Raw genomic sequence first — 57,671 nt, 5'->3', positions numbered from 1 at the left:
ACAGGCATACAATGTCATCCAACAAAACTTACATCAGCTCCAAATCCCACCTAATCATTTTCAACTCATTAACAGTGATGCTAGTATATTTTTAAAAAATTCTTTTAAAAGTGAAAAATTTGATATTATTTTTATTGATCCTCCATATTTATCAAAATGGTACGAAAATGCCTTGCAAGAACTTGATAGCGCAAATATTTGCGCCCAATTTTGCACTGTCATTTTTGAAATGCCTCTCCTTCTAAAAATTCAATTACAATCCAATTCACAGGATTGGTCGAAAATTGATGAAAGAAAATATGGAAAAACGAAAATTGAAATTTGGCAGAAAGGGCAATTTGAATGAAAAAATGTAATTTATTGAAAATTATTTCAATTTCATGCGCAATTGGATTATTTTCTAGTTGTATGACTTCATCAAATTCTTCAGATAGTATCAAATATATTTCTTTAGGAAATAAATATGCTGAAAAAGGAGATTTTTCCCGCTCAGCAGAACAATATCGAATAGCTTTGAAAATTGAGCCCAATTCTGCAACTGCGAAAAGAAATTTAGGATTAGTTTTAGTAAAAATTAATAAATTTAAGGAAGCATTGTCTTTATTGAATGAAGTTGCTCCAAATTATCCAAAAGACGCTGAATTACTATACTTTTTGGGCGAAGCTTATAGAGGGGTAGGTTTTGAAAAAGAATCTATCAAAGCTTATCAAAATGCATTAAATATCAATCCAAACGATTTACGAGTAATTAAGTCAATTAGTTGGGTTTATTTAAAAACTGGGAAATATGATGCTGCTGAAAAAATGATAAAAAAGAATTATGAAAAAAACCCACTTGATCTGCAATTAATGTTAATTATGACTAGTATTGATGTTAAAAAAGAAAGATATACAAAAGCAATAAAAGAAATGGAAGAATTTGAAAAATCTGAATTTAAAATAATTAGCAAAGATCAAACAACAGCAGAAACAGAAAAAATATTATTGTTAAATGTTCTAGGAAACGCATATGCTGGAATTAACGACTGCATAAAAGCGCAGAAAATTTTTGATATTGTTTTAAAATCGAGACCTTTCTTAGCTCCAACCTTAACCGATTCTGCAAAATGTGACCTAAAAGCAAATAATACTATTCAGGCAAAAGGAAAACTAGAAAAGGCTTATTCATCTGAGCCAGACTATCCTGAAGCTCTCTATCTTTTAGGAAAAATTTACACTTCAAATAATCCTAAAAAAGCAGCATTTTACTATAAAAAATTTATAGAAATTAGCTCAGATGATAAAAACTACGAAAATGAAAGCAAAGAGGCTCAAAACACTTTAGCGCAGCTTGAAGCTAAAAACTTGGACAGTACGAAGAAATCTGATTGACGCACGTTTCAGTTTGGTTAACTATAATAATTGAAATCCCCTCAAAGCTAAATGGGGAAAAGTTTAAAATCTAATTTTAGTCTAATTTATGAAAGGTATCTCTAAGATGAAACTCTCCTCAGAACAACTTGAGCGACTAGCTGAACGAGTTTTTAAAGTATTAAAGTGTTCTGGACATATCGAACTAGACTATAATACCGAAGAACGTATTGAAGAAAAAGTAATTGAACAAATCACAAATGTTTTGGAAGATGATTCGCGTACAGAAGACAGACTATCTAGAGAAGCAGAACGTTTGGTACAACAACAAAGCCAAATAGCTAAATCTTCTGGTAAAAGTTATGAAAATCTTGTAGATGAAGTGAAAATCCGTTTAGCTAAGTCAAAACGAGTCATCCTTGGTGATGATCCTGAGCGTGCAGATTCTTTGGCAGAAAAAGTGCTAAAAGCTATTTGGAAAATCGACAGTATTGACTTTTACAGCGAAGATATGAAAGTTCAGAACTGTATTGCCCGCGCAATACACCGTTTTCGCCTTGAAGACGACCGAATCATAGAAGCGGTCGAAAAAATTGTGAATAAGAAAAGCGGGGAAGAACCATACAGTCATGCTTGGTGCATAGCGTATGATAAGTGTTATAATGAAGTCCGCCAACGCATTGCAGCAAATCAAAAGTCTTCTGACGAATCTCCTTCAATGGGTGGCTGACTCTTTTAAAGAGAGAACTTAACCAGTGCAACAGTCTTCTGATGAATTTGTCCATCTTCATATCCATTCCGAATATTCAATTCTTGATGGTTCCATTAAATTAAAAAAACTAATTAAAGAATTAAGTAAACGAGGAGCGAAGGCCGCTGCTTTAACTGATCATGATGGAATGCATGGTGTTCTTGAGTTTTATCTTGCTTGTCAAAATGAAAAAATAAATGGAATCATTGGGTATGAAGCAAATATAGAATCTGCTTTTACTGCTGATAAAAAACAAGTATCACATTTAATTCTTTTAGCTGAAAATAATACAGGTTATGCAAATTTAATAAAACTTTGTACCATAGCAAATACAACAGGAAAAGATTCTATATTTTCTAACTCTACATCAATATATTGGGATGAGTTAGAAAAATATTCAGAAGGTTTAATTTGCTTAACAAGCTGTCTAAAGGGAGAACTTTCTCAACATGTATTAGCAGAAAATTATGATCTTGCTGATGCTTATTTAGAAAAATTAGTTAATATTTTTGGCCGAAATAATCTTTTTGTTGAACTCATAGATAATGGTCTTGAAGAGCAAAAAAGAATTATTGATAAACTTGTCACCATTGCAAATAAAAATAATTTAAATATTGTAGCCACAGCTGATGTGCATTATTTAAATAAAAAAGACAAAGAGACTCACCTATCATTATTAGCAATAAAAAATAAGTTACAAAAATCAGATGTTAGAGGAATGCCAAGTCATATTGATTTTCATTTAACAACTCTAGAAGAAATGAAAGAAAAATTTGATAAATATCCGCTAGCATTAAGTAACACCGTAAAAATTGCTGAACGTTGCAATGTAAAGATTGATACGAAAAGTATTTTTATGCCAGATTATCGCCAAAGAGAGAATGAAACCTCAGATGAATGTTTAATACGTTTATCTAGGGAAGGTTTAGAATTACGGAAAAGTTCAGTGCAAGTCTGGATGGGTTCCAATTTCACTGATGAAATATGGGAGGATTACAAAAAGCGTTTAGAATACGAACTTTCTGTTATCTTAAAAATGAAATTTGCGGGATATTTCCTAATCGTCCAAGACTTTATCAATTGGGCAAAGGAACAAAATATTCCTGTTGGACCTGGAAGAGGTTCTGCAGCGGGCAGTCTAGTTACATATGCTTTGCGCATTACAAATATAGATCCCATCCGCTTTAATCTTTTATTCGAACGTTTTTTAAATCCTGAACGTATTTCTATGCCAGATATTGATACAGACTTTTGTCAGGATAGACGTGGCGATGTATTAAATTATGTCTATCAAAAATATGGCAATAGAGCAGTATCACAAATTGTTACCTTTGGTCGGATGATGGCTAAAAACGCCATTAAAAATTTGGCTCGCATAAATGGTTGGTCTTTTCATGATAGTAATGAATTTGCAAAATTAATCCCAGAATCTCCAGGAATAACTCTTGAACAAGCCTTTCAGGAAGAAGAAAAAATTCGTCTACGAGTTGAAAATGAAGAAAAAACAAAATCTCTTTGGGAAGGTGCTGTAGAAGTAGAAGGTACTCTAAGCTCCTTAGGCATTCATGCTGCAGGTGTTATTATTTCTGATAGGGCTTTGGATGAACGTTGCCCTCTACTTGAATCGGAAGGTCAATTATTAACTCAATTTGAAAATAAATACGCTGAAAAAATAGGCCTCATTAAATTCGACTTTTTAGGTTTAAAAACATTAACTGTTATTGATAATGCTGTAAAACTCATAAGAAAAAGAAAAAAACCTGATCTCGACATTGAGTACATTGATTTGGACGATAAAAAAGTCTACGAAATGATCTCTACAGCTCACGTGACAGGAATTTTTCAGCTAGAGTCTACCGGTATGCGAAAACTCATCGCCGACCTGAAACCAACTTGTTTTACAGATATTATTGCTGTGCTTGCATTATTTCGCCCTGGCCCCCTTGGTTCAGGGATGGTTGAAGACTTTGTGAAAAGAAAGCATGGAGAAACTCAGGTTGAATATCCATTTCCAGAATTAGAGCCCATATTGAATGATACTTATGGTGTTATTGTTTATCAGGAACAAGTGCAAAAAATTGCTGCTGTCTTAGCAAATTATTCTTTAGGTGAAGCTGACTTACTACGCAGAGCAATGGGCAAAAAAGATAAAAATGAAATGGAAAGACAAAAAAGTCGTTTTGTTTCAGGAGCTACAGAAAATAAACACGACCCACAAAAATCAGCAGATCTTTTTGATTTGATGGCAAAATTTGCTGAATATGGTTTTAACAAAAGTCATACAGCGGCTTATGGCTGGGTAACTTATCAAACAGCGTGGTTAAAAACCTATTACCCAACAGAATTTATGACAGCAATTATGTCCTGTGATTTAGATAATACCGATAAAATTGTTGGATATGTTCGCGACTGTAAACGGATGAAAATAAAAATTCTCCCTCCTTGTGTAAATCATTCCCGTTTTGAATTCAGTATTCCAGGTGAAAACATCATCCAGTTTGGGTTGGGAGCAATTAAGGGTTTGGGTTCTGGAATTATAAATATGATTGTTACTGAAAGAGAAGAGCGTGGAGAATTCTCAACAGTTCCTGAATTTATTGCTAGGTTAGATGCTAGAAAATTAAATAAAAAAGTGATGGAAAGTTTAATTAAGGCTGGTGCATTTGATGCTATAGCCTCCAATCGTGCTGAACTTTTAGCAAATTCTGACAGCTGGTTAAGAACCATTGCTAAAGAAGCTGAAAGAGATGAGTCAACTGGCTATGATATTTTTGGAGTTTTTTCTAATACTAGTCAAGCTAATCCAGCATCCTTAGAAACTACTAAAGAAAAAAATGAAAGTAAAAAGTCAAAATACTCTTTTGAATTTGCCCCAACCCGTTTACCTACTTTAATTAAAACTGAAACATGTTCAAATAAAATATTAAATCATTTATTGTCAGTTCAATTAAAAAAAACAAAACCTTGGAATTATCTTGATCAACTAAACAATGAATTTTCCACATTAGGTTTTTACATGTCTGGGCACCCGGCTGATTTATTACGGGCTGATATTAAAGAAATAACAGAAATTTCTTTAGACCAAACTGCAATTCATTTAGAACCAGATAACGTACCAGACTATAAAAGAAAGATTGTTAAGGTAGCTGGTATAGTAACTATGCTCTTAGAAAAGAAGAACAAAGAAGGCAACCCTTTTTTGGTTTTAAAAATAGAAGATGGATTTGGCGAATTAGAAGTTACGTTATTTAATAAACAATTTACTGCTATGCAAGAACCAATTAAACTTAACGAAGCAATCATTATCGAATGTAAATTAAAAAAAGGGATTGAAGAAGGTAGTGTTAAGGGAATAGTACAAAGTATAGAAAGAATTTCAAATAAACGAATTGAATTAGTGCAAGGTATAGTTTTAAAAACCAATGAAGAATTTCTGAAAGAGTCAGAAAACTTAACACTTCTTGAGAAAATATTAAAACAAAATAAAGGTCAAACATCATTATTTATGAAAATTGAAGTACCAGATCGAAATGTCATAATAAAAGCAAAATTAGGAAATCATCCTATTACACCAAGCGATCAGTTTATTCTTAGTATCGAAAATACTTGGCCAGGTATTTTAAAAGTAGATCGTATTTACCAAAAACATATTATTAATTAAATTATTTCTTTGCATTGAATTATAAATAATTCCAAAGTATCATACTGATAAGAAATGTATAAGTTTTTTTAATATGCTTTGGAGTTTAAAATGCTTAAATTAAAAAATTTAAAAACAATTAAATTATCTTTAATAACTCTTAGCTTTTTTTCAGCACAGATATTCGCAAAAGAAATTGCTTTATGTCATGAAGATAATGAATCGTTCCCTTGGATTTTACCTAATGAAAAGGGTTTAAGTCATATTGAATTAAGACTTGTTGAGAAAAAAATACCGGATCTTAAATTCAAAATTCAAGCAATGCCTTGGAAAAGATGTTTAGAAGAACTAAAGGAAAATAAATTTGATGGGGCATTTGCTGCTAGCTATAAAGCGGATAGGTTACAGAACGGAACTTACCCAGGTATTGCAGTAAATGCAAAAGATGGGGCTCCAGATGAATCAAAAAGGTTACACATTTCAGAATATGCATTGTATGTTAAAAAAGGTGCAACTGTGAAATGGGATGGAAAAAAAATTACAGGAGCAAAAAAGGTAGGAGCACAAAGTGGATTTTCTATATTAGAGTTACTAAAGAAACAAAAGGAAGAAAAAAATATAGAATTTGTGGATGATTCTGCTAAAAATTCTGTAGCGTTACTAACTAAAGTTGCAAATGGAAATTTAGATGCTGCCGCGGTTATTGTTATGCAGGCTGAACATGCAATTAAATCAAATAAAGAACTTTCCACACTTGAAAAAGTAACTCCCTCTCTTGAAAAAAAACCATATTTTTTAATTCTCTCTCATAAGTTTGTTACTGATAATGCTGAATTAGCAAAAAAAATCTGGGACTCAGTCGCTGTTGTAAGAGAATCAGCAGAATTTAAAGATAAAATGAAAGAGGCTTTTAAATAGAATGTTATTCTTGTAATTTCTTGGCTATATCATTTCCCGCCAACCAACTTCCTGTCCAAGCATTTTGAAAATTAAAACCACCAGTAATTCCATCAATATCTATAACTTCTCCAGCAAAATACAATCCCTTAACAAGTTTACTTTCCAGTGTCCGAAAATCTATTTCTTCTCGGCAAACGCCTCCAGCAGTAACAAATTCTTCTTTAAAGACACCTTTTCCATTAACAATTAATTTTGTACCAGTTACAGCTTTAGCAATATCATTAATACTTTTTTTATTTAAATCAGCATATAATAAGTTTTCATCAATTTTTAAATAAAATAATAAAGAATCCCAAAATCTTTTACTAAAAGAAAATGGATTTTCATTTGATATTTTCTTTTTAGGATGTATTTTTTTAATTTTATCAATATTTAATACTGACTTTTCTAAAGAAATGCCTTGTTCCCAGTTGACTATTAATTCTGCCTTATAGTTTGCAGCAAAAAGCTCCCTTGCAGCAAATGCTGATAGTTTCAAAACTGCTGGTCCACTCAATCCCCAATGAGTTATAAGACAAGGACCTTTTTGTTGAAAAACTTTATCATCCACCTTTAAATCTAATTGAATACTTTGAAAGCTTGTCCCTGATAAATCTTGAATTAAAGGATTAGAAATTTCAAACGTAAATAATGATGGAACTGGTGAAATCAATTTATGCCCTAATAGTTCTGCTAACTTTACCCCAAATGGAGCACTACCTGTAGCCAACAATACATTTTTTGAAAAAAACCTTTCGCCTGACTTGGTTGTTATAGAAAAAATATCTTCAGCATTTTTTTTTAAGTCAGTGACAAGGGAATTTTTCTTAAGAGTTATTGCTAATTTATTTGCTGTATTTTCTAAACAATCAACAATAGTTTGAGAATTATTTGTTATTGGGAACATTCTACCATCATCTTCCGCTTTTAGAGTGACTCCATGTGCAGAAAACCAATTTACCGTGTCTCTTGGTTGAAATTTATGAAAAGGACCTAGCAGTTCTTTCTGTCCTCTAGGATAGTTCTGAACTAATGCTTTGGCCTCAAATTGATTATGAGTGACGTTACAGCGTCCTCCACCAGATACTTTTACCTTAGTTAAAACCCTATTAGTAGCCTCTAAAATCAATATCTTAGGCTTAGTTTCCATTTTTTCAGCACAGGAAATGGCTCCAAAAAAGCCTGCAGCTCCCCCACCAATTACAATCAAATCAAACTCTTGCATGATACTCCTTCAATAGGAAGTTAATATCCCTCTTCTTAAGGAAACTTCATAACAGGTGGAAAGAAAAAAGCATATTTTTTTTTAAATACCTATAATTACAGGATAAAATTTACGATATAGTTCCCAATTTGAGGCCGCTGATTGAATTTAGATTTATCTCATTTCAATAGTATTTATGTAACAAACATGAGATTTTGATTGACTTATTATGACAATAAAATTACAAATAAAGGAAACATCTATAATTATTATTCTTTTTACTTCTAGGGAAAGTTAATTATTAATGACAATAAATCTAATTTTTGCTATTTTTTCGTCAGCTAGAAAAATCTTTTAGCTTACCTTTAAAAGAAAGAATATACTTATGAGACAATGGGAAATATGGCGGATAGATTTATCAAAAATTACAGATCCAGTTACATTAGCTCAATTTTCTGATGATAAGAATGATTTCACTTATTGCGTTATTGTAACAGGACAAAATTTTTTAGATACCTACCATGCACCCACTATTTTACCAATTCTTTTAAACAGCACTGGTAACTACTCTGCAATTTCAATCGATGGAAACAAAGAAACTGGATTGTTTTGTGAGTCATATATAACCTGTGACCATATTTTAACTATCCAAAAAAATATTTTCTCCAGAAAAATTGGAGTTGTTCCTGAAAGCTTACGAAACAAAATACAAAAGCGCTTATTTGCTTATTTTATGGAATAAAATTAATTCCAAAACTAAATTATTTTTTTCTTAATTTCCTTATAACAATATTCGCCTAATTTATTTTACAAAATAATAAAATTTTCTCATTTCAAATTTGAAATGAAATTTTTATATTATATACTAAAATAAACATGATAAACGCTTGTATAGTTTAAAGGATTATCTTATGAATTATGATGAAGCAGTAAAAGCGCATTCCTCTTGGAAAGTAAAACTTGTAAACTATCTAAAAAATCCTGACAATTCTTTAAAATCAGATGACATTTGTAAAGATAACCTGTGCGATTTAGGAAAATGGATCTATTCAATGGAAAATAAATTTTCAAGTAACAATAATTTTAAAAAATTAAAGTCAATTCATGCAGATTTTCATACAGAAGCTGGAAATATCGTTTTACGAATTCATAGTGGTGAAAAATTTTCTGAAGACGAAATTATTGGAAAAAATTCAAAATTTAATATTTTATCACAGCAAGTAATAGCTTCTTTAATGGCAATCCAGCATTTGCTAGTATAATTTCTAATGTTTTCTATAAGATTCTTTTACCTTAACTGCTGTAACAAATGCTATAAACATAACAATTGCAGTTATCAGAACAATTATTAAATAATTAAGATTAAAAAGGACATAAGATAATAATGCAGGTGTTAAACCCCCAACAATTGCATAAGGTATATTATATGATAAAGATAATGCTGTTGATCTTATTTTAATATCAAATATTTCCGCAAAAAGAGTACTGGATGCACCAACATAAAAACCAAAAAATATAGAAAGAAAAGTCATATAAGCGTAAATATATAAGTCAGTATTTTCTGACTTAATTAAATAAAATAATGGTCCAAAAAATAAAATAATTGCCGCTGAAGACAAAATAATTACTTTTTTCCTTCCTACTTTATCTGATAAATATCCACCAATTATAATGCAAATAGAAAAAATGATCATCGAAGTTCCATTTATAAATAATGCAAAGTCACTTGACTTGTTCATAAATTTTTCTAAAAAAGTTGGATTCCAAATATAAATCAATTGATAAAAGTAAGCATATGCAACAACCATTAAAACAACTGATAAGACAACTTTTAAAACATCTTTTTTTACTAAAAGAGAAAGAAATTTTTTAGGAGTTATTTTTCCTAATTCTTTTTTTTGACTTGTATATGCCGCACTTTCTTTTAACATAAGTCTAATAAATATGACAACTAAATTTAGCAGAAAGCCAATAAAAAAGCTAATTCTCCAACCATAAGTATACAATGTATTGTTTGATTCAAAGTAATGAATAATTGCTAGAGTAATGAATGAACTCAGAAGAATTCCAATTGCTGTACTAGATGGAACTGTACTTGTGTACAAACCACGTTTATTTTTTGGACTCATTTCTGAAATGTAACAGAGAGAAGTTGTATACTCACCAGCTATAGAAAAACCTTGAATAAAACGCAGTAGTGATAATAAGATAGCTGCAGAAAACCCTATTTGCTCATGGGTTGGAATTAAACAGATCAATAAACTAGGAATTGCCATTAGAGATTGAGAAGTGATCAAGGTCATTCTTCTGCCAATTTTATCCCCTAAATATCCAAAAAAAATTGCTCCAAATGGTCTTGCTAAAAAACCAATTGCAAAAATTAAAAAAACATAAATAATACTTTTTTTTTCATTTACGTCAGGAAAAAAAAGTTTTGATAAGACCGGTGTTAAATAAGCATAAGCCAAAAAACTATACCACTCTACAACATTCCCAATACCACTTCCTAGGACTGTAAGAAAAATATTTGAAGTAGATTTAAACTTAAAACTTACCATTTATTCCTCCAGCAATTTTAAATAAATATATTTTACCACTTCTTTTCTTTTACATAATCATATATTGTCAAAAGTTATTTAAAAGTTTAGACTCCAGCGCAACCTAGAAGTAGTATTTGTTTCTGTTACGTTTTAATTATGAGGTTAAAAATGGTAAACGAAGATCGTTTCTTAGTTCGAAAGGTAGCTGTTTTAGGCTCTGGAGTTATGGGATCACAAATTGCTGCACATCTAGCAAATGCTAATGTTGATGTTATTTTATTTGATCTTCCAGGAAAGGATGGCAATCTTAATGGAGTGGTACAAAAATCACTCGCTTTTCTCCAAAAATTGGAACCAACTCCATTTTCTGTGAAGTCGAAAGTAAATTATATTACACCTGCAAATTACGAAACAAATTTAGATTTATTAGAAAATTGCGATCTTATTATTGAAGCAATTAGTGAAAGAATGGATTGGAAGAAAGATTTATATCAAAAAGTTTCTTCACATATTGCTAAACATGCAATTTTTGCGACAAATACTTCCGGTCTTTCGATAAATACACTAGCTGAGGCTTTGCCAAATCATCTGCGGCAAAATTTTTGTGGAATTCATTTTTTTAATCCACCAAGATATATGACTTTAGTAGAAATCATTCCCCAGAACTCTACTAATGTAAAAATATTAGATCAATTGGAAACATTTTTGACAACAACTCTGGGCAAAGGAGTTGTTCGCGCGAAAGACACACCAAATTTTATTGCAAATCGTATTGGTGTTTTTTCTATGCTAGCAACAATGCATCATACGGAACAATTTAAATTAGGCTTTGATACTGTAGATGCACTTACTGGAACTGCAATAGGTAGAGCAAAAAGTGCTACTTATAGAACGCTTGATGTAGTCGGCATTGATACATTAGCGCACGTTATTAAAACTATGGGTGATACTCTTCCTAATGATCCGTGGCATAATTACTTTAAGGTACCAACATGGATTCAAGCTTTAATATCAAAAGGAGCTATTGGCCAAAAGGTAGGAGCTGGTGTTTATAAAAAAGAAGGAAAAGAAATCCAAGTTATTGATCTAGAAAAACAAGCGTATCGAACAAGCAATCAAGAACTCGATCCTAGCATCCAAGAAATTTTAAAAATAAAAGACCCAACAGAAAAATTTAAACAAATCATTAAATCTACTCATCCTCAAGCCCAATTTCTTTGGGCTATATTTCGTGACTTGTTCCATTACTGTGCTGTCCACTTAGAAGATATTTGTGAAAATGCTAGAGATCTCGACCTAGCAGTGCGTTGGGGATATGGCTGGACGTTTGGGCCTTTTGAAACCTGGCAAGCATCTGGTTGGAAAATGATCACAGAAGCTATTCAAAGTGATATTTCAGCTGGAAAGGCTTTAGCAAAAACTCCATTACCTACATGGGTAACAGATAGTAACAGAGTTGCTGTTCACTTTGCTGATGGAAGTTATGCCCCTTCTACAAATGCAAATGCGCCTAGAAGACAACTTCCAGTTTATTTAAGACAACACTATCCTGAAAAAGTTTTAGGAGAAAAACACAGCTATGGAGACACTATTTTTGAGAACGAAGGAGTGCGCCTTTGGACAAAAGATGCTGAAATAGGAATACTCTCCTTCAAAAGTAAAATGCATGCCGTGGGTTCTGACGTGTTGGATGGCGTTATTGAGTCTGTAAAAATTGCTGAGCAAAAATTAAAAGGTTTAGTGATTTGGCAAACAGAGCCACCATTTAGTGCAGGTGCAAATCTAGCTCAAGTAACCCAAGCTCTTCAAAGTAACAATTTTTCAATTTTAGAAAAAATGGTGAAGCGTTTTCAAGAAGCATCTATGACTTTAAAACATTCATTGGTACCTACAGTAGCTGCTGTACAAGGCTTAGCACTAGGTGGTGGCTGTGAATTTGTAATGCATTGTGGTAAAGCTGTTGCAGCTTTAGAAACCTATATGGGACTAGTAGAAGTTGGTGTTGGGTTATTGCCTGCTGGTGGTGGTTGTAAAGAATTCGCTTTACGTGCTGCTAAAGATGCAAAAGGTGGAAATATTTTTCCATTCTTGCAAAAATATTTTGAAAATATTGCAATGGCAAAGGTCTCCCGTAGTGCTGAAGATGCAAAAGAACTTGGTTATTTACGCCCTTCAGATACCATTGTCTTTAATCCAAATGAATTATTATATGTTGCCATAGCTGAAGCAAAAGCAATGTATGAAACAGGTTACAGACCTCCTTTAAAGTCAAAAGATATTATCGTAACAGGAAAAGGCGGAGTTGCTACTTTCAAAGCTGCATTAGTAAATATGCTTGCAGGTGGTTTTATTTCCGAACACGATTTTAATATTGGAACTAAAGTAGCAACAATTCTTGCTGGAGGTGAAATTGAACAAGGTAACAGCGTTTCTGATGAATGGTTACTTGAATTAGAATATCGTTTCTTTATAGAGCTTCTTAAAACAGAAAAAACACAACAAAGAATCGAATATATGTTAAAAAATGGAAAACCTCTCAGAAACTAAAAAGGAGTCTGTTCATGTCAAAACAAGTTCAAGATGCTTATATTTGCACAGCAATTAGAACACCTGTAGGCAAAGCGCCACGTGGAGTCTTTAAATTGACAAGACCTGACGACCTACTTGCCCACTGTCTAAAAGGTTTGTTACTTAAAAATCCAGAAATGGATCCCGCAGAAATTGGTGATGTCATTGTTGGTTGTGCAATGCCTGAAGCTGAGCAAGGTATGAACGTAGCACGCATATCGTTATTACTTGCAAAGTATCCGCACCAAGTTCCCGGGATGACAATCAACAGATTTTGTTCTTCCGGTATTCAAGCTGTAGCAATGGCCGCAGATCGAATTCGGATGGGTGAGGCTGATTTAATGGTTGCAGCAGGCACAGAGAGTATGAGCCTTATTCCAATGATGGGTCATAAAGTAGTAATGAATCCTGCAATTTTTAAAGATGAAAATATTGGGATTGCTTTTGGTATGGGGATGACTGCAGAAAAAGTAGCAGATAAATGGAAAGTTTCGCGCGAAGATCAAGACGCTTTTGCATATGAAAGTCACCGTCGTGCCGTAGAAGCTATTAAAAAAGGTGAATTTAATGATGAAATATTACCTTATACGACAACTGAAGCTCTCCCTGGTAGGATAGGAGAAATTTTAACAAACAATAAAGTTATTACAACAGACGAAGGCCCAAGAGCTGATACGACAATGGAAGCTCTTGCAAAATTGAGACCTGTATTTGCTGCTAGAGGCAGTGTTACAGCTGGAAATAGTTCACAAATGAGTGATGGAGCAGGGGCTGTTTTACTGGCTAGTGAACGGGCAATCAAAAAATATCATCTCCAACCTATGGCAAGATTTGTTTCCTTTGCTGTTGCAGGAGTTCCTCCAGAAATTATGGGTATTGGTCCAAAAGAAGCACTACCCAAAGCACTTAAACAAGCTGGACTAAAACAAAGTAACATAGACTGGATTGAATTAAACGAGGCTTTTGCAGCACAAAGCCTCGCTGTCATTAGAGACTTAGAACTTGATCCCAAAATAGTAAATCCATTAGGAGGGGCAATTGCTTTAGGGCATCCATTGGGTGCTACAGGAGCTATTCGTACCGCAACAATTCTTCATGGCATGCGCAGGCATAAAAAGAAATACGGCGTAGTCACAATGTGTATTGGAACAGGGATGGGTGCGGCTGGAATTTTAGAAATGGTATAAAATTTTCCCTTTTCACAAGAACACTTCAGTAAAAAAAGAAACTATCTTCTTCTTTTCAGGAAAAAGGTAGTTTTTTTTCATTTCCTAATTCAATAAAATTTTAGCCAATCAGTCAATTAATTCATTTACATATTATTCTTCATCTTTTTGTAATCAAATTGGCATGAATGTTGCTTCGCAAAAAATGGCAGAACTTTTTGCTAAAAAGAAGGAGACATTATGCTTTGTCATCTAAGTAAATATATAAAAAAATACTTTCTATTCAGCTTTCTTATTCCTTCTTCCTCAGCTTTAGCTAGTGACTTTTACATGGCCTGTTACTATTATGACACAAATAGAGGTGAAAATAGTAATAATCCTAGTTTAATGCGTCCAAGCACAGCAATACCAGGAGCAGCTAGCAATTATTTTTGGGCGACCAACGTAACAAATAATGAATATGTAAAATTGCAAGGAAGGATTATAGATGGTTTCTTTTATGCTGAAGACAAAAGTTATGAAGAAGCTAAAGCAGAATGCTTAAATGCAATTAATAAAGGAACTTTTTTCTGGCGCTCAAAAAAGAGTTACAAACTTTATGACATTAAAGCTAGTATTTCTAATTATAATGCTTATGAATATCCAATCCGTTTTTTGAAAGATGATAATTCGAAAGGAAAGATAAAACAAATTGTATTATTCGGTGATAGCCTTTCAGATACTGGCAATTTAAAGAGATGGATGAAAGTTATGCCAGCTTATCCTTTTTGGTATGGCAGATTTTCTGATGGTTTTATATGGAATGATTATTTAAAAAGAATAGCTCACTTACCTATTTTAAATTTTGCTTTTGGTGGTGCTAAAACAGAAGGTAACAATAATTTTTATGTCAAAGACTTTTTAGATTATCTCCGCGCAGCAGGAAGAAATATAGTCACTGGCAGTTCAAGAGATTATGTTAATAACTACGTAAATAATTATTTAACTAATGATTCATATGCTAATAAATCTTTTAAGATTACAAATCCAGATGAAACATTATTTATTGTTTGGGTAGGGGCAAATGACTATATTTCAAAATTTGAACAAACTGTTTATTCCGAAGACTTTTTTAAATATCCTGATGGCATAAATGGTTCAAGAACTATTTCTGAAAGAGCGGTTAATAATATCAGAGATCAAATAAGTACACTGATTTCAAGAGGAGCAAAAAACTTTCTTGTTATGAATTTACCCGATTTTGGAAAAACACCAATCACTCTTAATGTAAAATATGATCCTTCTTTAGATGATGTGAATGATAAAAGAGAATTTTCACAAAATATTTCTGAAGTAATTAAGTATTATAACGCTTATTTAGCTACTTCATTAAATAATTTAAGGATAAGCACTAATGGAGATGTAAATATTAATTTACTTGATTTCTATACTGACTTTAATTTATTGCTAGAAGGAAAAAATATTTATACTCAAGAAAATTTTGATTATGGATTTACAAATCTGGATTCAAAATATGAAATTCCAAATGAACCAGGAAAATATATTCAAGACTATTGTTACAAAGGCAGTTACCTTGATGCAGCAAAAAATGCGTTAAAAACAAATCATGACGCATATCTAAGTGGATTAAATAAGTCCTGTAAAAATAGCGAAAAAGAAGTAAATCAATTCGCTATCTTTTGGAATTCTCCGCACCCAACAAGTTATGCCCATTGCTGGATATCGTTCCTAGTATTAAATAAACTTGAAGACTTACAATTATTGCCAAATTATGAGTTTTCAGATTTATCCGCAGTAAAAAATTATTGTCAAAAGCAAATTAATCTTTAAAATGCATTCTCTCTAATATTTTAGAGAGAATTTTTTTCTCAAAATTAAATTCTATTCAAAAAAATTCCTACCAAATTTGAATGCAAGAAAGTCACCTTATGCTAAAAATTGAAATCAAAAATCTAGAAAAAAAAGAACTAAATGGATTAATTCCTCTTTGTCATATTTTAGGATTTGAAGGCACTCTCAAAAATTTAGAATCCCGCTTTTTTGATTTGATAAATTTTCCAGCACATCAAGTAAGAATTGCTAGAGATTTAAAAAGTTCTACTTTAATTGGATTCATTCATTTTTTTGAAGCGCCCTCCCTACTCACCTGTAAAACTATTGAAATAGGAGGACTGGCTGTATTACCAGAATTTAGAAGGCAAGGAACAGCAACAAAATTAATGCTTGAAGTTGAAAAATGGGCCAAGAATAAAAACTGTGCTTCGATACAATTAGCAACCCAAATTATGCGCAAAGAATCCATCCAATTCTATGAAGAACTTGGCTTTTTGAAAGAATTTCAAACCTATTTTATGCGAAAAAATCTTTCTCTAGATTAAACAAAAAAGCTCTATTATTAAAATAGAGCTTTTCATTTCCAAAGAAGTCCGCTAATAGCTTTAAGCCAGTTGCAACCTTATTTAGGTTTTCCAGGTAAGGCTGGTTCTGGATTTGGTACTGTTGGCAATTTAGGTTCTGTTGTAGGAACACTTGGAAGAGTAACAGGTACGCTCGGATTATTAGCGGGTAAGCCCCCAATAGGTTCTTGCTTAACTCCTTCAGTTACAGGAGCAGAAAGCGATTTTTCCAATTGGTTTTTGAGCTCATATTTATCATGAGTCTTTTTCCAAGATAAAGATATTGCTAATACAAAAAATAGAACTCCACAAATCCATGTTGCCCTAACGATAAGTTTGACACCACCTGTTGCACCAAAAAAGCCGGTTGTGTTACCTCCTCCAAAGGCTCCACCTAAACCGCCTTCATTTCCTTGCTGAAGAGCAATAATCAGGATAATTAAAACTAAGGCATCTATGATTAAAAGAGTTGTCAGAAGAGTTGAAATCATCTTAGTATCCTCAGTATAGAAAAGGCTGTATGCCTTACTCTCAAGAAGGATAGGTATTGCACAGCAATAAAGATTTCTCAAGTTCGTTTCACAAAGTGGGTTTATTAAATGACACGCATGACCAAGAAAAAAGAAGTTTCCGAAGCTAAAGCAGAGAAAAGCACAAAAACAAAAGCTGCCACATCGAAAGCTAGTAAAGCCTCTGGAAAAGCGGAATCCTCTGCTGTAAAAACTAAAAAAACAGAGAATCCAAAAGCTGTTAAGCAAGAAAAAACAGTGAAAAAGCCCGCTGCACCAAAAGTTGCGGAAAAAACTGCTGCAAAAAAAGAAAAAGCAGCTCCCAAAAAAGTAGAAAAAGTAACTAAAGTAGAGACCTCTCGCCCGGTAAAACCAACACCTGCAAAAAAAGAGTCTCCTAATGTAACAAAAAGTAAGGTAGCAAAAGAAGTGGTGTATCAACCACAGGAAACCTTATTCCCTGAGCTCGCAATCGCAATCAGTGAAAAAGAAATTTTGCCTACTGAACCTAAAAAACAAGTTAGCGAACAGCACTTTCCTGTCATTGCTACAGAGCAAAAAATTGAAATTTTACAAGCAAGTAAGGAGCCCGCTCCAGCCTATTTTATTCCAGAAGTTTCTGAGCAAAATAAAAAAGTAATTAGGTATGAAAACATTATTGCGAATGACTTCATTATAGAAGCTCTAAAAAAAGCTGGCTTTAAGGAACCAAACGAAACCTTACAAAAAGCTCTAGCTGCTTCTTTAAGAGGCTCAGATGTTTTAATTATAAAACCAAAATTAAAAGAAAGTTTTTTAATTGGTGCAGTGACAAGTGCATCTAAAATTTTAGCAGAAAGCCTCCCAAAAGGAAATATTCAAGCACCTTCAGTACTGTTCCTCAGCAATTCGGATAACAAGTGTGAAGAAATTTTTTCCTTAAGCAAACCTCTTTTAAAGAATTTGGGAATTTCTATTGTTAAAGCGAACGAATCTGAAAATGAATTATCTAATACAGAACCTATAGATATTTTACTTGCAACTCCTAAATCAGTGCAAAAACTAATTCAAAATAAGACTTTGAAATTAAAGCAAGTTGGACTTTGTTTATGTTTTGATTCCCAAGGATTTACCCAAGAAGAAGCCTTTTTAGATTTAGAAAAAGTCCTTGGAGAAATGCCTGCTGAACGCACTCAGAAAATAATAATTGCCAATGAAAACGCACCAAATGTGCGTGAATTAGCATTTAAATTTATGGAAGAGCCAGAATTTGTAAATACGTTACCATCACAAGTTAAGGAAAGAAATCCTAAACAATTTGCACATAGCTTACAAGCAGTCCAAAAGTTCCAAGTTTTATTAGGGCATTTAAAAACTCATAAACCTAATTGTACCGCTATATTTGCGAACACAAAAACAGTCGCAGAATGGATTGCATTCAAACTGCATGGTAACGGAATAAAAGTTGAGCTTGTTACAAGTCCATTAAACCTATCCAAACGAAAAAACCTAGTAAAGGCAATTCATTCTGGTGAAGTTAATGCCATTGTTACGACAGATGTGTTGTCAAAAAATTTAGGTGTAAAAGAGCTAAATTGTATTTATAATTTTGACTTGCCTAATACACCAGAGCAATTTATGGAACGACTTTCACGTATAGAAGGTACTAAAAATCCTATTGCTGTTTCGTTTATTTGTGAAGACTATGGTTTTAATATCAAGGCTATTGAAAATTCTTTAGGCTTTAAATTACATATTGCGACACCTGATAAAAATTATTTTAATTTAAAGGACACTTCAGAATATCCTCTTGAAGCTAGCGGTAAAGTAAAAAGAATTGGCGTTTCCTACGAGCCAGAAATTGTTGCTACTCCTGTGGAAGAAAGCATGCCAAGCGAATCTTTCCGCACTGCCCTCAAAAAAGAAGAAACTGTTCCAACAGAATCTTTTCAAAAGGTTGGCAGAAAAATTCATTTGGAAAGCATTGCGCAAAAGGAATCCGCAGCTGCATCAGCTTCGGTTTCATCTTCCACTTCAGCATCACAAACCAAACTTTATCCGCGGCCTGAAAGCGAACAAAGAGATGAAGCTAAAACTCAAGGATTTCAACAAAAGCCGTTTGATGCAAACAGAAAAAGTAACTATCAACAGGCAAGTAAACAAACGGATAGCAGCTTGAATCGCCAAGCAGATAAATTTGCAAGAAGGGACGAAAGAGCAAAAGAGGCTATCGATGCAGCACGGATGGCAGCAAAAGCAGCTTCTGATAAGCGCAAAGATCGTGGAACGCAAAAGGCAACAAATCCACCAAAACGCCCAAGCCTCATGAATATCATGGTTTCTTTGGTACAAGATGCTGTTCAATCAGCAGCTGTTGCAGCTAAAGAATCCGTTGCCCAAAATATTCAAGAAAATCTTCCTACTTTATCAAATGTTTTAGACAGGTTTAATATATTAAAAAAACCTCTTAAACCAGGTGATGAAGACAAAAAGAACCCGCAATAAATTCTTTTGAAAGCTCAATTTTATAATTTCATTTTTATATAATTGAGCTTCTTTTTTTATCCAAATAAATTCAATAAATAATTATTCTACTAAATATGTTAAATATTTAATGCAAAAAATATAGTTCTTGAAATTTAGAAAAAATTTATTTACTGTAAAAAAAATTAGAAAAAGGAAAAAATATGCGCATCAAAAAAGTTTTTGCCAAATTTATTATATTTATATTTTTGTTTTCAATATTTCCAAGTTTACATGCTAAAAAATTATATCTAAATAGAAAAAATAATATTGTGATAGAAGACACATCTAAACCTTTTAATAGCTATACTTGGCTTGTAGCACATAATGCATATTCAAATGATAATATCTTTTCTAATCAATATGGACTACCAGTAACTGAACTTTTAAAATATGGTGCTAGAGGGCTTATGTTAGATTTATATGACTATGATAATAGTATTTATTTGTGTCATAAAAGTTGTTACTTTAGTAATTATGGTAAATTTTTTGAAACAATGAGTTACTCTGTCCTCCCATTTTTACGCAATAACCCAAGAGAAGTTGTTACTATTTTTTTAGAGGATCATAGTAGCAGAGAAATGCTAGAACAAGAACTAGCAAAAATTCAAGGATTAGAAGAGTTTTTATTTAATCCAAGCATTTGGGCAGAATACAAACAATGGCCTAGTTTGGAAGAAATGATTCAAAAAAATCAAAGATTGATTATTATTACTGATAACAAAAAAAACTCTGGCTACTACGAAATAAATGGAAAAGAAATCCATTTAGTTTTTGGCCCTGATTTAACTGTAGAAAATTACTGGAGCTTAGGAGATACCTATCTTTCACACAACTATACGTGTGTCAGTCGTTGGCCAGAAATACCTTTAAGTACCAAAAAAAGCAGTTACTTTTATAATCAATGGGACAGACTGGTTGTCATTAACCAATTTCATGGAATTCCATTTTATCCCCATTCATTAACTGATAACAAATTTAAAGCTCTGTTTACTCGTGAACAAAAAAATTGTCATCCGGAAACAGAACGAATGCCAAACTACGTAGCAGTTGACAACGTAACTAGCGGTGATGCAAAGGAATATGTTCAATGGTTAAATTCAGGGGGGATTCTTTTTTATAAGGATATAATATTTGATACCGACAATTTTATTTGTGGTTTCGCTATTATTGAATCAGGAAGCAGTGATTTAAGTAAGTTTCGCTGTGATCAAGCTATTCGTGCTATAAAAATCAACCGTTTAAAAGAAGGCACAATTATTAGAATCTATGACAAAAGCTACAAATTCTTAAATTTTGAATATGTTGAACTTACGATGAAAAAAGATATGTTAGATGCTGAAGAGTTCAAAATTGATTTAGAAAATTATAACTTTGAAAATTCATATTATAAATATATCTACTATGGGAAAAAATTAGATAAAAAGACATTTCAAAAAATTGAATTTATTGTGCCTTAGATATTATAGTATTATAAGAGTCTAAACACTAATATTTATTCCACTCAAATATTTATCTAAAAAAAGTGAATACGAAATGGAAATATCTAAAAAATAGATATTTATTTTTTCTGTTAAAAGAATAAATTATTAATATTACTAGATAATAATTTACCAAAAAATTATTTACACATATTATAGATAAATACATCTATTATTATTATAAATAAAAATCTTATAAAAAAATTAAGCATTTTTTTAATTAAAAATAATTTGAAATTTTCTTTTATTTTATTTATTACGTTATTAAATTTGAATCAATTTCGATTCAACACACTATAAAATTATAATTAAAAGATAATTTTAAAAATTATTGGGGTGGGTTTTGCGGATAGAGTAAACAGCTTACAGATACCAACTGAATATAACTATTGAATATAGAAAATATTTTTTTTCTGTAGAAGGTTTTTGATGCTTAAAGTACATAATAAAATAATATTATCCATTTTGCCTTTACTTATAACGAGCTGCCAAAGCATTAGTGAATCTTTGTTTGGAAAAACATTGGTAATACAAATGCGTATCAAAACTGAGTCAAATAAAAATACTGCCTTCGAAAATGATATCGTTGCTAGCACTTCGCCTGAATTAAGTAAAAAAATAGAACAAGCTACAAATAAAGAATGGTTTGATGAAGGTAACAACGAGTTTCAAGAATTAAAAAAATCACAATATGTAAAAGTTTATAAAACCTATATCATTCCGACTGAAGCAAGAAAATCTGTAACGGTAAATATTCCAAAAGAATGTAAAACAATTTACATTTTTAATCGTTATAATTCACAGATAAATGCTTTTCCTATCAAAGTAAGTCCAAATAAAAACATAAAACTTATTTTTGAAAAACTAAGAATTGATTTTAAAGAAATAGATCCAAACAAAAACGAACTAGAAGCAAAAGTAAAGGATGAAGATCATGTTTAGGAAAGTAAAATATTTTTTGCTTCTTGTACTCTTTCAGAACACAGCTAGCGCAATTGAGCTTGAAACTCACGAGATTGAAACATCTTATCCTGCTGAAATTAGGCAGAATGTAATTAGTACTAATTCTTATCAAGATTTTAATAAAAATGTTGGTTTTTATTTGGATCAAGGGTTTTATGCTTCTCAATTTGGAAACAAATATATTCCACTTTTATCAACACAATTTGGCATTATTTTAAACAACTCTCTTTCAATTTTTTCTGGATTACAGTATTCAGTTCTAAAAAGTTCTGTCGAAATGGAAATTGATAGCGAAATTCATACCGTTGAACTTAGTAAATATAGTTCATTTAATGCAGGTTTTGGTTATTCATTTTTTGGTGAATATTACATCCATCCAAAATTGAGGCTCTCATTTGGACGTTCTTATTATGAAGTAGAAAACGAAGATTTTAAATACATTAATAACTACGATTATTTTAGTCCAGCAATTTCAGCCGAAGTAAATTTATGGAAATTTGTAACATTAGAAGCAGGAATTCAATACAGACATATTTTTAAATCGGAACAAAAAGTTTCTAATAACAATTTTGAGTTTATGTTCCATATTTTAATTGGAAGTTTTTAAGGATAGTTTATGCTCAACGAAAAAATAACATTTGAAAATATTCCAAGACAAATTCTTTGGGATGAAGGAATGATTATACATCCTACTATGCTATATTATGAATTTCATAGATTAGAAATTACTAATGCAAAAAGGTTTATGAGTAAAAATAGTAATAGCTATGGAATCAAAAAATTAGATATAGATAATTCAAAAATAATAAATGATGTTTATAAAATTAATGATATTGAATGCATTTTTCCAGACGGTACAATTTATAAAAAAAATAAATCGAAAGAATTATCTATAAAAATTGAGCATAAAGATAGTTCTAATGATGAACTATACATTTTCATAGCAATTTCAGAATATTCATCAAAAAATTTTAGCATTGATAATGAAGACTCTCGATATTGCACATCTTTACAACAAAGTATCATTGAAAATAATACAAACGAAATACATTTTCACACTATAGAAGAAAATGTATTTCTTTACATAAATTCATATCCTCCAGTAAATTGCTCATATATTCCTTTATTCAAATTTAAATGCCTTGAAGGAAATATAGAAAAGCAAAATTTTATTCCACCTTCCCTAACTGTTTATTCTGATAGTAAACTTGAGCAAACTGCAATTACAATAATTGAATTTATGAAGAAAAAATTTGAAATAATAAAACAAGATATAGAGTTTATTAAAAATTCAGAGAATATATTAAGTTTTATTGAAAAAAATAATTTAATATCAAATTTAAAGCAAGCAATAAATAATTTGCAAACATTTTTGTCTATAAAGTCATGTACTCCTGAACTCTTTTACAATGAATGTGCATTAGCTCTTTCATTAATTTCCAACTATAATATTTTAAATATTAATTTATCCGAATATAATCACTTAAATTTAAATTTCATTTTTGAAAATATAGTTTCTAAAATTGAACATATCTTAAATCAAGAAATTTCTGAAAAATATAGAACATATCGCTTTAATAAAAAAGACAATATATTTTATATTAATTTAAATTATACTTTACCAGAAACGCTTAAAATTTCAGTTAAAAAACCTGTAGCTATTAAAGAAGAAGAAATTCTTGAATGGGTTAGAACTGCATTAATCTGCGAAAAAGCGGACATGGATTTTAATATTGAAAAAAGAAGTGTTGGTTTTGATAGAACTCAAGATTTATTAAATCCTGAAATTGTTGTTAAAAACGATTTCTTACTATTTACAATTAATATTAGTAACGTGGAACATAAAAATGATAACGTGATTATTATTAAACAAAATAATAATAATCTAAACAAATTTGAACCAGATGAAATTTATCTATATCAAGAGAAAGTAACATGATACATTCAAATTTAGTAATAAATGACATTTATGTTGATTTAAATAGATTTATTGATCAATCAATATCTAAATTAAATGATATCATTTACGATTCATTAAATTCAGATTTATATAATTCAATAGATTGCGAAGACAAAATTAGAAATTTAAAGAATGAGCTTTTAAATTATTTCAAATTAAATTTAAAAGATCTAAAACAAAATAGAAGATCAACAGATGTAAAAATTGTTGATGAAATTTTATTTGCACTTATTTGCTTTTTTGATGAAATTTTTATTTCTCTAAATTGGAACGGTAGGCAATACTGGCGATTAGATTCTATGGAAAAAGCTTTATTTGCGTCGCAGGCTGGTGGTGACATAATATTTAACTCCATTGAGAAAATTATATCTGAAAAAAATTCTAAAGATGCAGAGTTAGCAAAAATTTATTACACCTTGCTAAAACTTGGATTTAAAGGAAAATATAGAGAATTAGATTTCACTGAAAAATATGAAGAATTAACTGAAAAATTAAGCCAAATTTATAATGAATCGCTAAATATAAAAACTGATTTTGATAAACCTTCATATTATAATTTCAAAAACAAATATGAAGATTTTATTAAAAAAGAAAATATTTATTTAATTATTAAATACATATTTTATGCTACTATTATTGCCTTTTTAATCGGTGAAATTTATTGGCTTTTAATGTTTAAACTTAATTAATTATGGTAATTTAAATTATGCTAAAAATTGTTATAATATTTTTATCTTTATATGGTATTTTTCTTTTGACAAGGAAAATTATTTTCTTCAAAAAAAGAGAATATAAATTACTGAAAAAGCCATCTATAAAAAATTATTTTATTGATTATTACTATTTCTATTCATTCAAAAAAGAGTTAAAATATAAAAAATACTTTCTCATGCTTGATGATGAATATAAAAGAGTTATTTCAAAACTAAATCCTGAAGTATATAAAATTACTGATTTCCCAGAGGAATCATTATTTTCAGCTGTTACAATAAATAATACTGCTTATATTCTTTTAAATACAAAAAAAATCGGGCAAGATAGAAGCCCTGAAATGCAAAGTATAAAAAGACGTTTTATTCGTCTATTTAAAAGAATAAGAAGGCAAAATGACTTTTATCTTTTTAAAGGTGTTTTATCTTTTAAAAATGAAAAAATAGAGCAAAATTCGCAAAATAAATCTAACCCCGACGACTTAAATTCATTAGTGTATAGAGATTACTTTATAATTTCTGAATTAAATGGAATTTTTAAAGCACAAATTCCTTACTATTCCTTTTTAGAATTAAATATTAAAGGCGATTATTCAGAAATATTAGGTGATTTTAAAATTAAAGACAATACTAAAATTATCGGATTTTGCGAATATCCCTTTCAATTTGCACCAGATCAATCTATCTCACAAAAAACAGAGCAATTTATTGAAAACTACAATAATCTATTAGAGCATAAAAAATTTAATGTAGTTCAACAAAATATTCCTGCTAATGAAATAAGAAAATACATAGGAATAGTATCTTCACTAAAAAATGGAGTTACAGCTTGTTACAAACAATATAACAAAGAAATTGATAAGCAACTAGAAAAATACAATATTAATCTTTGCTCTGCAGGAATGTTTTTTTATCATATGGAAAACCATTCTTATATAAATATTGAACACATCATAAAAGAAATTTCTGAAGGTCAATTTGAAAATATTAAATTAAATCAGTTTCGCTATCAAAAATACCAAAATATAATTATTGCGGGAGGCTGTCTTGCAACTTGTAGTACTCTTGCTTTAGGAGTTGGCTTAACCGATTCATTATTAAGCTTTCACAAAGAATTTAAAAAAATTAATTTCATAAATAATAAAATTAAGGACTATAATAATCAATCCGACTTGTCTAAAAATTCTAAAATTACAAATATATCTTGTGAAATTATTAATGATGCTTTTCATCTTAGCAAAATGGATAGCCACTATACATTTATTATCCCATCATGGAGTAAAAATTCTTCTTCAACTATTCAAGAACAATACTCATCACATTTTTCAACATTTTTTAATAAAAACTTAATTCAAAGCTTTAATAAATATGTGAATGATACTGTCACTGTTACTGCGGGAGACGACTTGTCACAGTTTTCTAATCATGAACATGCTTACAGCTATGCTTCTGATACAGTCACTCGCATGAACAAAATTAACAATATTTATAGCAAAATTAATTCAAAGGATTCGGATACTTTTAGTGATGCTATAAATCAAATTTTACAAGTAATTTATGGCAGCGATAGTAACTTATCGCAATGTAATTTTGATTTTAAACAAAATACAAAGTTAGCAACCTTGCAAACAAAAAATTTCAAGCTCGATCTAGAAATGAATCAAGATACATTTCAAAAGAAATCGAAGGATAAGTTTGATAAAGTCTTGGAAGTCTTAGTTACTTCTCAGTTCAATAAAAAGAAACTTGATGGACATGCATTCTCATTAAATAAAATGTTTAGCCAAGCATTTAGAATTGAACAGCCAAACTTTAATAACTATACAAATGAAGAAAAATTTAAATTTATCAAGAATATTTCTAACGATTATTTAGCTTTAAAAGAATTTGCGAGCATTACTTCGCAAACCACAAAATCAGTTGATGAATTTATAAATAATAACAATTATCATATATTGTATAATACACTAATTAATGCTTCAATTTTATCTAAAAAAGACATAGATTTTTACAAGAAAAGAATTGAGGATATTTTTAAAGATTTTAAAGATATCATGCTAACTTACCAAATAAAAGAATTTGAGCAAAAATTATTTCTTATAGAATCTGATAAATCCGTTGTTATCCATAAAGATATTGACTTTTACTTTTCTCACTTAAGTAAAATTATTACTGACTACAGTATGCTAAATTCTGGTTCAGAAAAATCTCTCGAAGCACTTAATGATATTCAGTTCTTTAACGTTGAATTTTTACAAACAGTTTTAAACAATACTATTAATTTGGATAATATTATTAAATCTTTTAAAGATAAAAAATATACTCCTAATTTACAGAATAAAATTGAAAATACTTTGAAATTTATCGTTGAATTGCACTTACTAAATAATAAAAATAAGCTTTTTTCATCAACTTATCGTTCAAATGTCTCTTCTATGGATACTAGTCAAGAAGATAGTGTGAAGAACTTGGTTGAGTCTTATCAAGTCATTAAGCAAATGAATTCCTTTATTGTGAAGTACCAATTGTCTCAAATTGCACAAACAATTTTTCCTTTTGTATATTCTAAAATTAACTACAATTTCCAATCTTTAAAAGGAAAATTAATTGCTTCTGGCCTTTATGCTGGTACCACTTCGAATTTTACTTGGTGGAATGGAGAAATACCTGCGGCACAGCGATATTTTGGGGTTACAACTGAAGCAGAATTATCAGAATACTTACAAAAGCAAAAAGGAACTGTCTTAAAACTTTATAATGACCAAGTTCAGCCCTTAATGACCATTCATGAAGAAATGAACTTAACTTTTAAAGACTCTAGTGAAGTTGAAGGACGTGATTTTTGGAAACGGATTAAACTAGATCTTATAGAAAAAGCTGAAGTTGGATCTATTTCAGCTCTAAATGATTTTATTTTAAATGTAATTAATAAAACATTTACCGAAGGATGTTATAAATACTTAAAGACAAATAATTTAATTAAGTACAAAGAAGAAGATTACTTTGATACTTTACGATACAATATAGCAAACAAGTTTGCCAATCGTTGTCAGCAACTCTATTATGAAAAAAGTGTTGTTGAATATAATTCTATAGCTAAAATGTTTAATCAAAAACTTGCTACAAAGTTTCCATTTGTTGAAGAAAATAAAATTTCGCAAATGGGTCAATATGCCTTGTTTGAAGATGTAAATATATTTTTACAAAGTTATCTAATTTTTGCGAAAAATTATTTAGGATTTTTAAAAGAATATTATCCTTCATTTTTGAAAAAAGAGATTAAAGATTACTTGCAAAAAACAAATAAATTTTATTTATTTATGAACTCAGGTCGTGATGCAGATGGTAAAATTAAATTTCCAATTGAATTTTACTTTCGGAATGAAAGGCAAAACGAAGTCAATGCTCATAAAGTTTTAAATTGGCGCTTGGAATGTGGGACAGATAAATTTGGTTCAAACCATGGAACACCTGAAGAAGCAAGATTTAAATGGGCTTTTGGTGAGGCATGTAAACTTTCATTTAAAGTTTCTAAATCAAAAACCAATCGGGTTTCCAATGACGACATTCAAAATTTAATTGCAGATGAAAATAATCCATGGGGAATGATTGCAATAATCATGCGCTACCGTGACTGCAAAGATGGTTGTACAAATGTAAATAAATTAAAAATGAGTTTGATAAACGCCGATGGTGAAAATGCAATTCAATTTTATTTTAATTATAAAATGTTCAAAAATAATAACCTTAATGAACAAATTAATGTACCAAAATTTCCTGTATATGCACCAGAAATTAAAGAGCACTCAAACAAATTGTTAACAGATGAAAACACAGACATTCCAGATATTTAATTTTAAATAAAGTTTTCGGAGGACTGAATATGTAAGTCTTAAAATCAGCAATATTATGAATTGTTTCATGGAAGTAAACAACACAAGGAGAACATCATGTCATCACCACTCAGCATTCAGCATAAGTTAACTAAAGTTAGACCTCCTAGAGTACAAATTACCTATGATCTTCATGCAGAAGGCGGCTTAAAACCAAAAGAAATTCCATTTGTAATTGGAGTTATGGGAAATTTTTCAGGTCACAAAAATAAAAAACCACAAAAAATTAAACAAACTCAATTTTTAACTTTGGAAAAAGAAAATTTTAATGCAATTATGCAAAAAATTGCTCCACAATTAAATATCAAAGTTGAAAATACTATAGAAAAAAATGGTTCTTCTCTTGCGGTTGACTTGAAAATGGAAAGTATGGCTGATTTTACTCCTGGGCAAATTGCTGAAAATCACCCAACTCTTTCTAAACTATTAGAAGTAAGAAAAAAGTTAATCGACTTACAATCCAAAGTAGATAGCAACGAATCCCTAGAAGTTATTTTAAAGAAACTTATGAGTAATCGTGATGCACTTAAAAAACTTGCTGCACCTGGGGAAAAAATTTCAACCTCTGCTTCTTCCGAAGAAGCTGCAAAAGACTAAAGAAAAGGAATTCTTACGATGAGCGCTCAACTAAAATATCAAAATGTTATGGAAGCAGATTTATCTTTCTTAGATATGAAAGATTTCGATATCAGCGAAAAAATTCTTGAAGTAACACACAGCGATGTAGATGAACAACAAAAAGAAAATTTTAAGCAAATGCTTTCTGTTTTTGCTGATGAAGTTGTTCATGAAAAATTAAATACAAAAAATGATTTTAATAAAATGATCAATGAGCGTATTGCTGAAATTGATGAATTATTAACTGAACAAATTAACAAAATTATTCACAATGAAGAATTTCAAAAGCTTGAAGCAAGCTGGCGTGGATTAGAAATGTTAATTAATAATTTAGAGCCTGATGATAAATTAAAAATTAGAGTTCTAGATGCAACTAAAGAAGATGTTTTATTAGACCACCGTACTGCTCCAGATTGGGATCAAAGTGGTTTATTTAAACAAGTTTATGAAAGTGAATATGGCACGTTTGGTGGTGAACCATTTGGTCTTTTAGTTGGTGACTATTACTGCTCACGTAGCCAATCCGATTTAGAATTTTTACGTGCTGTTTCTTTAGTAGCCTCAGCTGCTCACGTTCCATTTATTTCAGCGGCAGGTTCTAAACTTTTTGACATGGATTCTTTTACAGATCTCAGTAAGCCAAAAAGCTTGGAAAGAATGTTTAATTCTGTTGATTTTGCAAACTGGAATACATTCCGCTCAAAAGAAGAATCAAAATATGTGTGCTTAACTATGCCAAGCGTTATTATGCGGAATGAGTATTCTGACGATGGTATTCCAGTAAAAGAATTTAAATTTGTTGAAGATTTAAATGAAAAAGACCATGAGAAATTTCTCTGGGGAAATGCAGCATATTTTCTTGCTGATAGAATTGGTCAATCTTACCGTCAATTCGGTTGGTTTCAAAATATCCGCGGTGTAGAAAATGGTGGTATTATTGATGGCCTACCAATTTATTTATTCACCGATGATGAAGGTAACAGAGTACAAAAAATTCCAGTTGAAGTTACTATTACTGACCGTCGTGAAAAAGAATTAGATGATCTTGGTTTCTTAAGTCTTGTTTACAAACGTGGAACTGACCAAGCTGTATTTTTTGGAGCTAAAACTGTTCATAAACTTAAAGAATATGACAATGATTTAGCAAATGCGAATGCTTCGCTAACAATCCAAATGCCTTACATCATGGCTATTTCTCGTTTTGCCCATTATTTAAAGAGCATTATGCGTGATAAAATTGGTAGTTTTGCGACTGCCGAAAGTGTTGCTGCTTATTTAAATAATTGGATTTCCCGTTACGTTATTTTATCTGATACAGCTTCTGATTGGGTTAAAAGCGCATTTCCTCTTCGTGAAGCTCGTATTGACGTGACAACCGTTCCTGGTAAGCCTGGTACTTACAGCGCAGTAATGTATTTAAGGCCACACTTCTATTTAAACGAATTAACAATTTCAATGCGTTTAGTTAGTGAGCTACCAGCAGGTAAATAACTTTTTTCAACTTTATCTAACAACCATAAGGAGACATTTATATGTCAGATATGTTAACTCCAGCAGCTGGTGGAGCTGCTCCAAAATCTCAAACTAAACTAGCTGTTTCTTTTTTTGGATATGATCCGAAAAATGCAGCGCATCCAAAATTACCTGCTTACTTATTGATTCAAGACATTAAAGGCGAATTTATGCCTGAATCAATAATTAATACTAGTTTAAAAGAAAGGACATTCAAAAATTACCCAATAAATGTGGAAATTACTTTATCTTCTCCAGAAGCTGCAGAAATAGATGATATCTATTCACAATTGGAGCAATCTAAATTGAAGTCTGCAAAAATTCTTGAGTACGTAGAAGATCAAGATCGTTCTCCACTTTACGTAAAACATGGTGCTTACTTAGATATCCATGTAAAACTTGCTCTACCAGTTGTTGCTGCTGATGGGAAGAAAACTTTAACTATCACAATAACTGATGCAACTGGTTATGTTGGAGTTAAATACGCAGCTAAAAACCAAGTTCAAGGAAATCCAGTAATTCTTGACCCACAATTAATTACTTATGAAGATCTTAAGAATATCAAGGTTTCTCTTGATACTTATAAAGATTTTGCACTCAAAGCGTAATTAATAAAGGAGTTAACTTATGATGCGTTTGGTAGAAGAAAATCATTCTTTCAAAGATATTGTATTTTCTGTAAAAAATAATATTGATTATATTCTTAATACTAGAAATACTTTATCCGTCGACGAATTTATTTCTCTATCTCGGCACGAAGTTAACTCTTCAAACTTTGGTTTACCAAATATCAATCGCCTAACATTAGCAAATGAAAATGACAAAGAAAATTTATGTCTTTGTATTCAAAAAGCGCTCAATTATTTTGAACCACGGTTTCGAAATTTAGAAGTAAAATTTCAAAACTATTTACGTTACAAAAGAGTTGCACAAATTAGTGTAAGTGGAAGTATTGATGCACAAAATACAACAATTAATTTATTTTTACATGTTTCTGTATGGAAATTTAACTGCGAGTAAAATATATGTTTGATATTAATATTGAGAATTTTTTTAAACCAATTGATTCTAATTCCATTTGCGGAATTGACATGAGCTCGTCCGATAAATTTTTAGAAGTACGTGACTTGCGAATTGAATTACAACAAAATGAAGTTAATCAAACAAAAGACGAATGGTCATATAAAAGAAAATCAGCGACCTATCAAACTCTTGCTGATATGTGTGAAAATATTTTAAAAAGTGTTTCCAAAGATCTCATTGTAAATACATTTTACATTGAGGCACTTTTTAAAACAGATTCCCTATATGGGGTAGCTCATGGTTTAAAAGTATATCAAGGATTATGCGAACAATATTGGAATGAATTGTATCCAACTCTTGATCCCGATTTTTTAGAATTAAGAGCAAAACCATTTAAGTTACTGCAAAACTGTTTATTTCGATCCTTATCTAGTTTTATCATAGCGGAAGATAATGATACTAAAATAACACTGCATCAATTTTTTGAAGAATCAAACTCAGTAAAATTAGCACAATTAAGTCAGAAAACAGAAACTAGTTTAAGTAAACAAAAAGCTGAATATTTAGCAAAAAATGTAGAAACAATTGAAAACATAGTTGAAAGTCTTGATAAAATTTGTGAATATTCTAATGTATTAAATGATGATGAAATAGACTTACTTGCTTGTGAAAAAGTATTAAAAAAAGCTTTAAAACTTTATCAAAGTGCTTATGACAAATTAGCGACAGCTAAACTTGCGGAAGACAGCTCAACTTCAAGCCAACAAGCTGCTCTACCTTTAACTATAGAAACTACAAAAGAAGATCCTGCTTTAAACATTATTAAACAAGTTAACAAAGAAAATTCCGCCAGTGAAGCTACGCTCGTTCATAACGAAGCAGTTATATCTTTTCAAGCTGGACAAATTCAATTTAAAACTCAAGCCGATGCTTATCTTGCCATTGAAAAAGCCGTTCATTTTTTACTTGAGCAAGATCCTCAAGCTTTAGTACCTAATTTAATTCAAAAGCAATTAAATTATCGTACCCAAAGTATTGCAGATGTCCTTTATGAACTAAATGAAATTAGTGCCGGTAAACATTCTTTGATAAAGTTTTTTGAATAATTTTAATAAGTTACTTTATCTTTTTTTAATTATTATGACTTATTAAATTAAATTGGATCTTGCATGAACAAAAATCAAAAAAAATTATCAGATTTATTGCACTTTTTTGATATAAATATAAATTCTATTTCAAAAACACATCCAGGTTTATTTCCTGCATTTAGATCAGAAGATGAAATAATCAATGATCCAGAAACAGATCGTTTTCGAGAATGTGTAGGATATATGCTTTCACAAGCAGAAACAAATTTTACTGATAGATTTACTGATAGAAAAAATAACAGCCTTAGTACATACATTGAAGAATGGTTTGAGCCATTAACATCGTCCCTTATTCTTCAAGCAAATATCAATAAAGATAATATTTATAGTTTAAATCTAATTCCAGAGAAAAGTAATTTTTATTTCAACAATAAAGGGAAGAATCCTAATATCTTTAATAATCCAATCCCTATAGAAATTTTACCAATTGAAATATATGAATCTACTTTTGAATTACTCAACAATAAAAATAACATTCATATAAAAATAAAAATACTTCAAGACTTAAAAGAGTTGCCAAAAATATCCTTATATTTCGAAAGTTATAAAATTTCATCTTTTTACAAAGTCTTAGATGAAATACTGATCACAAAAGACGATGTCATTTTTAAATGTAAAAGTAATAAAATCCCTCTTAATAGAAAAGTTTTAAACTATTCATTTAAAACTAAATTTGATTTATCAATCTTTAAAAATAGCAATTTATCATACTACTTATTTCAATTTGCAAATTACATAAATAACTATACTTTTATAGATTTTAATACTTCAGACTTAAAAATATCATTTAAAGAAGGCGATGAAATTGAATTAATTATTCCTATAAATGAGTCTTCAAAAGAATTAACAAAAGTAAAAAATTTTGTTCATGCAAATTGTTTTGCAGTTAAAAACACTACAGAGAAACAAGGTGACCCGTTTAAGCTAAAAAAAGGGACTAAAGGTTTTTATACTCTAGATAGAGCCTCTAAAAAAAACCTTATAAATTTTAGTCACCTAGAATTTTTTAATAAGGAACACAAAAATATAGATTTAAAGATAAATGATGACTACGAAATAATAAAAAAATATATTACCTTTGAAAAAAAACTTGATATCATCTATTACTTAAAAATAAAAAATGAACTTCCTGAAGATCTTATATTAGTCCCATATTTTAAGACTTCAAACTTAACAGAATCTCATTTTATACAACTAAACTCTAATTTTTTCATAAAAAATAATAAGCGCTTAGTTTTTTCAAATATCACAACCCCAACAAAAACAACCTTCTTTTTTGAGTTTTTTAATGATGAAGTTTTCTATAAAAATCTTTTTAAACTTAACAACGCTTTAATTTCAAGCAATTTTTCAATAATTAATTTTTTAAATATATTAAGTAAATTTTCAGAAATATCAATAAATTATAAAGGAATTATTCCTAAAATAATGGAACAATTTCACATACAGAATGAAATGAACTCATTAAAGTATAATTTTGTTGTCAATAAAACAATGCTTTTAAATGAATACAGTGTAGATATTTTTGTAGATAAGCAAAAATTTAAATTTGGCGGAATTACATTACTTTTCCAATTTATAAATGAACTGACTAATAAAATATCTGGTATTGGTTTTAAAATAAATTTAAATATTCACTGGTGATATATGTACAATATTATTAAAGAATTTGAAAGAATGCTAAGTCATTCTATTATGTATTACCCTGACCCAAATAAAAATATTGCTGCTAGCTTCAAAGTTGTTTTTCCAGAAATTTATTATGATAAATTCAAAGATTTAAATGATAGACAAAAAGAAATTATTTCTAAATTTGTAATAATATATTTAAAAAATCTATCTGATTTAGAAAAATATAATAACTCTCTTTTAGACAACGAATTTCTTAATTTTGATAAAGATAAAACAAAACTACTAAATAAGCAACATATAAGTTATTATTTCATCGAATATTTCAAAAAATATATTAATCCGTACGAAGATATAAAATTTGATGATAGAGTTCCATTTTTAATTAATATAAAAAACAATAAAATAAACAGAACATCTTCTAGTACTTTTATCTCTAAAAAACATACTATTTATGGAATTAGTTGCAATGTATACATTAAAATACATTCAAAATACATAAACGCTATTGAATTATTAATAAAGAAACACAAAATTTGTTGTGGTTTAATAAAATCAGAAAAAAATATTTTTCTATTCTATGTAATAACAGTATTTGATAATGAAATAACTAAAATTTCAAATATGGAAAAAGAAGATATTAATAAATATTTCGGAGAGTAAGCAGTGGATTTTGAAAAATTCTTAGCAAAACAAATGTATACTTTTAAAAATGAATTAAATTTATTAACAAATGATTATAGTGAACTAAAACCACATTTTAGCTTATCTCATAACGGTATATTAGATAATGAAACTGAAAAATTAGTAGAATCATGCTCTTTATTTATGACTCTAAGCAATGCAAAAATGCAAGGCGTTATAGCAAATGAAATTAAAAAATTTATGGAACCAATTTTTCCAGAATGGTTTCTTCCAGAAATACCTACTTATATCATAGAATATCAAAATTTTGATGAATTTTCTGATATTTATAAATATATTTCAGAAAATGAAGTTATACCTTGCGATATAAATATTAATGACATTAATTATGAATTTAATTTAAAAAAAACAGACAATATAATACCATTTAAAATTGATAAAAGTTTTTTTATTCCTGGAGAACACTCAGCTTTTCTTTCGTTAATTTTTTCTCCGATTACTGAAGATGAAAATATTGAATTATTTAACTCAAAAATTAGACTTTATTTTAATCATAGTAATAAAAAATTTATACTTTCATTATTTGATTTTATATTTTCTGATAAAAAAAACTTATTATTAACTTATAATTCGACAATTTTTGAAATTGAAAGGAATAATTTAAATTTCTGTTTCGATAGTAATAAAGATCCTTTCAATTTATTTGATAAAAATAAATTATTTAAAATTAAAAATATACTCAACAATTTAAAAAATTTATTTTTTATAGAAATTAACCTTGCTTCAGCCCCATTAATAACCAGTGATTTTGAATTAAAAATACCAATTAATCCTTCTGCATATGAATTATTTAAGCATGAAAAAGATTTCATAAAAACCAACTGTTTTATTGTTCATAATATTTATGAAACAGAAATTCCTTGGAGTTTTATTTCAGTGGATAGTCCTTCAGAAATTGAAGTAGCATCTTTAAAAGAACAAGGTATTCTTTGTATCACAGACATGAAAATTTATGATAATATTAAAGATAATGAAGTTTTAAACGAAAAGCATATTTCAATGCTGAGCAGTTTATATTTTGAATACGATATTCCATTCAATATTATTCACAAAATTTTAGTTAATAAAGAAAAATTAAAAAAAGAATATAGAATTAAAATGAAAGGTTTAGCAACAAATATTTTTTCTGACTATAATACTCTTCAAAATATAGATATAAATATTGGTGGAAAATTAGGTTTTTCATTTGGAAAAATATTAAATTGTGATAGCAATCATATCTTTTATTCTGAATTGTTGTGTGATTCAAAACTATTTAACTTTATGTATAATGCAAATATATTTTTGCCAAAAAAAATTCATGGGTTGGAATATTTATTGGATTATTTTATAAAAATTGAAAAATTTTATTTCAAAGATAAAGAAATTATTTTTGATTTCATTAAAGATATAAATATTCTAAAAAAAGAAATTTATGTTTGTTCAAAGTCTTATCCCCAAAATTACTATTCAGAATATTTAATTTCATTAAAATCTAGTGAAAAAAATATCTTTCTGACTCAATTTCTTGAATTTTTCCTTAACTACATTCTTGAAAAAGATTTCATCTGCATAATTAACTCTCAAATAAGGAACTAAATTTTGAAACTTGACATTTATTCAATTAATAAAAACTCTTCTGGTTATACATTAAAAGCTTCTTTTTATAAAAGAGAAAGTAAGATTTTAGAAATGGGACTATGTGATTTTTCGATGCATGAAACTATTAGTCGTCTTTCTTATATGACCTTTTATGTAAACTTAACTATAGCTCAATTAAAAGAATTAAATAAAAAACTAAAACTAGATACAGACAAAATTTCACATTTTTTTTATTTTTTTAAAGTCCATATCCAAATTTATAATTCTTTAGGAATACCAATTAGAGAGTTTTCTGCCTTCATTGATCAGGTTTCTGTTGATGACATGTCCTATTCTAATAGCAAAAGAATTTCATTTACTGCATTTCCTTTGCCTTATTTTATGTCAAAAATAGACTCTTATAGAGTTTATATTGATAAAAAAGTTGAAGATATTATTAAAGATGTTTTCAAAGACTTTAAAGCTATGTCTTTTACTGAATATGTCCCAAAATTTAAATTACAAAAACCAAGAAATACAAAAAGACTGAACTGTGTCCAAAATGGAGAAACAGACTGGGATTTTATTTTACGCTTAATTGATGAAGAAGACTGGAATTTTATTTTTAAACACAAAAATAAAGAACATGAAATGATCATCTTTGATGACATTAAACTCCTTGAAACTTTTATTGATAACCCTAAAGCAAGAAAAATTAGCTTAAATATTGAGGACAAAGCTGATGCTTTGCAACAGTCTGAAACAAACCCTTTAAAGGACTTTATTCAATTTCAAAACGATCGCATTTCCCAAATTTCTTTTGAAAACTCTGGCGCTCCTATTTCTATCAAAGCTTTCGATCATGATCATCGAAATTACGGAAAAATTCTTTTTAATGAAGCAAAAACAAAATCTACCGAAGAATATCTCTTAAAAGGAAAAAAAATTTCTGGCTTTGATGGTCTAAAAAAATACAAAGACAAAGGTGCTCTTGCTGCTTTCGTCGATGCAAAATCCGAAGAAATGAATAAAAAAGAAAACTCTCTCCATAAATTGGCTTATGGCGAAACAAACAACCTCACCATTTACTTAGGATCTTTAATTACAGCTAATTACAGTTCTTTTGACAAAAGGCCTGTGTCTGGCTCTGTTCATCAGATTAACTCTTACTGTGTCAATAGCTTTACTTTTCATCTCCAATTTATTGGTAGCTCTGATTTTGAATTCTCTAATTCTATTTCTATGCACCCGAAAAAAGTTACTTATAAATCTAAATTTATCTACAATCGAAATTACATTGATGGCACTATCACCGCAAAAGTTTTTGGTGAAGAAAAAGAATTAAATATAGATGAAGACTACTTTATTAAAATACTTCTTCCCTGGCAATATGATAACTTTACCGATAAATCTAAATTTCTCTATGCGCGTTACATGTCCCCTTGGGCTAATAACAAATATGGGGTCTTTGCTATTCCTCGCGGTATTGAAGAAGTTTTACTTGTATTTGAAGATGGTGACCCTGACCTCCCTATCGTCATTGGGGGCGTTTATAACCATAAAAGACCTGCTCCTATCGATATTAAAAAGAAAAAACATGTCTTTGCTATCTATGACCAACCTTCAAAAAATAAAAAGAACAATTTCTTTGAAATGGATCATCAAACTTCTACTGTTAATTTAGCTGCCGCTCAACACATGAAAATCCGTTCCTTTGGTGATCACCTGACCCAATCCAAATGGAAAATGGAAATGATCACCGCTAAAAACATGCTTTCTAAATCCAAAGAACAAATGGAATTTAAAGCTGATAAAAATATGCTCCATGATGCTAAGGAACATATGGAGGTCTTGACTGAGAAATATTATAATTTAAAAGCAAAAGAACAAATTGAATTTAAGACAGAAAAAAATATGCTGCATGAATCCAAAGAACATATGGAATTAAGTACGCAAAAAAACTTTTCACTACAAGCTGTCGAAGATATTCAAATAACAACGGATAAAAATATAAACATAAAAGCAGGTGATGAAATTACTATTAAAGTTGGTTCAAGTGTAATTAAACTAGACAAAAGCGGAAATATTTCTGTTACAGGAAGTAAAATTACTTTAAAAGGCAAAATGGGTGAATTAGAAATTAAATAATATTAATAAATTTTTTGGATATAAATATTATGAAAAAATCGGTCATTGTGTTAGGCGATCCGCTTTCAAGCGGCGGAAGTGTCGTTAGTACTTCACAGACATTTATAACAGCAGAAGGAATTCCAATCGCAACAATTGGAGATAGTACTTTTTGCCCCATCCCTCTTCATTGGTCTGGGACCATAGTGGAAGGTCTTGTTTATACAACAATATTTGGAAAAGCAATTGCTTATGATGGCTGTAAAGCTTCTTGCGGTTGTACCCTTGTTGCGAAACAAGCTTTAAACAAAGTATTTGTTGGTATGGCAAAACCTGATTCGGTTTCCTCTGAAGGTGACAATAAGAAAGATGACGAAACTACAGATAACGAAAAGGAAGATAGTAACAAAAATGAAGCAAATGAAAGTAACGAAGAAAAAGTATTTAGTAGCAACATCGCAGCAGCTTTAGGCGCATTTAATTCAAGTAATAAAGATGCAGGTAAAGAAAAAAACAATGAAAAAAATAAAGATAGTTCAGAAAATGGAACCGACGATGATGAATATGAGCATTTTTATTATTGTGAAGTAGTTTATGCGGATACTAATAAACCTGTTGAAAATATTTGCTACAAACTGGATGGAATGCCGGTTCAAGAAATGAAAGATGGAAAAACGATTAAATCGAAAAAAGAATTTAAAAAATTCAGATATTGGATAAAGTAAAATGACAGAATCTAAAATTGATAAACAAACAAAATATTTAGCTGCCGTTGCATATGGCGAAGCTGGAGTAAATTATAATATTAAAGAAATTACAGGAATAGCTTATGCAGTAATGAATAGGCTTCGTGCTTGGAATAAGTATTTAGTTGCAAAAAATAAAAAACCCTTAACTATAATTCAATTATTTGAAGAAGATAAGAAATATGCCTTTGCAACAAATGGAAAAAATGTTCGCTTTAATCTTTTCCAGGAAACTTCGGACGATAAGATAATTTCTGACCCAATATTCTCTAAAGTTCTTGAAGCTGCAAATAATGCCATAAATTGTACAGGTATTGATTATTCAAATGGTGCTTTTTGGTGGGATGGTAAAGATATATTTTCAAAATATAAATCTCATCCAAAAGTAAAAGTAGGTATTAAATTTACTGATCCTTCTCATAATATTTATAAAATAAAAGAGACTCCTAAGGGATATATCAGATATGTGACACATATAAAGATAAATAAAAAAACAAAAAAGGAGGAAGAAAAAAAAACGGAAATTGGAAGGCACGATTATATATTCAATTCAACCGCAGCTCATGGAGAAACCATTTTTTGGAAAACAGATCCTGATTACGTTAAATTAGCTAAGGCACTAGCATTTCGATAAAATTAAATGTAATTTTTTAAAAATATTTAAAATAAAAATTAATCTAGATTTGAATTTAAATAACTGAAATAGAGAATAGTATTTATAAAGGAAAATTGAATTATATAAAATCAACCTTACAAATTAAAAATAAAGTAAGTAATTTTTTAATTATATAATGCTTAAAGTGGATGAGTTGAGCAGAAGAATTTCACCTCCACCCCCTTCGCAGAACCGGACGTAAACCTCTAGATTTACCGGGTCCCATTATTCGAATTGATTAAATAATATCATTCCAATGTGCAAATAATTTTGCTCTTTGTTTTGCAACTTGATCCAACCATTTGTAACTTTGCTTTATACAACCTTGCATCTTTATATATTTTCACCTAACCCATCTGCTTAATCTTTCATTTAAATAAATATGAAATTTATTAAGTTCTGAAGGGTAGAACTTCCCGTAATAGACATTCCATCCTCGTATTACTGGATTAAAAGTTTGGGTAGTCTTAAACTCTTAATGCTGTGAAGGTATTGAAGAGTTCCAATTATTTTTGTAGTGATGATACAAAAATAATTGGAGGGTAAGAATGCCTATTTGTCCAATGTGTCAAAGTACACAAATCAAAAAGAATTGATTCATTTCAACTGGTAAACAAAATCATCGTTGCCTCACTTGTGGAAGACAATTTGTAGAAAATCCAGAAAATAAAATTATTTCCGAACAAACTTTGAATTTAGTGGATAAACTTTTGCTTGAAAGAATTTCTATTGCTGGAATTTCACGTGTCACAGGTATTTTTGAACCCTGGCTTCAAAAATATTTCAATGAAAAATACGATAATTTAGATAAAAAAATACCTGAATTCGTTGTTAATAATAAAAAAAATTCAAGTTAAAATAGAGTGTGATGAAATGTGGTCATTCGTAAAGAGTAAAAAAATAAACAGTAGATTTGGATTGCGATAAATAAGGAAAATCCAGGAATTATTGCTTTGTATATCGGCTCGAGATCAGCAAAAGGAGCAAATGGTTTGTGGGAGTCAATACCTAAAATTTATAGAGATGAAGGTTATTTTTACAAAGATTTCTGGGAATCTTATGAAGTTATTTTTCCAAAAGAACAACATAGTTCGGTTGGTAAGAATAAAGGATTAACGATTTAGGTTGAAAGATTAAATAATACTATCAAACAAAGGTGTTCAAGATTGGTAAGAAAAACTTTATCTTTTTCAAAAAAAATTGAAAATCATATCGGTTCTGTATTGTATTTTGCGCTACATTATAACAAAACATTAAGAGTTTAGGACTACCCTTCATCAGTGAGCAGGGGATTTGAGTTCTGACTTATTTTTAAAAAAGAGTTGGAAGAGAGTTGAGAAAAAAAATTGCAGGTAGTAGGATAAACGCTAATGAGCTGGTTCGGCCAATCCATTTGTAACTCCTTTGTTACTTTTTTATGCAAAAATTAACTATCAAATTCGAGCTACTTTTTCATTCCTAACAATTGCTTTCTCAACTCTTAACTGGCATTTAATGATACAAAGGTTCTAGGTGTATATATGAAAAAAATAATATTACCATTTATTTTATTAATTCTTAAGAGCTATGTATACGCAGAAAAAATATATAGTTATGATGACATTTTAGAAAATTACAAATGTTTTGATAAATCAAATAACTTTGATGGAATTATAGACGGTGATAAATATTTAAAAGACCCTGATGATGAATGGAATTATTACGCTGAATTCAAAGATAAAAATTTGAAAGTTACAGGCTATAGAAATACAATCATAATAAATAATAAAAAGTTTAATATTCGCAATCTTCCAGGAATAGGTAAATACAAGAAAGATAATACTAATTGGCGTCAAGCATTTATTTATAAAAATAATAAATCTATTTGTATTGAAACTACATCTATGGGTTCAAGATATCCGCATATTATATTTATTGAAAATTTTGAAAAGCCTAAACCCTATTATTTTAATGGCTTATTTTTATATTGTACATATATGAGAATGATAAAAAATAAATTTTATATACCAACCTACGAATTATTTGGTTCACAGTTTAATAATGATGCAGAAAAGGTAAAAGTTAATTATAGACAAATTTCACCAGGTTTTCCAATTAAATATAAATTTGAAGGTAAATTTATAAATGCGTCTGATGATTCTGAATTTGAATTAACTAAAAGTGAAATAGTAAAGTAAAAGTTGTTAGTATATGAGTTTTATGAGTTTGACTTGTCTCTAGAATTTGTACTTGGATTCAAATAGAAACATAACTTTGAATATTTGTTTTCAACGAATAATTTTAAGCAGGTTATATAATTTTTATTTTGTTTTTATTAAATGCCAATTAATAGTTGAGAATGTGTATTTAGAAAAAGAACGTAACACGTCAGGATAGCCTTTTCTTTACCCACAAACTAATTGAAATCAAAATGCAATTTTTTGATAAGAGTACAATATCATAATATAGATGCCCTCCTTAACTCAAAATGAGGTGGGTGTGATTCATACAAATGCAATGTCAACATGGATAAATTTGGAATTTTTGAATGTTGATTTTGATGACCAACGTCTTGATGCAAGATTTAAAAAAATAAGCATTGGATTAGCTGAACAGTCTGAAAAAAATATATCCAGTAGTTTTGATTCATGGAAAGAAATAAAAGCATGATATCGTTTTTTTTCTAATGAAAAGATTACAGCAGAAAAAATATTACAACCGCATAAAATGCGAACTGTTGACAGGATAAAAGAATGCTCAAGGGTTCTTCTAATACAAGATACTTTAATTTAGAGCTATCCTAACAGACCACAAACAAAAAACTTAGGTCTTTGCTCAAAGCATTATTCATCATTTACTCAAACTAAAGGCTTAATATCTCATGAGCTATTAGCAGTAAGTGATAAAGGCGTCCCTCTAGGAATTCTGGGGCAAAAATTTGTTGATCGTAAAACTTTTAAAGAAAATGGGCGACTCACAAAACAACAATATCAGAGATTATCTATTGAAAAAAAAAGAAAGTACTAAATGGATTGAACTTATCAAAGAATGCACTGCTTATGATTTTGGAACACACAAACTATCCATTTAGCAGACAGAGAAGGAGATATTTATGAACTTTACAGAAATTGTTTAGATTGGAATGAAAATTTTTTAATAAGAGCTTCCCACAACCGCACAATAAACAAAAAAGCCATCGCAGTGAATCTGATGAAAAACTCTTTGAGGTTTTAGAAAATTGTCGTTCAAAAGGTATTGTAAATATTAAAGTGACAAGTTCACAGATCGGAAGAAAATATCTTGAAGCAAAGTTATCAATAGTCTATAAAGTATTTTCGATGCATCCTCCACCAAATAGAACGAAAAATAATTACAACAATAATATACAAATACTTAAGATAACAGCAGTTATGGCAGTTGAAAAAAATCCAACGGAAGGAGAATCACAATTATGTTTTATTTCATTAAGAAATTTACCATTAAATTCATTCGAAAAAGCTGTGGATAAAGTAAAATTATATTCCATGCGTTGGAATATAGTGTTGTTACATAAAATCGGGACTTAATGTTGAAAAAGCACCACTTAGGGATGCAAATAATTTAAAAAAATATGCTGTATTAACTTTTATTTTATCTTGGAGAATATTTTGGATAACAAGATACTTTCAACAAGAAAAAGAAAAAAGTTGTGAAAATGTTCTTAGTGAATACAAATGGAAAGTTTTATATAAAAAATTCAACAGGAATAAACCAATTCCAATTAAACCACAAAGTATCAAAGATATTTATATTTGGATTGCTAAACTAAGTGGATTTATCGGTAGTTAAGGAGATGGAAATTCAAGAATAGTATCTATGCGGAGAGGTTGGACTAGATTTATGGAATTATTAGATGACTACAAATTATTTTGTGGGTAAAACAAAGGCTAGCCTGACGTGTTACATTTTAGTACTGTTATAAGACATTAATATTTGAGTGAAGTGGTCACAGTTCTTCCTTGAAATGAGTGAATAAAAAGCAAATAAAAAAGCTTAAATTTATAGGAATAAAATAAAATTCGATAATTTATTACAAAATTGAAAATAACTAAAAAGTAACATAAAAGAATAACGTTACTGATTTTTGAAGTTGGACATGTGAGATGTAAATGCCAGCATACTAGAAAAAAATCAAACCAGAGTTATTCAATTCAAGGAGTAAACATGTTTAAAATACAATATCAGGCAAGCCTATTGCCCTTGCTTTTTCTACCAGCAATGACGTTTGCAAATGAGAGTAGCGATTTTGTAATTTATCTCGAGCCGAAATTAGCTAAGCCGCACATGTCTAAAAAGAGTTATGCAGACGAAAATGAAATTGTTTATCTTGTAGCAGATGGAACTGGGAAATTAAGTGCAAAATTAGCAAAGAAAAATGGTAAAATTACCACAGGTGGGATAGATGAAGAAGGCTCACAGCTTTCTGATTATCGCATAAAAATTCCCTCTAACGCTAGTGGCAATATTTCGATAGTGTTAGATAGCACAATCCAACAAGACCCTAAATGTCATAAAGTCGCTTTTTCCTCCGCTCAGAAATACGCCTATATATCCAAATTACCCAATTCATTAGACACCGCAACTCACTGTAAATTTCTTTTGCATGGTAATGGCACAGAAAGTAAAAACATAACTATTTTAATGAATTATTCATTTAAAAAGTGGTGTCGGTTAAATACAGGACTCGAAGCAACCAAAACAGCAAAAAAAATAAGTAACAAATGTGATACAAATGCAGTGAAGGGTTTAACAAGTTTAAATCTTGATGGAGAACGTCTATTAGATAAAGATAAAATTAAAGATATTAGCCCCCTTGCTGGGATTACAAAGCTAAAGAACTTTCAACTATACAATAACAAACTCACCCAGCTCCCCCCAACACTCTTTGCGGGCTTAACAGAGCTTGAAACGCTAACTCTTTCTAACAATCAACTCAGTCAGTTAGACCCTAATACCTTTGCACTGAATACAAAGCTAAAGGGGTTAAATCTAAGCATTAACAAACTCACCCACATTCCCCCAACACTCTTTGCGGGCTTAACAGAGCTTGAATGGCTAGGGCTTTCTTACAATCAACTCAGTCAGTTAGACCCTAGTACCTTTGCATTAAATACAAAGCTAAAGGAGTTATATCTATACAATAACAAACTCACCCACATTCCCCCAACACTCTTTGCAGGCTTAACAGAGCTTGAATGGCTATGGCTTTCTAACAATCAACTCAGTCAGTTAGACCCTAGTACCTTTGCACTGAATACAAAGCTAAAGGAGTTATATCTTGGCAGTAACAAACTCACCCACATTCCCCCAACACTCTTTGCTGGGTTAAAAGAGCTTGAAAAGCTATGGCTTTCTTACAATCAACTCAGTCAGTTAGACCCTAGTACCTTTGCATTGAATACAAAGCTAAAGGAGTTATATCTACACTACAACAAACTCACCCACATCCCCCCAACACTCTTTGGGGGCTTAACAGAACTTGAATGGCTATGGCTTGAGGACAATCAACTCAGTCAGTTAGACCCTAGTACCTTTGCATTGAATACAAAGCTAAAGGAGTTATATCTTGGCTATAACAAACTCACCCACATCCCCCCAACACTCTTTGCTAGGTTAAAAGAGTTTGAAAAGCTATGGCTTTCTTACAATCAACTCAGTCAGTTAGACCCTAGTACCTTTGCACTGAATACAAAGCTAAAGGAGTTAGATCTTGGCTATAACAAACTTACCCACATTCCCCCAACACTCTTTGCTGGGTTAAAAGAGCTTGAAAAGCTATGGCTTTCTTACAATCAACTCAGTCAGTTAGACCTTAGTACCTTTGCATTGAATACAAAGCTAAAGGTGTTACGTCTTGACAGGAACAAACTTACCCACATTCCCCCAACACTCTTTGCTGGCTTAACAGAGCTTGAAGAGCTAGCGCTTCGTGACAATCAAGCTGGTACGTTAAATAGATCTGAATTTAAGCGGAATCATTCTAAATTGAAAAATTTTATACTATAAGCTTCTTTGCGCGAAGAAGTTTTTTTTTATTCTTCATCAAGTTTTTTTACCAAGTCTCAAACCTGAGAGAATAGTTCTGTTATAGAATGCGTCATAGCTAGTGAGAGCTGGTGTGAGAATTGTTACTTTCTAGTATTTTTAGGCCAGAGCCTTAGCTAAGATCAAAATAAATGGAATTTTACTTTTCTGAAGGGAACATATTAATTTTTTTTGTTCATCTAAAAAACAAATACTATCGTTATAAATGATGCGATTGGGGTGAAATAATTCAATATATTGTAAGCGCGTCACCGAAACCATCTAAACCGAAAATTAAAATGGAAATATAACTTCTTTTTTAATAAAAAGGAGAGCAAGGATGCGCCGGTCAAGGGAAGAAGCTCAAAGAATCTTAAGACAATATTCCACATCAGGTCTTTCAAAGAGGGAATTTTGTAATCAATTTAAATTATCAGAAGCAGTATTATATAATTGGTTAAAAGTTAATAAAACTCAGAACAATGTGAATTTTATACCTGTCACTCATAAAAGTGATATTAATGAAGATAAAAATTATCAAGTAGAAATCGGAAAAAATGTGAGCTGCTATGATGTATCAATGCATGAAATTAAAATTGAATTTCCAAGAGGTATAATTATTAAAATTCCAATGAATCCAGGTCCTAGATGGATATCCAATATTATGAAGGAAATGCAATGAAAAACTATCGTGAATTTTCATCGATTTATTTATGTGTAAGAGCTGTCGATTTTAGAAAAGAAATTTATGGACTTGTTAATTTAATTAAGTATGAAATTAATGATAAACCTTTTTCTGGTTCATTATTCAGTAAATCGTCGAACCTTCAAACATTGCCGAGTAAACCTCAATGTGTGAAGGTTCGACGATTTACACCTAATCATCTAAAATATAAAAATAATATTATGCTACTAGAACGGGATTTAGAATTATTAGTTTCACTTTACGGTTAATAGATGAATAAAATTGGAACTTTGTCTTTGTACAGCACAAAAACAAATCTGAAATGCATATTTATGATAATAATGATTCCCCTACAAAAATAATTCCAAAAGGTATAAATCCCTGTTTAAAATTAGAGATTATTGATTCCTTTGAAAAAATTAGTCAATTCACCAGCAAAATTTTCTTTTGAATCTTCTTGTTTTACTAAATTCTTTTCTGAATTTCCTACTGATTGTTTTATCTTATATGAAAATACTATTATCAATATTATTATAAAAAATGGAAGAACTAAGCTTACATTAAAATTTAAACATGTTTAATCCATAGTTAACATACACTAGTTTACAAATTTCATGCTACGTTTCTATTCTTTTCAATTTCTTACCGAATATTTTAATTTTATTCCAATGATATAAATTTAATCTTTTTTAATTGCTTTTTTTTTCATCAATTGAATCTTAGTGAATAAATTGATCCTAAAATTCTCAAGAAGCCAAAAACATCATTTTGAGCATTTCTTATTGACTAAGTAAAATGCTCAAAATATAGTTTTATTTGTTTTGAGCAGAATAGAGGTTACTATGTCCAATAAACTATTTATCGGCCGAAAAACTGAGCTAGAGCGACTAAAAGCTATATACAAGAAAAAAGCTTCTAGTTTAATTGTTGTAAAAGGACGAAGAAGAATTGGAAAAAGCAGACTTATCCAAGAGTTTGCTAAAAAATCCAATGCTCAAACATTTTGGAGTTTTGCTGGTCTTGCTCCAGAAGATGGTATCTCTGCACAGGAACAAAGAAATAATTTCGCCCATCAATTTGCGCTAGTACTAAAAATCCCACCCATGACTTTTCTAGATTGGAGCGATGCGTTTGAGCATTTAAGTCTTCATATTAAGTCAGGAGACATTATTTTATTTGATGAAATTTCGTGGATGGCGTCAAAAGACCCTACTTTTATCCCCAAACTAAAAGCTTGGTGGGATAAGCAAGCTATTCACATGGTTCTGGTATTTTGCGGATCAGTCTCAACATGGATTGAGGAAAATATTTTAAAAAGCACATCATTTTTTGGACGTATCAATTTAACTATCAGTTTAGAACCTTTTTCCATTAGCGAAAGCTCTGAGTTTTTACAAAATCTCGGCATGCAGCTTTCTCATTATGATATGTATAAGTTGCTCAGTATTGTTGGCGGTATACCTTGGTATTTGGAGCAATTCAATCCTAATATAACTGCTGATGATAATATAAAACAACTTGCCTTTGAAAAAAATGGCTTACTTGTTACCGAATTTGATCATATTTTTCATGATTTATTTAATACCAAAGGCACTACATATAAAAAGATTTTAGATAGCCTAAAAGACGGTGCAAGAACATTATTAGAAATTAGGCAGAGCATAGAATTTGCTCACAGTGGCACTCTTAGCCAAATGATGGATCATCTGATTGTGGCTGGTTTTGTAGTTAAGCAACCTTTATGGTCATTCAAAACGACAGAACCTCTAAAACAAAGTTTATATAGAATTTCAGATCCCTATATGAGATTTTATCTCAAAGTTATAGAACCTAATCTGGGAGCTATTGCAGAAGGTGGATTCAATCAAGTGCCCCTATCTACCATGCCAGGTTTTGAAACTCATTTGGGATTACAATTAGAAGCTTTATTACTACAAAATCGGCCACTGTTACTTCAAAAACTAGGCATTTCTCCTGTTGATATTGTACGTGGCGGCCCTTATCGGCAAACCAAAACCACAACTCAACAAGGTTGCCAAATTGATTATCTTGTGCAGTCTAAAACAAATTGCTTGTTTATTTGTGAATTCAAATTTAAAAGACGTGAAATTAACAGAGAAATTATTCCAGAAATGCAAGAAAAGATATCAAGATTAAAGACACCTAAGGGATTTGCAAAGTTAGCAGTATTGTTTCATTTAAGTGGAGTTGCATCCTCTGTAGCTACAGATCCTTATTTCTACCGTATCGTTGATATAGCAGATTTTTTAGAAATAGAATCCATAAAAATAAATAAGTGACAACTTCAAAAGGGATTAGGATATCAAAATAATTTGGAATAATATAAAAAATAAATTTAGAAATGATAAAGCTTTAAAAGATATAATTGGATATCAAACTAACTTTAATATTTGGGCAATTATATTGAAATATATTGATTCAAATTTTAACCCACATTATTTCTGTAATGGTGAAATTATAAAAATATTTGAACTAAAAAAAGAACATTTTTCTTCAGGTGAAATAAGCCTAAATTTTAATATTATAGACATGGAAATTTCATGTAACTTTTTTGAAGAAGAACAAGTTCAATTTACTTTTAATCCCAGAGATGTAAAAAACGAAAAAAACTTTAATTATTTATTAAATTTTATTAGAAATATTTCAAACATATCTAACACAAATTTTATAATAACAGAAGAAAATATTAAAAATTATAAAATTATTGAATATAATTGTAAAAACAAAACCTTCTATGACATAGATGAAAATTCCTTTAATATCGATATTTCTTCAGAAAGATGAAATTTATGCTTATGCATTTTAAATTTTTATTTATACGAAAAATTTTTATAATTTAAGAAATATATCATTTAATGAGCTGAGTTAATTTGACAGATGTTAGAGTATGTTAAAACCCTTGATCCAAATAATTTTATTGTCAAATAATGGAGATATAATGCTGAAATTTGAATATCATAGAGAAGTTAAAGGAGACTGTATAAGAAAAGGATTATCTCCTGATCAAACAAGGAAAATATTAAAAAGTCATTTTATTATTTCAGAAGAAGAAGAGTTTTCTGAAAAAAATGATTATTATAGTGAATTAGGACTAACAACTTACTTTAATCAAAATGATCAACTTGTAGCTATAAATATTTCTAAAAGATCTAATACATTTGATTTTTTAGGGTTTGATATTTTTACCAACTTTATTAATTTAAAAGGATTTTTATTTAATAAAAACATTATTTATACATTTAATGATCTAGGTATTGAATTAGAAAAAGATAAAATTGGAATATATATACAAGATTTTGACAGTAGTATTGATGATTTGAATGACTCAAAATACAAAGAGCAAAAAATTAATTCAATTTATATAGATTTTGCAAGTAATGATTGCAGCTTGTCATTTGAAATGAATAGAATCAAACCATATACCATCAAAGAAAGCTTATGAAAAAAGTAAAATTACGGCAAAAATAGGACCAGCTATTTTAATATATTTTGATCATCAAAAATATTTAGCTTCTTATGGAAAAAGCAAAGCGACAAAACAATACATAGAGTATCAAAAAAAATTAATAGAAGATGGCAAGATAATGGATGCTATTCAAAAAGATATTGAAGACATCACAGCAAAAACAAGTAGCTTGTATACGAGAGGGATACAACAGATGAAACATTATGCTCGAACTATAAGTCCTGAAGATTTTAAAGCTATTTGAATTTTCTAATCTTTAATAGAAGAAAGTATTAGAAAAATATCAATTAAAAGATTTCGTAAAGAATTAAATTCCATTTTTTGGGAATCTTATTGATTAGTTCTTACAAAAGAAAAACACTACTTCGCTTGAACAGACCAGAAAATTAACTTACTGCTGAAGTTGTACGAAAGAAAAATTACTAATAAAACCGGCGTTAATTTTAAGTTTAATTTTATTATTTACAATAATAACTTAGCAAAAAAACTTTACTAAATGCTGAAACTAAGAAAAATTTTATTTTCACTCAGAAAAAAATACAAAATTTAATCTAAAAATTTATAATTCACCTTACTTTTATCTAAAAAATACTAGTTTTTTAAATTTTATATCCTAAAAAATTTATGCTATCTCAAAACATTTATTTGTTGAAACTGTTATTTGAAAAGTTCATAAATCAAAAGTTTTCAAAAACAATATTCAGATGTTGCTTCTAACAAATAAATCACAAAATGAAAATTTTTATCAATAAAATCTTTCATATAATTTAGAAATGGAAAACAAAATGCAAAATAACTTTAATGAAAATAATGTTCTAAAACACATTGAAATAATAAAAAAATATATACCTAACTTAGATTCCTTTTTAAACAAAGGCGCTTCAGAGGAAGACCTTAATTCTTTAGAAGTCTTCATTGGACAAAAATTACCCGAATCTTTTAGAGAATTTTATAAAATTTATAATGGAGAAAATGAAAAATACTTTGGTTTTATGTTTGGCTATGGCTTACTATCCATTCAGGAAATTATAGGTGAATTAGAGTTTAATAAATCTTTTATAAATCATAGAAGCGAATATGAACAGAATATTTTTTCATATGAATTTGCTGTCATTAAAGAAAAATATTTCTTTGAGGGATGGCTACCATTTGCTCAAGATGGAGGTGGAAATTTCCTTGCTATAGATTTTCAACCAGCTGAAAAGGGTAAATTAGGGCAAATTATTAATTTTGGTAGAGATGAAGATGTAATGTATGTTATTCAAACAAATTTTGAAAGTATTTTGAAATTATTAGTTGAGAAGCTTAGAAATGGTATATGCGTTATAGTAAATGAAGATTCTGATCACTATTACTTAGAATGTTGCAATAATTTTTTTATTGAAAATGATTACTATAAAAATATAAAAATGCATCCAAAAATAATACATCTTTACAAAAATAGAAATTCATTATTAAGTGCCAGTTTGAAAAAAGAATTTGAAATACCTGAAATATGTACATTTCATGATTATAAAAAAGTGTTTAATAAACTGAGTTACAGTTTTAATAATAAAGAATCTTTAAATATTCTACCTTATTTAGTTAATCTACGTGAACTTAGATTTAATTGCACTGAAATAAAAGATTTATCATTTTTGTCTGATCTACCTTTATTAAAAATCCTTGTTTTTCAATCAAAAAGCATTGATATAAGTAAAATAAATAATTTAAAATATTTACAGTCATTGACTATTAATGAAACAGAAATAAATGATTTCTGTGTTCTAAGTGACTGTAAAGAATTAACCAGCTTAGAATTTAGTTCAATGCGAAATTTAGATCTTTCTCCTCTAAAAGAGTGTAAAAAATTAGCCTACTTAGAAATAAGTCATTCTAAAATAGTCGATTTTTCAACACTTAGTGACTGCAAAAATTTGAAAAAATTAAGCCTGAGCCATATAGAACAATACAACCTAGATGTCATTGGACAAATAGAAAGTTTACTTGAATTAGAAATATATAACTTAGAAGTAAAAAGTTTATCATTTCTTAAAAATTTAAAAAATCTTGAAAGATTAGAATTTAAAGTTGTTGAAGATGGTAACTATTTTGTCATAGGAGAGTTAAAAAATTTAAAAGAAATTTCCTGTACCTATCCCGCATTTTTGGAAGTCAGAAAAATTCTTGGAAAAAAAGTTCGCTATACCTTGCGTAATTCTACTACAAAACAGCAGAGTGATGAATTTTTTGAGTTTTGTCGAAGTATTTAAGAAGAAGATGAATAAAAAATATTCAAACATTTATATTTATATAGAAGGAAATTAAATGATAAAAATACTAGATAAATTTATCAATATTTTTAAAGAAAAAAAGTCTGAAATATACGAATGTTATTTAAGAGATTTAAAAAGTTATTTTCTAAAGGAAAATTTTAAATTATATAAAGGAACAAATTATCCTAAAAAAATAAATAAATGTAGTGATAATATATATGCTTATCAAATAATTTTTATGATATCTGAAATAGATTTCCCAAAATTGAAAGAAATATTAATTAAATATTATAAAGCAGATATTGATTTCCTTGATAGAAATATGCCAGATAATAAAGATACTCATTTTAATAAAAAAATTATCTTAGAGCACGGTTTAGCGATTGCTAAGACAAATGAGTATGATGGAATTGTAATATATCTTTTAACCAATAATATAGAATTACTAAATGATATTGATCATGCTGAATTAGAACCACCTCCTCCATGGGTAGTTTTCCCAAACGAAAACCCAGTTGGATTTGATAAAATGCAATACATCATTGAGTTGTGGTTTGTGCTTTTCTGGGATCCATTTTGGTTTAATTTAAATCCTACCAAAAAAAGAGAATATATAGAAAAATTAAGACCAAATAATTGTTGGGAAAATTATTTAATTGAAAATCCTTACTACAAAAATATTATTATTGAAAATAATAACTGACAAAATATTTATATAAAGGTTAAATACTTAATAAAATTCTTAATTAAAGATTTCTCACAATCAAGTTTATATTTTCATTGAAAAAGCTATAAATAAGCCTGAATATACAAAAATTTTCATGAAAGATGAAGGAAAATTAATTTAATCTTGTGATTAAGTTTTTATAAGAGAAATATCCAATACATATTTTATTTTAATTTGAAGAAAATTATCTATAAAAATTGTAAAAAATATTTTATTTCAATTGATTATTCATTTTTTTAAGATATTAATATATTTCAAAGAAGTTTTTTCTTTGAATGATTTTTTTGAATGGTAATAAATTAAAATAGAAAATATTATTTGCATCAATACATAGTATTAAATGCTTTTTAAAATTAATTTAGAGGTGAATATGAATTTAATTATACTCTTAATATTTTTATTTCAAGTAACATTGCTTATAATTGCTTTAGCAGGTGTTATCTATCCAAAATCAGTTATTATTTGGTACTTCAAAGGAAAAGACAGACTTTACTATGCTTATGCCGTCCTCTTTATTGTACTTTCTTTTTTCGTATTAGCATGTTTTTATGATGACAATGAAACAAGTATTCCAGAAAATGAACCAAAAATAGAAAACAATAAAAATGTTTCAATAAAAAGTGAAAAATATTACCTAGTGACGGGACAGCAGTTTGAAAATAGATATGATAAATATAAAAAAATATCTGAATCTGATATTCTAGAATTAAATACAAAAATACAAAAAAATAATAGCGAATTTTTAGTCGTAAATATGAGCAAATATTTTACGATGAATTTAAAAATAGAATATAGTAATAATGTGAATTCACTTGAAGCTAAAGCAATTTTAAGTAATGAAAATTCTAAATCTGAAATATTTACTTCAACATTCACTACACTAATTTATGCAACAGAACCATCTATGCTAACAGATAATGCTAAGGAAGTATTTACTCAACTTTATAATGATAGTTTGTTAAATAAAAAAAATAATATTTATTTTGGAAAATATAAATTAAATAATATTGAATATAACCTAATTCATACTCCAAATGACTATATGCAACTAAAAATATTTAATACATTGAATAATGATTCGTAATTAATTTATAAAATTATTAAAATATTAATTTTAATGATAATATTTTTTAGATATTTACCAAGATAGAAATAATAAAATTTGTTATTATTATAATACTTTACTTTTTGTAAAATTATAATATAAGATATTTGGAAAATTTAATTTCCTCTATTTGATATAAATAATAGATTAAACAATTCAAATTATTAAGTGCGAGTTATAAAACGCAGATGGTATTGAAGATAAAGAAAATTATTAATATGGAACTTTTCTTCCAAAAATATAAATAAAATTTGATAATTTAAGATTAAAAATTAGGCTTTAAACAAAATTTGAAAGTGATAGTGATGAGATATTTAGAAGAATTTTTAATCATATTTTTTATTGTAATAGGTGTCATATATACCATACAAGGAAAACATTCTGGAGCATTTTCATTACATGGCCTGGCGAATATAAGTGTCACAAGTAGTGATGATAGTTTCCCTGATAGTATTGATATATTTGATAGGACAGAAAACATTCAAAAAGATATTTCATGCTGGGGGCAGCCTTGTGATCCAAATTCCATATTTGCAAATGGCTTAGAAGAAAATGTAGAATATCAAATTGAAGATTTTAAGAACTTTCTTACAGCAGATAATTCATTAAAATATGATGAAAAAAACGACTGTTACATTATCGAAAGAAGTAAAGTCTTTCTCAGTCTTCAGTCTAAAGAAAATTCTTATTCTATTGTTAACCCAAATGTCTGTTTATTTGTTTTGGAACAAGCATTTGATGAATATAACGGTATTCCCAAATTAACCGCCTCATTTTGGGGATATTCGAATAAAGAATTATTAAATAAATCTAATAAAACAAATAAAAAAAAGATATTTCCAAAATTATTGAGGACTTTAGTATTCAAACAAGTTAACAATCAAATATTACTTCACTCTGATTCAGGATATCTAAGAAATGAAAAATAGAAAGAAATTTATGTAACTAAATATTTTTTTTAAATCATTCAATTAAATTTCATGGAATGAAATTTTTTTAATATTAAATATGGAAAGGTCTTTATGAAAACATTTTTAGAGGAAATGAAAGAATCATTTCCAAAAAGCATTCCAATGCCACCCGAAATTGAAGCTATGTTTTTATGGCTAGAACAAAATGGATTTGTTCATAAATATACACACACTGATGAAAGATTTGCTAATTTGTATCAAGAACATTTAATTGATCATGGCGGTGCCTTTGCACAATTTATTTTTGCAGAAATTGATTCAAATAAATATTACACAGGAAGTGATGACCCATTTATCAATAATCGGCTTGCATTATTCGTCAGAGTTGATAAATGCGGAGATCGTGCAGGAATTTGGCTTGATGATGATGGGAATTTAAATTATGTTTTTGTTCCTAGCCATGGTGAACCGGGTTGTTTTTTGACTGATAATACCATAGATTTTATTCGTCTACTTGCAATTGGTTATGAAAATCTTGCATTAGATAACTATGATTTAACTGCTAAAGAAGAATACAAAAACTATTTAGGTAATGATAATGATGAACCACTCCCATTGGAGCCAATCGAATTTCGTGAATGGGTAGATCAAACTTTTTCAGTTAAAGTTCCTAAGTACGGCAATGAGATTGTAAAAATTCAACCATCAAAAGTAGAAGAAAACTCTCCTGATCCTTTCTTACTGTGGTGCCAAAAAGTTAGAAACTAACATTTAAAATACTTAAAAAAAATAAATTATGGAATGCTTAAAATTATTTCTGTCAAGAACTGAATTCAAGTAGTTTAAAATTTTTCTTCTTATTTTTCATTCATTATGAATAGATATAAAATATTTAATATATAAAAATTAATTAATACATCTATGCATTTTTAATAATATTTCATGTATTTCAATTTTAAATAAAATCACTTTTTTTCTTTTGTGCAATATGTTAACTGGTTGATAATGAAAGTTTTAGAATCACAACGTCTTAGTAGTAAATGTTTTTTAAATTAAAGTTCAATTATCTCAGTTAATATTTCATGAATGAATGAGGTTTTAAAATGAAACACTATGCATTTGTATCCTTAGCTGTTCTTCCTTTATTTAACAATGCAGTTTTTGCCCAACAATCAGTAACTACTCAAAATCAGGATTGGACAGGATATATAGACACGACAACAGGCAATAGTGAAAAGTACGTCTTCATTGATGCCTATGATAAGTACTTGGCGGATAAAAAGCCTGGGATAGCAGTTGATTTTGGCTCTGGTGCAGGAAATGAAGATATTTTTCTAGCAAAAAGAGGTTGGCAAGTTTATGCATATGACTCATCCAAACGTTCTGGTGAAATTTTAAGTAATCGAAGTATTGATTTAAAAGGAAAAATTAATTTTCAATTAAGTGATTTTGATTCTGCTATTTTACCTAAATCTTTTAACTTTTTTATTTCATTATATTCCTTACCTTTTGGAAATAAAGAATCGCTTCCTATATTGATAAATAAAGTTTCTACGCATATGAAAAAAAATGGAGTTTTTGCAGCAAACTTTTTTGGTGAAAAAGCTGATTTTGTAAAATCTGGAAAATGTTACTCAGTAACAGAAGATGAAATTAGAACTATACTAGAAAAAAATAATTTCCAAATTAAGTATCTTCTTCATAGAACTTATCAACAATTTTCAGCTTCAATGGAAAAAACAAACTTTGATTTATTTGACGTAATTGCAATTAAAATATAATATTTCATGCAATCATAAAAAAAATTAATTAAATTAATATTAATCAACAATATAAATTTAATTAAATTTTAATTTCTTATATTCTTTAGATTTATATGAATTTTTTTGAAATTATTTATACGATTTTCAAGGTAATATTAAAGAAAAAATCCCTTTATTTTGCTTCCATATATGCATCTTCTAAAAAAGAATTTTCTGACTTATTCTTAATGTAATCATGATCGTAACTTCCAAAACGTATTCAACTAAAATTACCCAAAAAAAAGTATTCAACTATCTTACTTGGGTAATATTTCTTAATCTTTCATCGTTTCTAAATATTTCTTCTAAATTGGAAATAAAATTTGAACGTAAATCTAATTCTTCTAAATTAACTAAACTTT

General features: G+C 29.2%; 49 protein-coding genes and 2 pseudogenes (2 of these 51 cut by a window edge). 46 read left to right on the top strand and 5 right to left on the bottom strand.

All coding sequences use genetic code 11. The features are described from left to right. From rsmD to GOY08_RS00740, 5 genes are all read left to right on the top strand, one after another. Window positions 1-346 carry the 3' portion of a 16S rRNA (guanine(966)-N(2))-methyltransferase RsmD gene (gene rsmD / locus GOY08_RS00760; RefSeq protein WP_158996657.1) on the top strand. It extends 224 nt beyond the left edge of the window, so the window shows 346 of its 570 coding nt (coding positions 225-570); its start codon lies beyond the left edge, outside the window; the stop codon is at window positions 344-346. Then, window positions 343-1,371: a tetratricopeptide repeat protein gene (locus GOY08_RS00755; protein WP_158996656.1), complete on the top strand. Its 1,029-nt coding sequence runs from the start codon at window positions 343-345 to the stop codon at window positions 1,369-1,371. The genes rsmD and GOY08_RS00755 overlap by 4 nt, the downstream gene beginning before the upstream one ends. A 106-nt stretch (window positions 1,372-1,477) precedes the next feature. After that, the gene (locus GOY08_RS00750; protein WP_158996655.1) at window positions 1,478-2,080 is read left to right on the top strand and encodes a DUF507 family protein; all 603 of its coding nucleotides are present in this window, start codon (window positions 1,478-1,480) and stop codon (window positions 2,078-2,080) included. A 25-nt stretch (window positions 2,081-2,105) separates the two neighbouring features. Continuing rightward, window positions 2,106-5,762 carry a DNA polymerase III subunit alpha gene (gene dnaE, locus GOY08_RS00745; protein WP_158996654.1) on the top strand — a complete coding sequence of 1,219 codons (3,657 nt, stop codon included), beginning with the start codon at window positions 2,106-2,108 and terminating at the stop codon, window positions 5,760-5,762. 90 nt (window positions 5,763-5,852) lie between these two features. Continuing rightward, window positions 5,853-6,659: a substrate-binding periplasmic protein gene (locus GOY08_RS00740; protein WP_158996653.1), complete on the top strand. Its 807-nt coding sequence runs from the start codon at window positions 5,853-5,855 to the stop codon at window positions 6,657-6,659. Window positions 6,660-6,663: 4 nt separating this feature from the next. On the opposite strand, the gene GOY08_RS00735 is transcribed toward GOY08_RS00740, so the two are convergent. Beyond that, a complete protein-coding gene (locus GOY08_RS00735) occupies window positions 6,664-7,905 on the bottom strand; it encodes a BaiN/RdsA family NAD(P)/FAD-dependent oxidoreductase (protein WP_158996652.1) in 1,242 nt (413 codons plus the stop codon). A 364-nt stretch (window positions 7,906-8,269) separates the two neighbouring features. On the opposite strand from GOY08_RS00735, the gene GOY08_RS00730 reads away from it, so the two are divergent. Together GOY08_RS00730 and GOY08_RS00725 are read left to right on the top strand one after the other, a co-directional pair. Continuing rightward, entirely contained in the window at window positions 8,270-8,626 is a 357-nt protein-coding gene (locus GOY08_RS00730; RefSeq protein WP_158996651.1) for a type II toxin-antitoxin system PemK/MazF family toxin, read from the top strand. Between the two features lie 169 nt (window positions 8,627-8,795). After that, window positions 8,796-9,146: a CZB domain-containing protein gene (locus GOY08_RS00725; protein WP_158996650.1), complete on the top strand. Its 351-nt coding sequence runs from the start codon at window positions 8,796-8,798 to the stop codon at window positions 9,144-9,146. A gap of 3 nt (window positions 9,147-9,149) precedes the next feature. On the opposite strand, the gene GOY08_RS00720 is transcribed toward GOY08_RS00725, so the two are convergent. Then, on the bottom strand, window positions 9,150-10,442 hold the full coding sequence (locus GOY08_RS00720) for an MFS transporter (RefSeq protein WP_158996649.1): 1,293 nt from the start codon (window positions 10,440-10,442) through the stop codon (window positions 9,150-9,152). A 150-nt stretch (window positions 10,443-10,592) separates the two neighbouring features. Here GOY08_RS00720 and GOY08_RS00715 point away from each other — a divergent pair, with 150 nt between their 5' ends. From GOY08_RS00715 to GOY08_RS00700, 4 genes are all read left to right on the top strand, one after another. Continuing rightward, window positions 10,593-12,971, top strand: a complete 2,379-nt coding sequence (locus GOY08_RS00715; protein ID WP_158996648.1) for a 3-hydroxyacyl-CoA dehydrogenase/enoyl-CoA hydratase family protein — start codon at window positions 10,593-10,595, stop codon at window positions 12,969-12,971. A gap of 14 nt (window positions 12,972-12,985) precedes the next feature. Beyond that, window positions 12,986-14,179: an acetyl-CoA C-acyltransferase gene (locus tag GOY08_RS00710; protein ID WP_158996647.1), complete on the top strand. Its 1,194-nt coding sequence runs from the start codon at window positions 12,986-12,988 to the stop codon at window positions 14,177-14,179. 219 nt (window positions 14,180-14,398) lie between these two features. After that, on the top strand, window positions 14,399-15,988 hold the full coding sequence (locus GOY08_RS00705; protein WP_158996646.1) for an SGNH/GDSL hydrolase family protein: 1,590 nt from the start codon (window positions 14,399-14,401) through the stop codon (window positions 15,986-15,988). A gap of 98 nt (window positions 15,989-16,086) precedes the next feature. After that, on the top strand, window positions 16,087-16,536 hold the full coding sequence (locus tag GOY08_RS00700; protein WP_158996645.1) for a GNAT family N-acetyltransferase: 450 nt from the start codon (window positions 16,087-16,089) through the stop codon (window positions 16,534-16,536). Between the two features lie 77 nt (window positions 16,537-16,613). Here GOY08_RS00700 and secG read toward each other — a convergent pair whose 3' ends face one another. Further along, the gene (gene secG / locus GOY08_RS00695; protein WP_158996644.1) at window positions 16,614-17,045 is read right to left on the bottom strand and encodes a preprotein translocase subunit SecG; all 432 of its coding nucleotides are present in this window, start codon (window positions 17,043-17,045) and stop codon (window positions 16,614-16,616) included. A gap of 108 nt (window positions 17,046-17,153) precedes the next feature. Here secG and GOY08_RS00690 point away from each other — a divergent pair, with 108 nt between their 5' ends. The 18 genes from GOY08_RS00690 to GOY08_RS00605 all read left to right on the top strand — a co-directional run bounded on the left by GOY08_RS00690 (window position 17,154) and on the right by GOY08_RS00605 (window position 40,274). Next, the gene (locus tag GOY08_RS00690; RefSeq protein WP_158996643.1) at window positions 17,154-19,547 is read left to right on the top strand and encodes a helicase-related protein; all 2,394 of its coding nucleotides are present in this window, start codon (window positions 17,154-17,156) and stop codon (window positions 19,545-19,547) included. 182 nt (window positions 19,548-19,729) lie between these two features. Then, window positions 19,730-21,025 carry a PI-PLC domain-containing protein gene (locus GOY08_RS00685; RefSeq protein ID WP_158996642.1) on the top strand — a complete coding sequence of 432 codons (1,296 nt, stop codon included), beginning with the start codon at window positions 19,730-19,732 and terminating at the stop codon, window positions 21,023-21,025. A gap of 450 nt (window positions 21,026-21,475) precedes the next feature. After that, entirely contained in the window at window positions 21,476-21,988 is a 513-nt protein-coding gene (locus GOY08_RS00680; protein WP_158996641.1) for a hypothetical protein, read from the top strand. Continuing rightward, on the top strand, window positions 21,981-22,616 hold the full coding sequence (locus GOY08_RS00675) for a hypothetical protein (protein WP_158996640.1): 636 nt from the start codon (window positions 21,981-21,983) through the stop codon (window positions 22,614-22,616). The genes GOY08_RS00680 and GOY08_RS00675 overlap by 8 nt, the downstream gene beginning before the upstream one ends. A gap of 9 nt (window positions 22,617-22,625) precedes the next feature. Then, complete coding sequence (gene tssK / locus GOY08_RS00670) at window positions 22,626-23,948, top strand: type VI secretion system baseplate subunit TssK (RefSeq protein WP_158996639.1); 1,323 nt, start codon at window positions 22,626-22,628, stop codon at window positions 23,946-23,948. Beyond that, window positions 23,945-24,658, top strand: a complete 714-nt coding sequence (locus tag GOY08_RS00665) for a DotU family type IV/VI secretion system protein (RefSeq protein WP_158996638.1) — start codon at window positions 23,945-23,947, stop codon at window positions 24,656-24,658. The genes tssK and GOY08_RS00665 overlap by 4 nt, the downstream gene beginning before the upstream one ends. Before the next feature lie 17 nt (window positions 24,659-24,675). Further along, window positions 24,676-28,533, top strand: coding sequence for a hypothetical protein (locus tag GOY08_RS00660; protein WP_158996637.1), 3,858 nt, complete (start codon window positions 24,676-24,678; stop codon window positions 28,531-28,533). A gap of 96 nt (window positions 28,534-28,629) precedes the next feature. Next, window positions 28,630-29,169, top strand: coding sequence for a type VI secretion system contractile sheath small subunit (gene tssB / locus GOY08_RS00655; RefSeq protein WP_158996636.1), 540 nt, complete (start codon window positions 28,630-28,632; stop codon window positions 29,167-29,169). Between the two features lie 18 nt (window positions 29,170-29,187). Next, window positions 29,188-30,681: a type VI secretion system contractile sheath large subunit gene (gene tssC / locus GOY08_RS00650; protein WP_158996635.1), complete on the top strand. Its 1,494-nt coding sequence runs from the start codon at window positions 29,188-29,190 to the stop codon at window positions 30,679-30,681. A 41-nt stretch (window positions 30,682-30,722) separates the two neighbouring features. Next, window positions 30,723-31,310, top strand: a complete 588-nt coding sequence (locus GOY08_RS00645) for a hypothetical protein (protein WP_158996634.1) — start codon at window positions 30,723-30,725, stop codon at window positions 31,308-31,310. 19 nt (window positions 31,311-31,329) lie between these two features. Further along, a complete protein-coding gene (gene tssE / locus GOY08_RS00640; RefSeq protein ID WP_158996633.1) occupies window positions 31,330-31,722 on the top strand; it encodes a type VI secretion system baseplate subunit TssE in 393 nt (130 codons plus the stop codon). A gap of 5 nt (window positions 31,723-31,727) precedes the next feature. Then, complete coding sequence (locus tag GOY08_RS00635; RefSeq protein ID WP_268892484.1) at window positions 31,728-32,831, top strand: type VI secretion system protein TssA; 1,104 nt, start codon at window positions 31,728-31,730, stop codon at window positions 32,829-32,831. Window positions 32,832-32,894: 63 nt separating this feature from the next. Next, entirely contained in the window at window positions 32,895-34,517 is a 1,623-nt protein-coding gene (locus GOY08_RS00630; RefSeq protein WP_158996631.1) for a hypothetical protein, read from the top strand. Window positions 34,518-34,520: 3 nt separating this feature from the next. After that, the gene (locus tag GOY08_RS00625) at window positions 34,521-35,165 is read left to right on the top strand and encodes a hypothetical protein (RefSeq protein WP_158996630.1); all 645 of its coding nucleotides are present in this window, start codon (window positions 34,521-34,523) and stop codon (window positions 35,163-35,165) included. Between the two features lie 3 nt (window positions 35,166-35,168). Next, entirely contained in the window at window positions 35,169-36,785 is a 1,617-nt protein-coding gene (locus GOY08_RS00620; protein WP_158996629.1) for a hypothetical protein, read from the top strand. 3 nt (window positions 36,786-36,788) lie between these two features. Then, window positions 36,789-38,915 (top strand): type VI secretion system tip protein VgrG, encoded by a 2,127-nt coding sequence (gene vgrG / locus GOY08_RS00615; protein WP_158996628.1) that lies wholly within the window; start codon window positions 36,789-36,791, stop codon window positions 38,913-38,915. 29 nt (window positions 38,916-38,944) lie between these two features. Next, the gene (locus GOY08_RS00610) at window positions 38,945-39,619 is read left to right on the top strand and encodes a PAAR domain-containing protein (protein WP_158996627.1); all 675 of its coding nucleotides are present in this window, start codon (window positions 38,945-38,947) and stop codon (window positions 39,617-39,619) included. 1 nt (window position 39,620) lies between these two features. After that, window positions 39,621-40,274: a hypothetical protein gene (locus GOY08_RS00605; RefSeq protein ID WP_158996626.1), complete on the top strand. Its 654-nt coding sequence runs from the start codon at window positions 39,621-39,623 to the stop codon at window positions 40,272-40,274. Window positions 40,275-40,638: 364 nt separating this feature from the next. Here GOY08_RS00605 and GOY08_RS15695 read toward each other — a convergent pair. After that, a pseudogene (locus tag GOY08_RS15695) lies at window positions 40,639-40,743 on the bottom strand (group II intron maturase-specific domain-containing protein); the annotation flags it as partial. A gap of 151 nt (window positions 40,744-40,894) precedes the next feature. On the opposite strand from GOY08_RS15695, the pseudogene GOY08_RS00595 reads away from it, so the two are divergent. From GOY08_RS00595 to GOY08_RS00510, 17 genes and pseudogenes are all read left to right on the top strand, one after another. Then, window positions 40,895-41,560, top strand: a pseudogene (locus tag GOY08_RS00595) (IS1 family transposase). 255 nt (window positions 41,561-41,815) lie between these two features. After that, window positions 41,816-42,472 (top strand): hypothetical protein, encoded by a 657-nt coding sequence (locus GOY08_RS00590; RefSeq protein ID WP_158996625.1) that lies wholly within the window; start codon window positions 41,816-41,818, stop codon window positions 42,470-42,472. Between the two features lie 301 nt (window positions 42,473-42,773). Next, complete coding sequence (locus tag GOY08_RS00585) at window positions 42,774-42,944, top strand: IS4/Tn5 family transposase DNA-binding protein (RefSeq protein WP_158996624.1); 171 nt, start codon at window positions 42,774-42,776, stop codon at window positions 42,942-42,944. A gap of 268 nt (window positions 42,945-43,212) precedes the next feature. Further along, the gene (locus GOY08_RS00580; protein ID WP_158996623.1) at window positions 43,213-43,365 is read left to right on the top strand and encodes a hypothetical protein; all 153 of its coding nucleotides are present in this window, start codon (window positions 43,213-43,215) and stop codon (window positions 43,363-43,365) included. 178 nt (window positions 43,366-43,543) lie between these two features. After that, window positions 43,544-43,840: a hypothetical protein gene (locus tag GOY08_RS00575; protein ID WP_158996622.1), complete on the top strand. Its 297-nt coding sequence runs from the start codon at window positions 43,544-43,546 to the stop codon at window positions 43,838-43,840. Between the two features lie 637 nt (window positions 43,841-44,477). After that, window positions 44,478-46,319, top strand: coding sequence for a leucine-rich repeat domain-containing protein (locus GOY08_RS00565; protein WP_158996621.1), 1,842 nt, complete (start codon window positions 44,478-44,480; stop codon window positions 46,317-46,319). A 358-nt stretch (window positions 46,320-46,677) separates the two neighbouring features. Continuing rightward, window positions 46,678-47,019 carry an IS66 family insertion sequence element accessory protein TnpA gene (gene tnpA / locus GOY08_RS00560; protein WP_158996620.1) on the top strand — a complete coding sequence of 114 codons (342 nt, stop codon included), beginning with the start codon at window positions 46,678-46,680 and terminating at the stop codon, window positions 47,017-47,019. Continuing rightward, window positions 47,016-47,291, top strand: coding sequence for an IS66 family insertion sequence element accessory protein TnpB (gene tnpB, locus GOY08_RS00555; protein WP_158996619.1), 276 nt, complete (start codon window positions 47,016-47,018; stop codon window positions 47,289-47,291). The genes tnpA and tnpB overlap by 4 nt, the downstream gene beginning before the upstream one ends. A 573-nt stretch (window positions 47,292-47,864) precedes the next feature. Next, window positions 47,865-49,322: an AAA family ATPase gene (locus GOY08_RS00550; protein ID WP_158996618.1), complete on the top strand. Its 1,458-nt coding sequence runs from the start codon at window positions 47,865-47,867 to the stop codon at window positions 49,320-49,322. Window positions 49,323-49,446: 124 nt separating this feature from the next. Further along, window positions 49,447-49,827: a hypothetical protein gene (locus tag GOY08_RS00545; RefSeq protein WP_158996617.1), complete on the top strand. Its 381-nt coding sequence runs from the start codon at window positions 49,447-49,449 to the stop codon at window positions 49,825-49,827. Between the two features lie 154 nt (window positions 49,828-49,981). Beyond that, window positions 49,982-50,485, top strand: coding sequence for a hypothetical protein (locus tag GOY08_RS00540; RefSeq protein WP_158996616.1), 504 nt, complete (start codon window positions 49,982-49,984; stop codon window positions 50,483-50,485). Window positions 50,486-51,294: 809 nt separating this feature from the next. Next, entirely contained in the window at window positions 51,295-52,761 is a 1,467-nt protein-coding gene (locus GOY08_RS00535) for an SMI1/KNR4 family protein (protein WP_158996615.1), read from the top strand. 55 nt (window positions 52,762-52,816) lie between these two features. Next, entirely contained in the window at window positions 52,817-53,467 is a 651-nt protein-coding gene (locus GOY08_RS00530; RefSeq protein WP_158996614.1) for a hypothetical protein, read from the top strand. 394 nt (window positions 53,468-53,861) lie between these two features. Then, entirely contained in the window at window positions 53,862-54,575 is a 714-nt protein-coding gene (locus GOY08_RS00525; protein ID WP_158996613.1) for a hypothetical protein, read from the top strand. Window positions 54,576-54,901: 326 nt separating this feature from the next. After that, window positions 54,902-55,525, top strand: a complete 624-nt coding sequence (locus GOY08_RS00520; protein WP_158996612.1) for a hypothetical protein — start codon at window positions 54,902-54,904, stop codon at window positions 55,523-55,525. A gap of 93 nt (window positions 55,526-55,618) precedes the next feature. Then, window positions 55,619-56,275, top strand: a complete 657-nt coding sequence (locus GOY08_RS00515; RefSeq protein WP_158996611.1) for a hypothetical protein — start codon at window positions 55,619-55,621, stop codon at window positions 56,273-56,275. Window positions 56,276-56,610: 335 nt separating this feature from the next. Then, entirely contained in the window at window positions 56,611-57,288 is a 678-nt protein-coding gene (locus tag GOY08_RS00510) for a methyltransferase domain-containing protein (RefSeq protein ID WP_158996610.1), read from the top strand. Between the two features lie 273 nt (window positions 57,289-57,561). Here GOY08_RS00510 and GOY08_RS00505 read toward each other — a convergent pair whose 3' ends face one another. Then, window positions 57,562-57,671, bottom strand: the 3' portion of a protein-coding gene (locus tag GOY08_RS00505) for a leucine-rich repeat domain-containing protein (protein ID WP_158996609.1). Its footprint extends 1,444 nt past the window's final position; the window shows 110 of its 1,554 coding nt (coding positions 1,445-1,554); the start codon falls outside the window, past its right edge; the stop codon is at window positions 57,562-57,564.

The organism is Pigmentibacter ruber (assembly GCF_009792895.1).
GTDB lineage: Bacteria > Bdellovibrionota_B > Oligoflexia > Silvanigrellales > Silvanigrellaceae > Silvanigrella > Silvanigrella rubra.
Note: the sequence above shows the minus strand (reverse complement) of the source record. Positions and strands in the feature narration are given on the sequence as shown.

Coding starts and splice junctions, on each gene's coding strand:
- GOY08_RS00755 (WP_158996656.1), top strand. CDS start 343: ATGAAAAAATGTAATTTATTGAAAATTATTTCAATTTCATGCGCAATT.
- GOY08_RS00750 (WP_158996655.1), top strand. CDS start 1,478: ATGAAACTCTCCTCAGAACAACTTGAGCGACTAGCTGAACGAGTTTTT.
- GOY08_RS00740 (WP_158996653.1), top strand. CDS start 5,853: ATGCTTAAATTAAAAAATTTAAAAACAATTAAATTATCTTTAATAACT.
- GOY08_RS00735 (WP_158996652.1), bottom strand. CDS start 7,905: ATGCAAGAGTTTGATTTGATTGTAATTGGTGGGGGAGCTGCAGGCTTT.
- GOY08_RS00730 (WP_158996651.1), top strand. CDS start 8,270: ATGAGACAATGGGAAATATGGCGGATAGATTTATCAAAAATTACAGAT.
- GOY08_RS00725 (WP_158996650.1), top strand. CDS start 8,796: ATGAATTATGATGAAGCAGTAAAAGCGCATTCCTCTTGGAAAGTAAAA.
- GOY08_RS00720 (WP_158996649.1), bottom strand. CDS start 10,442: ATGGTAAGTTTTAAGTTTAAATCTACTTCAAATATTTTTCTTACAGTC.
- GOY08_RS00715 (WP_158996648.1), top strand. CDS start 10,593: ATGGTAAACGAAGATCGTTTCTTAGTTCGAAAGGTAGCTGTTTTAGGC.
- GOY08_RS00710 (WP_158996647.1), top strand. CDS start 12,986: ATGTCAAAACAAGTTCAAGATGCTTATATTTGCACAGCAATTAGAACA.
- GOY08_RS00705 (WP_158996646.1), top strand. CDS start 14,399: ATGCTTTGTCATCTAAGTAAATATATAAAAAAATACTTTCTATTCAGC.
- GOY08_RS00700 (WP_158996645.1), top strand. CDS start 16,087: ATGCTAAAAATTGAAATCAAAAATCTAGAAAAAAAAGAACTAAATGGA.
- secG (WP_158996644.1), bottom strand. CDS start 17,045: ATGATTTCAACTCTTCTGACAACTCTTTTAATCATAGATGCCTTAGTT.
- GOY08_RS00690 (WP_158996643.1), top strand. CDS start 17,154: ATGACACGCATGACCAAGAAAAAAGAAGTTTCCGAAGCTAAAGCAGAG.
- GOY08_RS00685 (WP_158996642.1), top strand. CDS start 19,730: ATGCGCATCAAAAAAGTTTTTGCCAAATTTATTATATTTATATTTTTG.
- GOY08_RS00680 (WP_158996641.1), top strand. CDS start 21,476: ATGCTTAAAGTACATAATAAAATAATATTATCCATTTTGCCTTTACTT.
- GOY08_RS00675 (WP_158996640.1), top strand. CDS start 21,981: ATGTTTAGGAAAGTAAAATATTTTTTGCTTCTTGTACTCTTTCAGAAC.
- tssK (WP_158996639.1), top strand. CDS start 22,626: ATGCTCAACGAAAAAATAACATTTGAAAATATTCCAAGACAAATTCTT.
- GOY08_RS00665 (WP_158996638.1), top strand. CDS start 23,945: ATGATACATTCAAATTTAGTAATAAATGACATTTATGTTGATTTAAAT.
- GOY08_RS00660 (WP_158996637.1), top strand. CDS start 24,676: ATGCTAAAAATTGTTATAATATTTTTATCTTTATATGGTATTTTTCTT.
- tssB (WP_158996636.1), top strand. CDS start 28,630: ATGTCATCACCACTCAGCATTCAGCATAAGTTAACTAAAGTTAGACCT.
- tssC (WP_158996635.1), top strand. CDS start 29,188: ATGAGCGCTCAACTAAAATATCAAAATGTTATGGAAGCAGATTTATCT.
- GOY08_RS00645 (WP_158996634.1), top strand. CDS start 30,723: ATGTCAGATATGTTAACTCCAGCAGCTGGTGGAGCTGCTCCAAAATCT.
- tssE (WP_158996633.1), top strand. CDS start 31,330: ATGATGCGTTTGGTAGAAGAAAATCATTCTTTCAAAGATATTGTATTT.
- GOY08_RS00635 (WP_268892484.1), top strand. CDS start 31,728: ATGTTTGATATTAATATTGAGAATTTTTTTAAACCAATTGATTCTAAT.
- GOY08_RS00630 (WP_158996631.1), top strand. CDS start 32,895: ATGAACAAAAATCAAAAAAAATTATCAGATTTATTGCACTTTTTTGAT.
- GOY08_RS00625 (WP_158996630.1), top strand. CDS start 34,521: ATGTACAATATTATTAAAGAATTTGAAAGAATGCTAAGTCATTCTATT.
- GOY08_RS00610 (WP_158996627.1), top strand. CDS start 38,945: ATGAAAAAATCGGTCATTGTGTTAGGCGATCCGCTTTCAAGCGGCGGA.
- GOY08_RS00605 (WP_158996626.1), top strand. CDS start 39,621: ATGACAGAATCTAAAATTGATAAACAAACAAAATATTTAGCTGCCGTT.
- GOY08_RS00590 (WP_158996625.1), top strand. CDS start 41,816: ATGAAAAAAATAATATTACCATTTATTTTATTAATTCTTAAGAGCTAT.
- GOY08_RS00565 (WP_158996621.1), top strand. CDS start 44,478: ATGTTTAAAATACAATATCAGGCAAGCCTATTGCCCTTGCTTTTTCTA.
- tnpA (WP_158996620.1), top strand. CDS start 46,678: ATGCGCCGGTCAAGGGAAGAAGCTCAAAGAATCTTAAGACAATATTCC.
- tnpB (WP_158996619.1), top strand. CDS start 47,016: ATGAAAAACTATCGTGAATTTTCATCGATTTATTTATGTGTAAGAGCT.
- GOY08_RS00550 (WP_158996618.1), top strand. CDS start 47,865: ATGTCCAATAAACTATTTATCGGCCGAAAAACTGAGCTAGAGCGACTA.
- GOY08_RS00540 (WP_158996616.1), top strand. CDS start 49,982: ATGCTGAAATTTGAATATCATAGAGAAGTTAAAGGAGACTGTATAAGA.
- GOY08_RS00535 (WP_158996615.1), top strand. CDS start 51,295: ATGCAAAATAACTTTAATGAAAATAATGTTCTAAAACACATTGAAATA.
- GOY08_RS00530 (WP_158996614.1), top strand. CDS start 52,817: ATGATAAAAATACTAGATAAATTTATCAATATTTTTAAAGAAAAAAAG.
- GOY08_RS00525 (WP_158996613.1), top strand. CDS start 53,862: ATGAATTTAATTATACTCTTAATATTTTTATTTCAAGTAACATTGCTT.
- GOY08_RS00520 (WP_158996612.1), top strand. CDS start 54,902: ATGAGATATTTAGAAGAATTTTTAATCATATTTTTTATTGTAATAGGT.
- GOY08_RS00515 (WP_158996611.1), top strand. CDS start 55,619: ATGAAAACATTTTTAGAGGAAATGAAAGAATCATTTCCAAAAAGCATT.
- GOY08_RS00510 (WP_158996610.1), top strand. CDS start 56,611: ATGAAACACTATGCATTTGTATCCTTAGCTGTTCTTCCTTTATTTAAC.